Origin of the sequence: Bradyrhizobium sp., from assembly GCF_035935975.1 — a bacterium.
GTDB lineage: Bacteria > Pseudomonadota > Alphaproteobacteria > Rhizobiales > Xanthobacteraceae > Bradyrhizobium.
In genome coordinates, this window is record NZ_DASYWN010000034.1 from 112,811 (window position 1) to 166,819 (window position 54,009).

General features: G+C 63.4%; 67 protein-coding genes and 1 tRNA gene (2 of these 68 only partly in view). 40 read left to right on the plus strand and 28 right to left on the minus strand.

The annotated features are described in order from the left end of the window. The 4 genes from VGR99_RS18400 to VGR99_RS18415 all read left to right on the plus strand — a co-directional run. Positions 1-375: the 3' portion of a cupin domain-containing protein gene (locus VGR99_RS18400; RefSeq protein WP_326900205.1), read on the plus strand. Its footprint begins 105 nt before the window's first position; the window shows 375 of its 480 coding nt (coding positions 106-480); its start codon lies beyond the left edge, outside the window; the stop codon is at positions 373-375. A gap of 198 nt (positions 376-573) precedes the next feature. Further along, entirely contained in the window at positions 574-2,283 is a 1,710-nt protein-coding gene (locus VGR99_RS18405) for an AAA family ATPase (protein ID WP_326900207.1), read from the plus strand. A gap of 295 nt (positions 2,284-2,578) precedes the next feature. Continuing rightward, positions 2,579-3,031, plus strand: a complete 453-nt coding sequence (locus VGR99_RS18410; protein WP_326900208.1) for a VOC family protein — start codon at positions 2,579-2,581, stop codon at positions 3,029-3,031. Positions 3,032-3,406: 375 nt separating this feature from the next. Then, a complete protein-coding gene (locus VGR99_RS18415) occupies positions 3,407-4,045 on the plus strand; it encodes a glutathione S-transferase (RefSeq protein WP_326900209.1) in 639 nt (212 codons plus the stop codon). Positions 4,046-4,166: 121 nt separating this feature from the next. Here the strand turns inward: VGR99_RS18415 and VGR99_RS18420 are convergent, their stop codons facing one another. After that, the gene (locus VGR99_RS18420; RefSeq protein WP_326900210.1) at positions 4,167-4,340 is read right to left on the minus strand and encodes a hypothetical protein; all 174 of its coding nucleotides are present in this window, start codon (positions 4,338-4,340) and stop codon (positions 4,167-4,169) included. 5 nt (positions 4,341-4,345) lie between these two features. Continuing rightward, positions 4,346-4,591: a hypothetical protein gene (locus VGR99_RS18425; RefSeq protein WP_326900212.1), complete on the minus strand. Its 246-nt coding sequence runs from the start codon at positions 4,589-4,591 to the stop codon at positions 4,346-4,348. Positions 4,592-4,778: 187 nt separating this feature from the next. On the opposite strand from VGR99_RS18425, the gene VGR99_RS18430 reads away from it, so the two are divergent. The 13 genes from VGR99_RS18430 (at position 4,779) to VGR99_RS18490 (ending at position 12,410) form a co-directional block, all read left to right on the plus strand. Further along, entirely contained in the window at positions 4,779-6,098 is a 1,320-nt protein-coding gene (locus tag VGR99_RS18430) for a site-specific integrase (protein WP_326900213.1), read from the plus strand. Positions 6,099-6,100: 2 nt separating this feature from the next. Continuing rightward, entirely contained in the window at positions 6,101-6,673 is a 573-nt protein-coding gene (locus VGR99_RS18435) for a hypothetical protein (protein ID WP_326900214.1), read from the plus strand. Positions 6,674-6,755: 82 nt separating this feature from the next. Further along, the gene (locus VGR99_RS18440; protein WP_326900216.1) at positions 6,756-6,974 is read left to right on the plus strand and encodes a DNA-binding protein; all 219 of its coding nucleotides are present in this window, start codon (positions 6,756-6,758) and stop codon (positions 6,972-6,974) included. A 98-nt stretch (positions 6,975-7,072) separates the two neighbouring features. Continuing rightward, positions 7,073-7,267, plus strand: coding sequence for a hypothetical protein (locus tag VGR99_RS18445; RefSeq protein WP_326900218.1), 195 nt, complete (start codon positions 7,073-7,075; stop codon positions 7,265-7,267). Continuing rightward, on the plus strand, positions 7,264-8,553 hold the full coding sequence (locus VGR99_RS18450) for a virulence-associated E family protein (RefSeq protein WP_326900219.1): 1,290 nt from the start codon (positions 7,264-7,266) through the stop codon (positions 8,551-8,553). The genes VGR99_RS18445 and VGR99_RS18450 overlap by 4 nt, the downstream gene beginning before the upstream one ends. Positions 8,554-9,111: 558 nt before the next feature. Then, entirely contained in the window at positions 9,112-9,378 is a 267-nt protein-coding gene (locus VGR99_RS18455) for a helix-turn-helix transcriptional regulator (protein ID WP_326900220.1), read from the plus strand. A gap of 17 nt (positions 9,379-9,395) precedes the next feature. Next, on the plus strand, positions 9,396-9,557 hold the full coding sequence (locus VGR99_RS18460; RefSeq protein ID WP_326900222.1) for an Arc family DNA-binding protein: 162 nt from the start codon (positions 9,396-9,398) through the stop codon (positions 9,555-9,557). After that, positions 9,554-10,654 (plus strand): hypothetical protein, encoded by a 1,101-nt coding sequence (locus VGR99_RS18465; protein ID WP_326900224.1) that lies wholly within the window; start codon positions 9,554-9,556, stop codon positions 10,652-10,654. The genes VGR99_RS18460 and VGR99_RS18465 overlap by 4 nt, the downstream gene beginning before the upstream one ends. A 146-nt stretch (positions 10,655-10,800) precedes the next feature. Continuing rightward, positions 10,801-11,127: a hypothetical protein gene (locus VGR99_RS18470; RefSeq protein ID WP_326900225.1), complete on the plus strand. Its 327-nt coding sequence runs from the start codon at positions 10,801-10,803 to the stop codon at positions 11,125-11,127. Next, a complete protein-coding gene (locus VGR99_RS18475) occupies positions 11,124-11,312 on the plus strand; it encodes a hypothetical protein (protein ID WP_326900226.1) in 189 nt (62 codons plus the stop codon). The genes VGR99_RS18470 and VGR99_RS18475 overlap by 4 nt, the downstream gene beginning before the upstream one ends. A gap of 42 nt (positions 11,313-11,354) precedes the next feature. Next, positions 11,355-11,822, plus strand: coding sequence for a hypothetical protein (locus tag VGR99_RS18480; protein ID WP_326900227.1), 468 nt, complete (start codon positions 11,355-11,357; stop codon positions 11,820-11,822). Positions 11,823-11,902: 80 nt separating this feature from the next. Continuing rightward, positions 11,903-12,139 carry a hypothetical protein gene (locus VGR99_RS18485; protein WP_326900229.1) on the plus strand — a complete coding sequence of 79 codons (237 nt, stop codon included), beginning with the start codon at positions 11,903-11,905 and terminating at the stop codon, positions 12,137-12,139. Between the two features lie 19 nt (positions 12,140-12,158). Further along, a complete protein-coding gene (locus VGR99_RS18490; protein WP_326900231.1) occupies positions 12,159-12,410 on the plus strand; it encodes a hypothetical protein in 252 nt (83 codons plus the stop codon). A gap of 104 nt (positions 12,411-12,514) precedes the next feature. On the opposite strand, the gene VGR99_RS18495 is transcribed toward VGR99_RS18490, so the two are convergent. From VGR99_RS18495 to VGR99_RS18515, 5 genes are all read right to left on the minus strand, one after another. Further along, the gene (locus VGR99_RS18495; RefSeq protein ID WP_326900233.1) at positions 12,515-13,204 is read right to left on the minus strand and encodes a hypothetical protein; all 690 of its coding nucleotides are present in this window, start codon (positions 13,202-13,204) and stop codon (positions 12,515-12,517) included. A gap of 489 nt (positions 13,205-13,693) precedes the next feature. Then, a complete protein-coding gene (locus VGR99_RS18500) occupies positions 13,694-14,278 on the minus strand; it encodes a hypothetical protein (protein ID WP_326900235.1) in 585 nt (194 codons plus the stop codon). 79 nt (positions 14,279-14,357) lie between these two features. Continuing rightward, on the minus strand, positions 14,358-14,774 hold the full coding sequence (locus VGR99_RS18505) for a hypothetical protein (RefSeq protein WP_326900236.1): 417 nt from the start codon (positions 14,772-14,774) through the stop codon (positions 14,358-14,360). A gap of 80 nt (positions 14,775-14,854) precedes the next feature. Continuing rightward, positions 14,855-15,409, minus strand: a complete 555-nt coding sequence (locus VGR99_RS18510; RefSeq protein ID WP_326900238.1) for a hypothetical protein — start codon at positions 15,407-15,409, stop codon at positions 14,855-14,857. A 3-nt stretch (positions 15,410-15,412) separates the two neighbouring features. Continuing rightward, on the minus strand, positions 15,413-16,231 hold the full coding sequence (locus VGR99_RS18515; RefSeq protein WP_326900239.1) for a TIGR04255 family protein: 819 nt from the start codon (positions 16,229-16,231) through the stop codon (positions 15,413-15,415). 396 nt (positions 16,232-16,627) lie between these two features. Here VGR99_RS18515 and VGR99_RS18520 point away from each other — a divergent pair, with 396 nt between their 5' ends. Together VGR99_RS18520 and VGR99_RS18525 are read left to right on the plus strand one after the other, a co-directional pair. Further along, positions 16,628-17,011, plus strand: a complete 384-nt coding sequence (locus VGR99_RS18520; RefSeq protein ID WP_326900241.1) for a hypothetical protein — start codon at positions 16,628-16,630, stop codon at positions 17,009-17,011. Positions 17,012-17,013: 2 nt separating this feature from the next. Next, a complete protein-coding gene (locus VGR99_RS18525; protein ID WP_326900243.1) occupies positions 17,014-17,439 on the plus strand; it encodes a hypothetical protein in 426 nt (141 codons plus the stop codon). 380 nt (positions 17,440-17,819) lie between these two features. Here VGR99_RS18525 and VGR99_RS18530 read toward each other — a convergent pair whose 3' ends face one another. The 5 genes from VGR99_RS18530 to VGR99_RS18550 form a co-directional block, all read right to left on the minus strand. After that, positions 17,820-17,975, minus strand: a complete 156-nt coding sequence (locus tag VGR99_RS18530) for a hypothetical protein (protein WP_326900244.1) — start codon at positions 17,973-17,975, stop codon at positions 17,820-17,822. Continuing rightward, complete coding sequence (locus tag VGR99_RS18535) at positions 17,972-18,265, minus strand: hypothetical protein (RefSeq protein ID WP_326900245.1); 294 nt, start codon at positions 18,263-18,265, stop codon at positions 17,972-17,974. The genes VGR99_RS18530 and VGR99_RS18535 overlap by 4 nt, the downstream gene beginning before the upstream one ends. Next, positions 18,262-18,549, minus strand: a complete 288-nt coding sequence (locus VGR99_RS18540) for a hypothetical protein (RefSeq protein ID WP_326900246.1) — start codon at positions 18,547-18,549, stop codon at positions 18,262-18,264. Before VGR99_RS18540 ends, VGR99_RS18535 begins: the two co-directional genes overlap by 4 nt. Positions 18,550-18,681: 132 nt before the next feature. Continuing rightward, positions 18,682-19,596, minus strand: coding sequence for a nucleotide-binding protein (locus VGR99_RS18545; RefSeq protein WP_326900247.1), 915 nt, complete (start codon positions 19,594-19,596; stop codon positions 18,682-18,684). Between the two features lie 183 nt (positions 19,597-19,779). Next, positions 19,780-19,854: transfer RNA gene (locus VGR99_RS18550), tRNA-Glu, on the minus strand. A 226-nt stretch (positions 19,855-20,080) separates the two neighbouring features. Between VGR99_RS18550 and VGR99_RS18555 the strand changes: the two genes are divergently transcribed. The 8 genes from VGR99_RS18555 (at position 20,081) to VGR99_RS18590 (ending at position 26,629) form a co-directional block, all read left to right on the plus strand. After that, positions 20,081-20,335: a PilZ domain-containing protein gene (locus VGR99_RS18555; RefSeq protein WP_326900248.1), complete on the plus strand. Its 255-nt coding sequence runs from the start codon at positions 20,081-20,083 to the stop codon at positions 20,333-20,335. Positions 20,336-20,469: 134 nt separating this feature from the next. Then, entirely contained in the window at positions 20,470-20,676 is a 207-nt protein-coding gene (locus tag VGR99_RS18560) for a hypothetical protein (protein ID WP_326900250.1), read from the plus strand. Positions 20,677-20,852: 176 nt separating this feature from the next. Further along, a complete protein-coding gene (locus tag VGR99_RS18565; RefSeq protein WP_326900251.1) occupies positions 20,853-21,479 on the plus strand; it encodes a PilZ domain-containing protein in 627 nt (208 codons plus the stop codon). 122 nt (positions 21,480-21,601) lie between these two features. Further along, complete coding sequence (locus VGR99_RS18570) at positions 21,602-22,615, plus strand: acyl-CoA desaturase (protein WP_326900252.1); 1,014 nt, start codon at positions 21,602-21,604, stop codon at positions 22,613-22,615. Positions 22,616-22,752: 137 nt separating this feature from the next. After that, a complete protein-coding gene (locus tag VGR99_RS18575) occupies positions 22,753-23,028 on the plus strand; it encodes a hypothetical protein (RefSeq protein WP_326900253.1) in 276 nt (91 codons plus the stop codon). Positions 23,029-23,627: 599 nt separating this feature from the next. Next, positions 23,628-24,668, plus strand: coding sequence for a PrsW family glutamic-type intramembrane protease (locus tag VGR99_RS18580; protein ID WP_326900254.1), 1,041 nt, complete (start codon positions 23,628-23,630; stop codon positions 24,666-24,668). Between the two features lie 67 nt (positions 24,669-24,735). Further along, complete coding sequence (locus tag VGR99_RS18585) at positions 24,736-25,314, plus strand: HdeD family acid-resistance protein (protein WP_326900255.1); 579 nt, start codon at positions 24,736-24,738, stop codon at positions 25,312-25,314. A gap of 229 nt (positions 25,315-25,543) precedes the next feature. Next, positions 25,544-26,629, plus strand: coding sequence for a 3-deoxy-7-phosphoheptulonate synthase (locus VGR99_RS18590; RefSeq protein WP_326900256.1), 1,086 nt, complete (start codon positions 25,544-25,546; stop codon positions 26,627-26,629). A gap of 54 nt (positions 26,630-26,683) precedes the next feature. Here the strand turns inward: VGR99_RS18590 and VGR99_RS18595 are convergent, their stop codons facing one another. The 3 genes from VGR99_RS18595 to epmA are packed head-to-tail and all read right to left on the minus strand — an operon-like array spanning position 26,684 to position 29,124. After that, positions 26,684-26,938: a hypothetical protein gene (locus VGR99_RS18595; RefSeq protein WP_326900257.1), complete on the minus strand. Its 255-nt coding sequence runs from the start codon at positions 26,936-26,938 to the stop codon at positions 26,684-26,686. Between the two features lie 42 nt (positions 26,939-26,980). Further along, entirely contained in the window at positions 26,981-28,075 is a 1,095-nt protein-coding gene (locus VGR99_RS18600; RefSeq protein WP_326900258.1) for a lysine-2,3-aminomutase-like protein, read from the minus strand. Then, positions 28,072-29,124, minus strand: coding sequence for an EF-P lysine aminoacylase EpmA (epmA, locus tag VGR99_RS18605; protein ID WP_326900259.1), 1,053 nt, complete (start codon positions 29,122-29,124; stop codon positions 28,072-28,074). Before epmA ends, VGR99_RS18600 begins: the two co-directional genes overlap by 4 nt. A 162-nt stretch (positions 29,125-29,286) precedes the next feature. Between epmA and efp the strand changes: the two genes are divergently transcribed. From efp to VGR99_RS18620, 3 genes are all read left to right on the plus strand, one after another. Then, a complete protein-coding gene (gene efp, locus VGR99_RS18610) occupies positions 29,287-29,853 on the plus strand; it encodes an elongation factor P (RefSeq protein ID WP_212432043.1) in 567 nt (188 codons plus the stop codon). 30 nt (positions 29,854-29,883) lie between these two features. Next, on the plus strand, positions 29,884-31,506 hold the full coding sequence (locus VGR99_RS18615; protein ID WP_326900262.1) for a M23 family peptidase: 1,623 nt from the start codon (positions 29,884-29,886) through the stop codon (positions 31,504-31,506). A gap of 177 nt (positions 31,507-31,683) precedes the next feature. After that, on the plus strand, positions 31,684-32,592 hold the full coding sequence (locus tag VGR99_RS18620) for an amino acid ABC transporter substrate-binding protein (RefSeq protein WP_326900264.1): 909 nt from the start codon (positions 31,684-31,686) through the stop codon (positions 32,590-32,592). Between the two features lie 99 nt (positions 32,593-32,691). Here the strand turns inward: VGR99_RS18620 and VGR99_RS18625 are convergent, their stop codons facing one another. Together VGR99_RS18625 and VGR99_RS18630 are read right to left on the minus strand one after the other, a co-directional pair. After that, complete coding sequence (locus VGR99_RS18625; protein WP_326900265.1) at positions 32,692-33,195, minus strand: cupin domain-containing protein; 504 nt, start codon at positions 33,193-33,195, stop codon at positions 32,692-32,694. A 21-nt stretch (positions 33,196-33,216) separates the two neighbouring features. After that, positions 33,217-33,696, minus strand: a complete 480-nt coding sequence (locus VGR99_RS18630) for a carboxymuconolactone decarboxylase family protein (RefSeq protein WP_326900267.1) — start codon at positions 33,694-33,696, stop codon at positions 33,217-33,219. Positions 33,697-33,750: 54 nt separating this feature from the next. Between VGR99_RS18630 and VGR99_RS18635 the strand changes: the two genes are divergently transcribed. Next, positions 33,751-34,278 (plus strand): MarR family winged helix-turn-helix transcriptional regulator, encoded by a 528-nt coding sequence (locus VGR99_RS18635; protein WP_326900268.1) that lies wholly within the window; start codon positions 33,751-33,753, stop codon positions 34,276-34,278. A gap of 18 nt (positions 34,279-34,296) precedes the next feature. Here VGR99_RS18635 and VGR99_RS18640 read toward each other — a convergent pair whose 3' ends face one another. Both VGR99_RS18640 and VGR99_RS18645 read right to left on the minus strand, forming a co-directional pair. Continuing rightward, positions 34,297-34,548 (minus strand): hypothetical protein, encoded by a 252-nt coding sequence (locus VGR99_RS18640; protein ID WP_326900269.1) that lies wholly within the window; start codon positions 34,546-34,548, stop codon positions 34,297-34,299. A 61-nt stretch (positions 34,549-34,609) separates the two neighbouring features. Beyond that, positions 34,610-34,864: a hypothetical protein gene (locus VGR99_RS18645; protein ID WP_326900345.1), complete on the minus strand. Its 255-nt coding sequence runs from the start codon at positions 34,862-34,864 to the stop codon at positions 34,610-34,612. A gap of 125 nt (positions 34,865-34,989) precedes the next feature. Between VGR99_RS18645 and VGR99_RS18650 the strand changes: the two genes are divergently transcribed. After that, on the plus strand, positions 34,990-36,219 hold the full coding sequence (locus tag VGR99_RS18650; RefSeq protein ID WP_326900270.1) for a lytic murein transglycosylase: 1,230 nt from the start codon (positions 34,990-34,992) through the stop codon (positions 36,217-36,219). Between the two features lie 105 nt (positions 36,220-36,324). Here VGR99_RS18650 and VGR99_RS18655 read toward each other — a convergent pair whose 3' ends face one another. The 3 genes from VGR99_RS18655 to recJ all read right to left on the minus strand — a co-directional run bounded on the left by VGR99_RS18655 (position 36,325) and on the right by recJ (position 39,934). Beyond that, entirely contained in the window at positions 36,325-37,122 is a 798-nt protein-coding gene (locus tag VGR99_RS18655) for an aldolase (RefSeq protein ID WP_326900271.1), read from the minus strand. A 96-nt stretch (positions 37,123-37,218) separates the two neighbouring features. Continuing rightward, positions 37,219-38,028, minus strand: coding sequence for a glucose 1-dehydrogenase (locus VGR99_RS18660; protein WP_326900273.1), 810 nt, complete (start codon positions 38,026-38,028; stop codon positions 37,219-37,221). A gap of 64 nt (positions 38,029-38,092) precedes the next feature. Then, positions 38,093-39,934, minus strand: coding sequence for a single-stranded-DNA-specific exonuclease RecJ (recJ, locus tag VGR99_RS18665; RefSeq protein WP_326900275.1), 1,842 nt, complete (start codon positions 39,932-39,934; stop codon positions 38,093-38,095). Positions 39,935-40,217: 283 nt separating this feature from the next. Here recJ and VGR99_RS18670 point away from each other — a divergent pair, with 283 nt between their 5' ends. From VGR99_RS18670 to VGR99_RS18685, 4 genes are all read left to right on the plus strand, one after another. Further along, the gene (locus tag VGR99_RS18670; protein WP_326900276.1) at positions 40,218-41,294 is read left to right on the plus strand and encodes a methyl-accepting chemotaxis protein; all 1,077 of its coding nucleotides are present in this window, start codon (positions 40,218-40,220) and stop codon (positions 41,292-41,294) included. Between the two features lie 95 nt (positions 41,295-41,389). Then, positions 41,390-42,754 carry a TAXI family TRAP transporter solute-binding subunit gene (locus VGR99_RS18675; RefSeq protein ID WP_326900277.1) on the plus strand — a complete coding sequence of 455 codons (1,365 nt, stop codon included), beginning with the start codon at positions 41,390-41,392 and terminating at the stop codon, positions 42,752-42,754. 428 nt (positions 42,755-43,182) lie between these two features. Continuing rightward, positions 43,183-43,926, plus strand: coding sequence for an SDR family oxidoreductase (locus tag VGR99_RS18680; protein WP_326900280.1), 744 nt, complete (start codon positions 43,183-43,185; stop codon positions 43,924-43,926). A gap of 12 nt (positions 43,927-43,938) precedes the next feature. Further along, entirely contained in the window at positions 43,939-44,355 is a 417-nt protein-coding gene (locus tag VGR99_RS18685; RefSeq protein ID WP_326900281.1) for a cupin domain-containing protein, read from the plus strand. A 4-nt stretch (positions 44,356-44,359) separates the two neighbouring features. On the opposite strand, the gene VGR99_RS18690 is transcribed toward VGR99_RS18685, so the two are convergent. The 6 genes from VGR99_RS18690 to VGR99_RS18715 form a co-directional block, all read right to left on the minus strand. Continuing rightward, the gene (locus VGR99_RS18690; protein WP_326900282.1) at positions 44,360-45,364 is read right to left on the minus strand and encodes a 4-hydroxythreonine-4-phosphate dehydrogenase PdxA; all 1,005 of its coding nucleotides are present in this window, start codon (positions 45,362-45,364) and stop codon (positions 44,360-44,362) included. After that, on the minus strand, positions 45,361-46,911 hold the full coding sequence (locus tag VGR99_RS18695; RefSeq protein ID WP_326900284.1) for a tripartite tricarboxylate transporter permease: 1,551 nt from the start codon (positions 46,909-46,911) through the stop codon (positions 45,361-45,363). Before VGR99_RS18695 ends, VGR99_RS18690 begins: the two co-directional genes overlap by 4 nt. Before the next feature lie 11 nt (positions 46,912-46,922). Then, positions 46,923-47,405: a tripartite tricarboxylate transporter TctB family protein gene (locus tag VGR99_RS18700; protein ID WP_326900285.1), complete on the minus strand. Its 483-nt coding sequence runs from the start codon at positions 47,403-47,405 to the stop codon at positions 46,923-46,925. A 179-nt stretch (positions 47,406-47,584) separates the two neighbouring features. Further along, positions 47,585-48,577 (minus strand): Bug family tripartite tricarboxylate transporter substrate binding protein, encoded by a 993-nt coding sequence (locus VGR99_RS18705; RefSeq protein WP_326900286.1) that lies wholly within the window; start codon positions 48,575-48,577, stop codon positions 47,585-47,587. Positions 48,578-48,632: 55 nt separating this feature from the next. After that, positions 48,633-49,886 carry a CoA transferase gene (locus tag VGR99_RS18710; protein WP_326900287.1) on the minus strand — a complete coding sequence of 418 codons (1,254 nt, stop codon included), beginning with the start codon at positions 49,884-49,886 and terminating at the stop codon, positions 48,633-48,635. Between the two features lie 11 nt (positions 49,887-49,897). After that, positions 49,898-50,692 carry an enoyl-CoA hydratase/isomerase family protein gene (locus VGR99_RS18715; protein WP_326900289.1) on the minus strand — a complete coding sequence of 265 codons (795 nt, stop codon included), beginning with the start codon at positions 50,690-50,692 and terminating at the stop codon, positions 49,898-49,900. A 116-nt stretch (positions 50,693-50,808) separates the two neighbouring features. On the opposite strand from VGR99_RS18715, the gene VGR99_RS18720 reads away from it, so the two are divergent. The 4 genes from VGR99_RS18720 to VGR99_RS18735 all read left to right on the plus strand — a co-directional run. Further along, complete coding sequence (locus tag VGR99_RS18720) at positions 50,809-51,474, plus strand: GntR family transcriptional regulator (RefSeq protein ID WP_326900290.1); 666 nt, start codon at positions 50,809-50,811, stop codon at positions 51,472-51,474. 100 nt (positions 51,475-51,574) lie between these two features. Then, positions 51,575-52,057, plus strand: coding sequence for a VOC family protein (locus tag VGR99_RS18725; protein ID WP_326900292.1), 483 nt, complete (start codon positions 51,575-51,577; stop codon positions 52,055-52,057). Positions 52,058-52,350: 293 nt separating this feature from the next. Beyond that, positions 52,351-53,322, plus strand: coding sequence for an MBL fold metallo-hydrolase (locus VGR99_RS18730; RefSeq protein ID WP_326900293.1), 972 nt, complete (start codon positions 52,351-52,353; stop codon positions 53,320-53,322). Positions 53,323-53,520: 198 nt separating this feature from the next. Further along, positions 53,521-54,009: the 5' portion of an alpha/beta hydrolase gene (locus VGR99_RS18735; RefSeq protein ID WP_326900294.1), read on the plus strand. It continues 198 nt past the right edge of the window; 489 of the gene's 687 nt are visible here — the first part of the coding sequence; its start codon is at positions 53,521-53,523; its stop codon lies beyond the right edge, outside the window.

A 54,009-nucleotide genomic window follows, 5' to 3' on the forward strand; every position in this document is an offset into this window, starting at 1 on the left:
GCCGTCACGTATAAATTGCCGGACCAGATCCCCTGGGGCCCGGTCGACGCGCGCGGCGCGCAGACGGCCGTGGTCGTCGGCGATCCCAACAAGCCCGGCTTCTACATGGTCTACAACAAGTGGACCAAGGGCAATCATTTCAGCCGCCCCCACTTCCACCCGAACGACCGCTACATCGTGGTGCTGCAAGGCACTTGGTGGGTCGGCTCGGGTGCGAAATTCGATCCCGAAAACGGCACCGTGCCGATGCCGCCGGGCAGCTTCGTCACCCACACCGGCAAACAGGTGCATTGGGACGGCGCCAAGGACGAGGACGCCGTGCTGCTGATCATGGGCGAAGGCCCGGCGACAGCAGCGGCGGCGGAGGAGAAGTAGAAGGAGGGGATCGATCCTATGCGGTCTTGAACCGTTTTGAGGCCTCAGTAACCCGTACACTGAGCGGAAAAATCTCTTTCAGAAATTCTGCAGGCTTGCTTTTTTTGAAACTCAGTCTCTTTATTCGGGAACCCCGCCTTTTCTGCACCCTTTGGGTGCATTACGCCCGCAATTCGGCTTACGCAAAAGGTCTATTCAGTGACGCGCCTTGCCTCAGTCGTTGTCCGGCGATTCAAGCTTATCCAATCCGCGGAAATTCCATTGGACGACGTTACGCTTCTGATTGGAGCAAATAACTCCGGCAAAAGCAGCGTCCTTCAGGCGATCCACTTTGGCGTGTCGATCGCTCAGACCGCCCGGCTTGTGGGTGAAGGCGTCGCCTGGAGACAGGACACGTTCGAGCTTTCGTATAACCCGTCACAACTCTTGTACTCACCAGTCGCCGACGTTCATTCCCTTGCAACAGGCGGCGAACTCCAGGAACCACGACCGAGCCAGATCGAGATCGAATTTCGAGGTGACGACGGCAGCAGGGCCGTCGTCGGCCTTCGGCGCGGGCGCAACAGGAACATCGCTATTTCGATTACCGGTCGATTGTTGGGCGAACAGTTGATGTCCCTCACGTCGCCATTCACCGTTTATGCACCAGGGCTGGCCGGCGTCCCAAAAGAAGAAAAGTTCATGTCGCCGGGTGTCGTGCGGCGCTTCGTCGCCAGAGGCGATGCTAACCTCACCCTTCGAAACGTGCTCCGCATGCTTCGCCAGGACGGCCCTGCGTGGAACGGCTTTGTCGATTACATGCGTTCGATCTTTCCGGGCATATCGATCGAAATCGACTTCGACGAGAACACGGACGAGAACATTGAGGTGTTCTTCCGGCCTCAATGGACGCGCTTTCCTATCGACGCGGCGGGCACATCCATTCTACAGGCCTCCCAGATCGGCGCCTATATCTTCCTCTTCCGACCGCGCGTGCTCATCCTTGATGAACCCGACTCCCACTTACACCCAGACAATCAACGGACACTTTGTGAATTGGTGTCGCGCCTCGCCAGTGAACGTGACTTCCAAGCGATCATCAGCACTCATTCCCGCCATGTCCTCGATTGCCTCAAAGACATGAGCCGCATCATTTGGCTAAGTAAGGGCGCCATTGTTGATCAACCGGACATCAATACCACGGAAGTTCTGCTCGACCTGGGGGCGCTGGACTCAGTCGACTACTTTGCTGACGGCGAAACACGGTGCGTCGTTGCGACCGAAGACACTGACAAGGATGCGTTGAAAGCTATTCTTTGGAGCAATGGGTTTGTACCCGATGACACTGAAGTCGCGTCGTATGCCGGTAGTAGTAAGGCGGACGCCGCGATCGTGCTGGGCCAATTCCTCACAGATAAGGCGCCTCACGTGAAGCTCGTTATCCACCGCGACCGCGATTACATGAGTAACGAGTTTGCGGAACGGTTTACGGAACGACTGGTGGATGCCCACATCCACCCGATGCTCACTTCTGAGAGCGACATTGAGAGCTATTTTCTCATGGCCGGTCACATCTCCGCTGTCAATCCATTCCTCAGCGTTGAGCGCGCTCAAGAGTTGCTGGACATCGCAACCAACGAAACCCGTGAGCGATCCATCGAGGCCATGATTAATCTGCGTACCGAAGAAGCATTCAAACGCCGCCAGCAAGGTCAGGGAAATCCCAACCACGGACAAATCGCTATGACGGCTGCTGCGGACTACGACGCCAACCCAACCCGGTATCGACGCGGTAAGATCGTTGTGAAACGCCTTAAAACTCTCCTCAATCAGGAGATGAACGGACATGGACAGATATTCGCCGCCAGCCCCTTCTTAATCAGACCCGAGCTACTAGCGATCAAAACGGTGATATGGCCGCCCGCTTGACCGAAAAACCCAGAATTGCGGTGACGGTGCAGTCCAGTGCACTCAACTCACTCATGCTGTCACTGTAATTATCGTGTCTCACTTCAGGGGTGCAGTCCAGTGCATTAAACTCATCCGCGTCGCGGCTTACGCCGCAGCACGCTCGTCCACGTTTAGCTAGCTTATTGCACCATCCGCCCCGCCCCTTCACGCACATTTGCCCCCGCCCCCTGCCCCTCCTCCCACTTTCCTGCTATCTCCTACCCCCGCCGTCCCGGCCCAAACCAAAACACCTCCGCATCAGGGAGCAACAACCATGCGTTACCTCCACACCATGCTGCGCGTGCGCAATCTCGATGTCGCGATGAAGTTTTACCAGGATGCGCTGGGGCTGAAGGAGGTGCGGCGGATCGAGAACGACAAGGGGCGGTTCACGCTCGTGTTCCTGTGCTCGGCGGACGATCTCGAGGCGCTGAAGAAGCAGCCGTCGAGCCGCGGAGCGCCGCTGGTCGAGCTCACCTACAATTGGGACGAGGAGAAGTATGGCGAGGACCGCTTCTTCGGCCATCTCGCCTATGAGGTCGACGACATCTACGCCACTTGCGCGCAGCTGCAGAAGGCCGGCGTCACCATCAACCGTCCGCCGCGCGACGGCAACATGGCCTTCGTCCGCTCGCCGGATTTGCACTCGATCGAGCTGTTGCAGAAGGGCGATCCGAAGCCGCCGCAGGAGCCCTGGGCCTCGATGCCGAACACCGGCCATTGGTAAGCCTGCGCAGTAGGAACAAGCCCCCGCCCCCGGCGTTCACCTCCAGACAAAGCGATTGGAGGAGAACGCGATGGGACGCGGAATTTTGCTGTGGCTGCTGGGCGTGCCGATCCCGGTGATCATTCTGTTGTGGCTGTTCTTCGGCCACTGACGGCAGGCTCGGTTGCAACGAAAGCTCCGCCTCGGGCGGAGCTTTTTGCATGAGGGGCTCGGCGCAATCGCGCATCGCTGGAGCTGCAAAATTCCGCTACGAGATGGCCCGTAGCCCGGATGGAGCGACGCGTAATCCGGGATCTCGAAACAAGTTACAGCGGCCCCGGATTGCGCTTCGCTCCATCCGGGCTACGAAGCGAAGAATGCCGCGGGTGGAGTTTCATGCCGGACCACAAGCTGACGATCTGGGGCCGCGCCAATTCGGTCAACGTGCAGAAGGTGCTGTGGTGCCTGACCGAGCTCGGCCTTGCCTACGAGCGCATCGACGCCGGCATGCAATACGGCAAGACCCGCGAGGCCGACTATCTCGCGATGAACCCCAATGCGCGAATCCCGACGCTGGTCGAGGGCGACTTCGTGCTGTGGGAGTCGAACTCCATCATGCGCTATCTTTGTCTGGCGCATGGGCGCGGCACGCCGATCTATCCGGAAGCGCCGAAGCTGCGCACCAGCGTCGACCGCTGGCTCGACTGGACGCTGTCGGCGGTGCAGCCGGTCGACCGCCCGGTGTTCTGGGGCATCGTGCGCACCGCGCCCGCCGAGCGCGACATGATCCAGGTGCAGCGCGATGCCGATGCCGCCGCCGAGGTCTGGGCGATCGCCGATCGCCTGCTCGCCACACGCCGCTTCATCGATGGCGACCAGTTCACCCTCGCCGACATCGCGATCGGGTCCTATGCGCGGCGCTGGCTCGGCGTCGAAGGCATCACCCGGCCGGCGCAGCCGCACCTGACGCGCTGGCTCGCCGAGCTCGGCAAACGGGATGGATTCGCACGGTTTGTCGCACCGCCGATGTCGTGAGCCGCCGGCGCGGCTTAAGCTGCGCTGAGCCCACGATGAATCGCCGCTTCGGCGCAGGCGAAAATCATCGCCGCCGCACTTGACGGCTACTGTGCATGGGGTTGTTTTCTCAGTTTTTGTGTCAGGGCGCGTGCCAGCCGCGCTCGACCAGCAGCACGCAGACGATCAGCGCCAGCGTCACGACGGCGGTGGCGAGCTTGGCGGTCCAGCTCAGGCCGCGCCCGACCCACCACAGCAGCGCGCAATACATCACGAAGGGAACGATGAGGTCGGGCCGCATCAGATCCGGCGGCATGGGCGTTACCGCCTGACCGTGGTCTCGACGCTGACCGAGCCGCCGATCTTCACGCAGGTGCCGGTCGCCTCGACCCGATAGAAGCCACGGCCATAGGAGGCGCAGGAGCCCGCCTTCGCCGCGGTGCCTGCCCCCTTCAGCGGCAGCGTCCTGGTCGCCTGGGACGGCTCGGCAGACGGAAGACGCAGGCTCTCGGCCGCGGTCGCGGACGTCGCCAATAGCGGGATGAGGATGAGAAGCGGGGCACGCATGCGGCCCTTCTAACCCGGACCGGGTGGCGCTCCCTAGCGGAATCGAACCGCTCTCTCCACCGTGAAAGAGATGAGAATAAGTCCATAGCGGTCCACCTCAATCCAAATACGCGAATTAATCCAACGAAAACTAGCACATGGAGCCATGCCAGTCCATTGACGTCCAGCCATGGATATTGGACACTTGTTGGACACGACGCTTTTTCAACCGTTTCAAGGTGAAGCGATGGCCCGGACAGTGCGCGATGCGAACCTGGAGAAGAGAGAAGCCCGACGGCGCCTGGAGGCGCGCGGGAAGCCCTATTACCGGGTGATGGAGGAAGGTGTTCACCTCGGCTACCGGCGGCTCAAGGCCGGCGCGGGCAACTGGGTGGTGCGGAGCTACGTCGGCGATCAAAAGTACGAGGTCGAGACCATCGGGCCGGCCGACGACCTATCAGACGCCGACGGCGTCAAGATCCTGAGCTTCTCCCAGGCCCAGGCGAAGGCTCGCGAGCTCATGGTGGAGCGTGCCAACAAGGCGGCGGGCAACGCCGGCCCCCTCACCGTCAAGGCCGCCGTAGAGGACTATATCGGGTTCCTGGAGGCCAAGCGAAAATCGGCGAAGTTCAGCCGCTACGCCGCCGATGCGTTCATCCTGCCCGAGCTCGGCGAGATCGAGGTGAAGGATCTGACAAAGGACCGAATCGAGACTTGGCACCACGGGCTTGCCAAGGCCGGCGCGCGGATTCGGGTGAAGAAGGGAACCGAGCAGCGGTTCAAAGAGGTCACCGATCCGGAGGAGCACCAGCGGCGCCGCAGATCGACCGCAAATCGCATCCTGACCGTCCTCAAGGCCGCGCTGAACAAGGCATGGCGGGAGGAGAAGGTGCCATCAGATGCCGCCTGGCGGGCCGTGGAGCCGTTCAAGGGCGTTGATGCCGCCCGGGCCCAATATCTCGAGCTCGCGGAGGTGACCCGGCTGCTTAACGTTTCAGACCAAGCCTTCCGCCGGCTGGCCCGTGGTGCCGTGGAGACCGGCGCGCGCTATGGCGAGCTGGCGCAGCTAAAGGTCGTCGACTTCAGCCACAACTCGGGCACGGTATCGATCCGGAAATCCAAGTCGAGCAAATCGCGGCACATCCACCTGACGGAGGACGGCGTCGCGTTCTTCCGCTCAATCACTGCCGGCCGGGCCGGCACCGCTTTCCTGTTCCTCAAGGAGAACGGGGAACCGTGGAAAAAGGACCATCAGAAGGATCCCATGCGAGAGGCTTGCGCGCGGGCGAAGATCGATCCGCCGATAGGATTTCACGGACTGCGCCACACCTGGGCGAGCCACGCAGTTATGAACGGCGTTCCGCTGATGGTGGTGGCCAAGAACCTCGGGCACAGCGACACCCGGATGGTCGAAAAGCACTATGGCCACCTGGCGCCCAGCTACGTCGCCGATGCTATCCGCGCCGGCGCGCCGCGGTATGGCGTCGTCGAAGATGGAAAGGTATCGGCGCTGCAGGACGGAACGTGATCATGGCGCCGCAGCAGTTGTTCAAGCAAGAGATCGAGGCATATCGCCGCGAGCTTGGACCAAGCGAAGACGATCGAGAGATCCTGCTCATGCACGCCATTCTCGATCGCTGGCAGGAGCATCCCGATGCCGATAAAATCTGGAAAAAGGTCTCCACGACCGTTCCAGGCCTTTCCGCTCAGTCCTTCATTGGCGGCGTGCTGCATGTCTGCGAAATGTCCGACAGGCTACGCCACGTCCTCGAAGAATCACCAGCGCTGGTTGCCCGCGCCCGCCGTTCGGCCGAAAAGGATGATGATGCCGATCAATATGAAATCGCGGCCTGGAAGCGACGGGGAGCGAAAACCCTGCTCGACGATGCTGACCGGCTGGTTGGCCGCAAGAAGGAAGGCTCACACCGGCAGGAATTCATGCGAATGACCAGCCGCATGGTCATGGAGAATTGTGGCCAGTACCTAGACGATGTTGTGGCTTCGCTAACTGAGATCGCCTTCGGCGATACGACTGACGGCCGCGCCGTCCGCGATGCTCGGCGGTCAGCCGAGCGCCGCCGGGACATTCGACCCTCAAAATAGCGATCGAATGTCCCTCTAAGATCCCCTGCAAATCAGTCCAATTCCGTCCACGGTTCATCACGTCACCTTGGATGGAAAAACAATGGACACGACGATTCTCACGGCCTCGAAGCGCTCGTTCCGAGTGGATGAGTTTGCTGCCCGCAACTCGATCTCCAGGTCGCAGGTCTACATCGAATTGAAGGAGGGGCGCCTCAACGCCCGTAAGGTCGGCAGCGCGACCCTGATCACGATTGAAGACGAAAGCGCCTGGCTGGCATCCCTGCCCCAGACCAAGTCACTCGACAATCAAGCCGCCTGAAACGAGAAACGCCGCCCCTGGCCGGGCGGCGCTCGCTTTTGTTCAACAGCAGATCGATCACACCGATGCATGTAGCGCAACAGGCTTCTCGCCGCAACATGGCGGCCTCCGCCGATCCGATCGAAGTCTTTCGAGCCCGCACGTGGGCAGTCGCGAAGCTTCTTGAAAATCACATGATCGCTGACAAGCCGACCGCGGTGGACGGCCTGTGGAGGTTTGCCGCGACGAGCGGCGTAATCCGGGAGATCGGCATCGACGCAGCGCAGGCGATCCTCGCGGAGGCATTCAGGTGAGCGAGGATACTTGGCGCAAGCAGTTGATCCTATCGCCGTCCGGCGCACCTAAGCCCCTTCTGGCCAACTCAATAACGGCGCTCCGCGACTGCCCCGCCTGGGAGGGGGCGTTGTCGTTCGATGCGTTCGGTATGCAGACGATGCTTGACCGGGCGCCGCCTTGGCAGATCGACACCGGATGGGATCCGCGCGCATGGACGCCGCAGGACGACTTGCTGGCCGCGGACTGGATGCAGCGGCAAGGTATCGGCATCAACGTGGCGACGATGTCGCAAGCAGTAGAGGCGGTCGCCCACGATCGCGAGTTTCACCCGGTCATCGACTACCTCGAGGGTCTGCAGCACGACGGTGTGATCCGATCTAAGGGCTGGTTGACCAAATATTTGGGTGCCGACCAAAGTGCCTATCACGACCAGGTCGGCCGAGCGGTGCTCGTGGCAGCGGTGGCTCGCATCTACGACCCGGGATGCAAGGTCGACACGGTACCGATCCTGGAAGGCCCCCAAGGCGCCCGGAAATCGACCGCCATAAAAGCCCTTTTCCATCCCTGGTTCACTGACGAGATCGCGGACCTCGCATCGAAGGACTCTGCGATGCAGACACGCGGCGTCTGGGGCATCGAAATTTCCGAGCTCGACGCCATGTCTCGCGCCGAGGTTTCCAGGATCAAGGCCTTCATCTCGCGGACCACCGACCGCTTTCGGCCGCCGTACGGGAACAGGGTTATCGAGAGCCAGCGATCCTGTGTTTTCTGGGGCTCGACCAATTCGGACGACTACCTGAAGGACGCAACCGGCGGCCGACGCTTCTGGCCCATCAAGGTGGGGAAGATCGACGTGGACGCTCTGCTTCGCGATCGCGATCAGCTCTGGGCGGAAGCAAAGAAACTTTTCGACGCGGGCGTGCACTGGTGGCTCACTGGGGCAGAGGTTGCGAGAGAGGCCGAGGAGCAACAGCGGGACCGCTATGCTGGCGATCCCTGGGACGCTGCTATCGAGCGATACGTCAGGGGAGAAATGGACGTCACCGTCGAGAAGGTTTTACGGGAGGGCCTTCATCTCGACCTGTCGCGCTGCTCGCAGATCGAGATGAACCGAGTGTCGCGATCGCTGAGGACGCTTGGGTATGTTCGGCACCAGCGCCGAAGTGGTGACAAACGCCTCTGGGTCTACCGCAAACTGGTGACAAGTGGTGACAGAACGACGTCTGGCTCGAATGTCACCACTCTTGAACTGGTGACAAATGCTGAAGTGGTGACACGCGAAGTAGTTGAGAAACAAGCATGATCACCAGTGTCACCACTGTCACCACTATGTCCTTAGACGTGAGCAAGTGGTGCTTTTATAGGCTGTATGGAAACGAGTGGTGCCAACTGGTGTCAGTGGTGACAGAGGGCGGGATTGAGCTCGTTCTTCAAGCGAAACTATTGATACCCGAAATCTCGCGATCGACTTGGAAAATCCCCGATCAACGCTGTCACGAGCGATGCGCCAGCGTGTGCATCCTCAAGCCATACGGCAATGAAAATCAACGCTCCACTTCGACAAGGTGGAGTGCGGCGACAAATATCCCAGCAGGATCAGTGCGCGCGGTCCTTGATGTCCAAGGGTTGTCCAATATCCCGCGTGGAAGGACACTAAAATACGCGCGTAACGCAGTGGATCTGGCAGTGGAAGAATGCGCGCGATCTGCGGCCCGATGGCCTACTGCGTCCGTTCGATTTTCCAAAAGCACCCCCCTGGGGGGAATTTCCCAGTCGTCGCCAATTATCGACGACCACCAATTCTTTCGCGGCCCTGGTCCCCAAAAGTGGCGTTTCGCTGCGTGTCGCAAGGGGCGCACCCGTGGCTGATCCGATCCGCACCGCACCTGGTTTCGTCGCCGTGTTCGTGGACCGCGCTCGTGCGCTCGGTCTGAGCCATCGGGAGGTCGATGAGATCGCCGGCTTGGGCGAAGGCTATTTTTCGAAACTCGCGTGCGGAGATCGCCGGCCGACGGCTTCGACGATCGAGAAGCTGTGCGGCGCGTTGCATCTGGCGTTTCTGCCGTGCGCGACAGGCGCCGCCCAAATGGGCGTTTGTGAAAGCGACGAATACAGCGATCATCGGTGAAACGAAAGGACGATGCCATGAGCAGCGACGTGCCATCAATTCCGGTTCGCGTTCCGGACGAGTTGCGACAGCGGCTGGAGGCCGAGGCGAAAGCATCGGATCGCCGCCTCTCGGCAGAGATTCGTGTCCTGTTGCAGGAAGCCTTGAAAAGCCGCGCCGAGCAAGGAGCTGCAGCATGACCACGATGCGCTCGCCCGCCGTTCGCCAGAAGCTCGAAGCCGCCGAGGCGGAACTTGCTGCACTCGACGCCGAGGTCGCCGCGCTGACGCTCGACGACGTCGAGGAGAAGCCCGGCGCGCGCAAGGCGCTGACGGCGCATCGCTCGAGCATCCAGGCCGCCGAGCGTCGCGTGGATGAGCTCCGGCGCGCGCTCGTGCTTGCCGAAAAGGTGGATCGCATCGCCGACGTTTATGCCGCCACTGCGATGCGAACCGAGCAGCTTGGGGAATTTCAGAAGGCGTTTGCCGCGCGCGAGGCCGCGATGGAAGGCGTGTTGAAGGCGGCTGCTGATATGGCCGACGCATTCGGCAGATACTCGGAGGCGACGCAGCGGGCCGTGGTCGCGGTGCCCACCGGCTGCAATGTTCCGCAGATGGCTGTCGGGCCTCACGGCGCCTATGGCGCAATCTTCGGCCCCTGTGAGAACTTGATCGTCGCCGAGATGTGGCGGCTTGCGCCTGATCGCAAGGACGGCGTTGGCCGCTGGCTTCTGCCGTTCGCCAAGCCGGTGCAGGAGATGGTGCGCAACAAGCCCGAGGCCATGCCGGAGGGTATGACCGAGTTCAAGGCCGCGCACGCGGCGATTATCGCGACCGTTTCGCAGCAGATCGAACATCTGAACGAGACCGCGATGCGCCAGGCCGACATGACGGGGGCGCCCTCGCCGCTTGCCCAGGAAGCCGCATCACGCCTTTCCTTCGGCGAGGCTCTCGTCGAGATGGCCGCCGGGCAGCCAGTGGAGGCTCTCGTCACGGCTGAGCCTGAAGCGCCGCGCGAGCCCACACCGCCGCCGCTTCCGCGTCTGCCGGCCTTTGATGGGTTCACGATGAGCGACGCCGATGCGATCGCCGGCATCACGGCTGTTGATTGCTGCAAGGCGTGTAGTGAGAAGGGTTGCGTCCTGACCGGCGATATCCGTTGTGCGCATCCGATGAAGGGCGGTTTGACCAAGGCTGACCTGCTCCGGCCTGAGGTCGTCGCGCGCTACGCGGTGGCCTGCACGTCGGCGGGCCTGAAGAACATCCACGCGCCCGAACCCGATGAGGTCGCCGCATGACTGATCAACCGATTATCCCCGAAGTTCCCGCATTGCCGGCAACGCCTTCGGAAGCCGCAACTCGCCTGGATCAACTCAAGTCCGATCCGAAATGGACCGCATCTTTTCTGTCCGGCGGGCAGCCGCAATTGCAGGAATTTCGCGACTTGCACGAGATCGTCGCTAAGGGTGATCACGTCGACATCGCGATGTCAGGCCTGATGCCGGACATGCCTTCATCCGGGCACCGCGAGATGGCAGGCACAGCCGCAATGCTGCGCGAGCGTGGCATCGACGATCGCATCATCAAGGAAACGCTCACCGGTCACATGGTGACCAAGGCCGAGTACGAGGCCACCGAGCGCTGGAAGAAGGACGCCATGAGCAACCCGGAGTTTGTCACGCGCTATTTGAAAGGCGGCACCGAGGAAGCTCGCAAGATGACCCTCGCCAACATCATTCTCACCGGCGGCATCAAAGAGGCAACCGCATGATTTTCCAGCTTGATGTGGTGAACCCGAAGACCAACGAGGAGCGGACGATCACCATCGTCGCCGAGCCCGTGCCGCAAGGTGCCTGTCAATTCGAATTCGTGCAGACCCGCGCGCGCGAGCAGGAAGAGATTCCGGCCGGCTTCATGCCGATCGGCGGTCGTGTGCGCGAAGTGCGCTTGTGCTGAACTGAGGATGCTGTGAACGACGAACTAAAGCACGGCCCAGCAATGTTGGCGCTCAGCGACAAGCAGCGTGCATTCGTTCACGCCCTCTTTCTCGCGCCAAAGACGCACGGTTCGCGCACCTTTGCAGCCCGGGCAGCCGGCTACGGCACGGCGACGAGCTCGCGCCAGTCGCTGTCGCAGATGGGGCATCAGCTTTCCACTGACCCCAAGATCCAGGCCGCGATCGCAGAGGTCAGCACGAGCTATCTCACGACGCTCGGCCCTGCCGCGGTGCGCGCGTTGCGTAAGCTGCTCGACGACCCCAAGCACAAAGATCACGGCCGCGCGCTCGGCATCGTCATGGATCGCGTGACGCCGGTGCAGTCGACCGCTGTGCTAAAGGTCGAGGGCGAAGTAAAGCTTGCGGCCGGCGATGCTGCGCGCGTCCTCGAGCGCATCGAGGAATTGACGGCGCGCTTCATGCCGCAACTGCCGGGGCCGAAAATCATCGAACACGACGAGGCCGCATGATGCCAACGCACGGACATCGGCATGTACTGGTCTGCGTGAGTGTTACGAAGAGAGCACTTCAAAGCGAGATGCGAGCCGAGATGCGCCTCGATTTTTTGACGCACCTGGAGAAATTGACAGACAGCGTCGTCACGGCTGACGTCATCTCGATGGTCGAGCCCATGGACGACGATGGTTATGAGCTGTTTCTCGAAATTCAGAAGCTCGGCTATGGGCCAATTCCCAACGCGTTGGACATGATGGCGAGGAAGTTCGACGTGTTCGCACAGCTTAATCCAAGCATGCGTCGTGCCCACGACGCAGCATGTGGTCATTGATCGAAACGAGGAGAGCGAAATGCCATCGACGACACCGGCCCAAGAGAGTGCGCACAAGAGCAACGTGATCGCTGCGGAATCCGCGCGCCAGAGCGCACTCGGAGCAGCAAAGCTGGCCTACAACAACACGCCCGCGGCGTGGCCCGCCTACGATGCCGCGATCAAGGCGGCAGACGCCGCGCATTTGCGTGCGATCATAGCGAGCGCTGCCGCTAACGGCCTTGATGGACCGCGGCAAACGCTGCACGATCTCACTGGATCGTGGACTTGAACTAAGGACGGATCGATGGCGTTCGGCAGCGGCACCATCAACAGCATCGGCAGCGCGGTCTCGGAACCGGCGGTGCATGACGTTCTTAGATGCTTCGAGGGCAACTAACCGGTAGGAGCGACCGGTGCTCCGGGCTTGTCCGTTTTGGAGAAAAACATACCTGCGCTGATGGCGCCGCTTCCGAGCAAAAGTACGAGTTCGCCAACAACGTCCTCGCGATTGTTGGAGTTGTATGCCGCCCATATAATAAGGCCAAAGACGACGACGAAAACTGTCGTACCACCGATGATGAGCGACCACCTAAGGCGGTTGTTGCGAATTTGGTCTTCCCTGAGGAAAAAGAGCCCCGCGATTGGCAGAAATGCCGCCAATAACTTCACGCCCCATTTGACGACTGACCTTTGGAAGTCTGTCGGAGGGACCTGATAGTTCACCTCAAGAAACTGGATACTTGGATTAGGAGAGACGGCTGGAAATACGGGCTCATCTTGCGCCAATGGCGAAGGCACCGACAGTTGGCCTCTCTTAACAGCCAATTCTTGAGAATCCTTCGGCAACGCTAACGCGATCGCGTCGGGATGTTGCTTGAGATCTGTGGGGACTAGGGCCAGCGACTTGGAAGAGCTCGCATTAGGATATCGATAGCGAAATTTACGAAGTTGCCCTTCCGAAACGAGCGCAATCGATTTCAATCCGGTGTCAGTTGGAGAGTCTAGGTCAAAGGAACGTTCAATAATCGGAACAAATGAAATTGCCTGCGGCCATATATTCGGTTCACGGGTTGAAAAGGACACCAGAGTCCAGTTCTCGTACATATCCCGATAACAATCGACCAAACCCAAGCAGCAAAGTACTTGTTCGCTATTCTATCAACCCAAGATGGCTCCAGATTTGGACTCGAATTAGCACTCACGGCTGAGCCTCCCCCGATCGTCCCTTTTTTTGCATCATATTTAAGTTGGGATGAAATCAAAGAGTTTTCTAGGCTAGATTGCGCGTTGCTTTCGGCGCCCCCTGCCACCCTACCGATCCAGCGCGGTTGGCAAGTCGGGATTGTTCGAACCTGCATCGCGGAACGCTTGATATCGTGCGATGATGCGAAGCGTGGACGTTGACGTCCGCGCGCTCACTGCCACGGCCGACGGCCCAAAATGGCGGGCGGCCTTCAGATCGTGATCTACACCGTTGGATCTCTGCCGCAGATCGCCGTCGGCGCGCCCGCGCCGCGATTGATCGAGCACGAGCGGGCAGCGGTGACGATATGATGGCAGTCTTGCCGAGCATCAAAGGAATGTGGATCGAGCCTCTTTTGCAAGTGCTTCCAGCTTGGTCAGGTATTCGTCGACAAGTTCGTTTGCGCTTCTATCTGCATCGCCGGGCGCAGCAGGAAGATGGGCCTTTGTGCTGGCTATCTCCTTTGGCAGATCGACATAGATCTTCTCTATCGAGCCGTCCGGCATCACGACCTCCCAGCCGTTGCCTCCGAATTGATCCCCGATAAAGAAGCTCTTTGCGTTTGGCGGCGGTCTTCCCATCGCCTTTCTAAGCTCCTCGGTCGAGAAGGAGAGCGAAGCAGATGCAGTGGTAGAATCCGCAACCGATTTCTCGATCTTGTTTCGATATTCGACGAAGTAGGTCATTACGGGATCCGCCTTCATGGCAGACTGCTTCGGACCATACCAATCGTCGAAATTCTTTACCGCGCTCCGCAGATTTTGCAGGGTAAACGTCGCATTTCGACCGAAGACAGCTGCATTCCATAGCCCGGCCTGGAAGTGTTCAGGAGAGCGCATGTCACGCCATCCTTTCCGAGCAACCGCTAATTTTGCGTCCACGGCATCGAGTATTTTTCTCGCCTCGTCTGACATCGCAGGCTCCAGTGAATCTCTCTGGCGCTCATCGTTCCGCAACCGGAGGGCGAGCGCAAGGGGTGAGCACGAAGCGACCTCAAAAGAGGTGGAATCGCCCCTTACTGGATAGCCGCCGCGCAAATTGCGTTGCTCTATACTCGTCGAGGGCTCGGACGAATTCGACGCCACAATGAGATTTTGAACCCAACGGGTTTTTTGCTGCCGGCATTACCGGACGATGGCGATAAGCTTCAGCCGCTTTTCCGTCGTAGTCTCTGAATTCCCAGATCCCTTCGGAATTATGTTCGACAGCAACGGCACTCTTTCGCGCCACATCGCAATACTCGAAGACCGTATGAACGCAAAGCGCCGCCTTTCCCTTGCCGTCTTGCCAGTTTAGCCGGTGATAGTCGGCGATTTGATCGAGGGATTCGACTTCCGTGGAGTTTACGGAAAGGTGGCTGTTTGCGATGGTCTCGGACGAGTTGATGTGGTCCGGCTCAAAGGCGGTCACGGCAGCGCGCCGTCCTGAAAGTCGGTGCTCCTCGAAGATGTACCGGGCCAATCTTGAGGTGGCCGCGAAGGTTGGCTTATCTAACCGACGGCGCGCCATTGCAGCGGCTTCGCTTTGTGGCTCAATAAAATCATCGCAACGAGTTCTTTATTCTCGGCGCCTTCAAGAATATGCCCCTTGTTCAAGAGGCCAAAAAGCACGGCCGTGCGTCCGAATTTAATGTCCAATCGCTCATCGGGTGATTTGAACCACTCCACCGTTAGAGACTGATCAGACGAAAGCGAAATCTCGGGCTCCACCGCTTCGCTTCTAATCCGCGACCACAGATCAAGGAAATCAGAGAGAGACGAGGAGCGAAGTCTTTCGGATCCTCGGGGCCCGATAGATTGGTATCGATCGGCCGCAAGGCGCAACAGTCTTGAGTAGAACTTCCGCGACAGCCCTGACGCTTGCAATTTCGTCCAGTTCTCCGCAATTGCTATGGGCAGGCTCTCGGTCGCAACTTCGGCTCCTCGCGATCGAGGTCGGATGCGCCGCAGCGCCTGTCCAGAGTCGACGATCGACGTTCCAGCGGAAACGTCATCAAACTGACTCTCGATCTCGATTGCCGTCAGGCCTGTTGAGAATTCCATCATTCGTCAATTGAACTTTTCTAGAACGGCGGGGCGCATAAAGCGCTTGAAGAATGGGCTGGTGACATTGTGCGCGCTCTCAAGCCACTCTTCAACTTGAGAGAGAAACCGAGCGCCGCGAAATTTCGGAATGTTGTCCCTCAGCATCACCTTTGATTCGAGGCGTAGAGCGGTTTTGCCATTTGGGACATTGAGCTGTGCCGAAGCAAGATCGACAAGGAACAGCCCACCTCTCTTGAGTGGGCGCTGAATTTGCACGCGCCCTTCCGACTGAGATTCAAAGACGCCCGTTGGGAATAGCGATTCCGAAACTTGTAGGCTTAGATGTGTGCCTGCATTGGCAAATTCAAGGAAATCCAGCGTATTGAGCAACGATTCGTCGAAGACATCTATGTACCGCAGTTCAAGATGCACCGGTTCGAATGGAAAGCCCTGCAACGTCGGATAGCTGTCCAAAAGGATCTTCAAACCTCGAAGGGTCTGTGCGCGAAACGACGCCCACGTGTACTCAGACGACTGGTTGCTGGCAAAAACGCCCGGACCGATTTGAAGGATAGGAAAGCTCGCGTCCGGCGCCGTGAAGTATCGCCGGCACACAGAGTGGCCGACGATTTCTTCTGGGCGCGCCATGTCTTTGATCAGTGGAAATCCTGCCTTTGCCGCCCTAGGAGTGAATGCCGCCAAAAGCGGATGAATTCCTGGATCCGTGATAATCGGCAGGGCGCCCTGCAACTTCCAACGAAGCTCGAAAACGACTTCGGCCAATGGAGCATTTGGCAGGCGGTCGAGCACCTTTTTCTTTTTCGGCCCAGCCTTCTTCGCCATCGGTTTCGCCCCGGAAATCAACCGGGGATAGCACGGAACCTCTGGATTGCAAATGCGCCTAAGGGTCCCGTCGAGGGGATAGACAAAATTCACCAAATCATGGTGGACTGGCAGTTGGGTTTGATCACCCGGACCGAGAATAGAGCCGCATTCCCTGGCAGGAATTTGCCCTGACGCCTGGCAGCGTTGGGCGGCGGCTGACGAGCCTTTAAGGCTCTAACGGACGCGCTTGGCGGCGCGGCTCCGAACCCGACCATATTGGCCGGGGGCGAGCGTGCTGTCCAGAGGGGCAACCCTTAAAAGCGTCTCGACCAGTCTTCTCGGCTGGTGATCAACCCCCGGCTGCCGGTCTGTCACCGGCGACGGCTTTGATCGGCCGAAACCGAGAGCACCACTATGTCTAACGTCATCACCTTCCCAGGCCGCAATCACGCGCCGCTGGGCAATCCCTCGTTTGCCTATGTCCGGGTTAGCGCGCTGCCGCCGGAGAATGTCGTCCAGATCGACTTGCAGCCGGCCGGACGGCCCCGATCGGCCGCCAGCATGCACACCTACGTCTTCCGTAGCTACAGCCTGATCCTCGAGGCGCCGGCGGCCGATCTGGTGCGGGACGTCCGGTGCGACGTCGCCAAGGCACAGACAAAGCTCCGGAACATCCGTGAGCAGCTGCAGCGCGACCGGGAGCACGCCGCGGCGCGCGCGGAGCTCCTGACCAAAGCGGAGGCCAGGCTGAGCGCCGCCATCGCCTCGGCACAGTCAACACGTTCGGCGGAGGCCTGAGCATGGCGACGTCAAAGCAGAAGCCCAGCCGCCGGGCCATCACCCGCCGCCGCAACGCAGCTAGGCGGCTTCAGAAGAGCCGGGAGACGCCCCTGGGCCGGCTCGGCTCGGACGGCGCCAGCAGCCCGCGCAACATCAACAGGCGCCTCCTCTGGCTCGCGATAGAGATTGGGCTGGAGGCGCCTCCAAAGGTTGGGCGGACCATGTCAGGCGAGTTCGCCGACTACTGCATGCGTCACCGCATCAATTACGACTGGATGCTCGACGGCTGCCTCAAGGGCCTGAAGCAGATGATGGACGAGCGACGGGGCCGAACCGTCGCGCTGTCTCCATCCAGCTTCACGGACAAGTTGGCTCGCCTGTCGGAGACTGAGCGCGAGCTCGTGCTCAAAACCATCCAGGAAATGCTGCCGGAGCATAGGCAATGAAGCGCCGGCGCCGAATCCACAGGAAGCGCGACCGGCAGCGGCTGATGACGCACCGTCGGAGACTGAGACGGTGACAGCAAAAGGCCCGCCGGTCACCTGGCGGGCCTAGCACTCTCGGCGCTCTGATCCGCAATTGGATCGGCAGCCGGGAGCAATGGGGGCTGGAAAGCGAGCCGTGCCATGTTTGCGCTCCAACGACAATGGGTAGAACCGCTTACTCCAGTAGTTGTACGGAATCCATTTTCGGAACGGGGTGTTCTACTGTGAGAACACCGGCGCGATTTAAGCATCAGTCAATTTTTAGTTGTCCGGGAATGCCGCAGTGGGGCTGGAACCGCGCTGCGGTTTTTCCCGTGGGACCGGGTCACAGATCACGCGGTTCACGCTGGCGGGCCTATCACGTCGTATTCGAACGCTACGCCCTCGGGGTCGTTTTCCTCGAACCAGATTTCCGCGGCCTCCACCGTAGCAAAGACCTTGATGTGATCGACATCGCCGACCTGCTTGGAGGTATTCACGTATACGAAGACGGTCATTGATCCCTCTTCAGCTTGCGCCGGCCCCAATGCGGCTCTTTGCCCTTGGGATTCAATTCGGGAACGAAATGTCGGTTCAGGGCTCGAACCACGCCAATCCGGGCTAGCATCGTCGGACCTCCGCTCTCCGCCACCAGGATCAGCGCCTGCATTGCGGCCTGCCACTCCGGGGCCGCGTGCTCCTTCTTCGGCAAGGCCGCGATATACTCGCCGGCGTCTCGCAGCGTCGTCAGCTTGCGGCCGTCGACCGCGATCGGCTCCTCGAAAGGCCGCCCCCAGCCTTTGGTCATGTCGCGCCTCGATACCCCCAAATCGCGAGCCGCAAATCACCCCGTTCGAAGTCGGGCCGCACCTCAGCGCCGCGGTTGCCGCAGCCCTGGCACACGAACCGCGGCTCGAGGTCGGACAGCCGCATCTCGTCCGGCCAACGATCGGCGCTCAGCGCGACGTGGTGCCCGCAATGGCAATAGACCAAGACACCGCGCAAACCCATTGCGCGCATTTCGCCGAACGAGATCTTCATCAGCCGGCCGTCGGCGTGGGTCGGGGTGTGGCGTCGGACAGGACTAGGCATTCGCCCAACGATGCTGCCGAACGCACCGAGTCAAATTATCGATTACTGGTGGCTCGGAACGCATACGAACTACTGCACGTCGTGGGTACGTGCGACAGGCGGAGGAGCGCGGGGATTCCGCGCCCTCGTTCTTCACGCCAGGGCCTTTCCCCAATCCAAATTCTTGTAACCGGCCGCTGCAAGCTCACGCAGCAACTCCTGCTTCCAAGCGCCGCGGTCATCCATGTCGGTATATCCGACACCGGCGAAGTCAGATGGCAATTCAATGTTGCCCTTCCTCAGCGCGCAAACGCGATCACGACCCAACTTCGCTGCGAACCAGAACATTTCTCCGATGACATTCTGTCGAGCTCTCGGTTGCAGGCTATTTTGATCCAAGCCGCCCACGTCGTCAGGAGTAAGGACCACGATTGCGAAGCCGGCTGCACCACCGTGAGCCTCGAACTTCTCGATGATAGTACGCCCTTGGTTTGCCTGCTCGTGCAGGATTACAGCTTTGAGCCCGGCGCGTTCGATCAGGCGCGCAACTTCGACCTTGGCGGGGCTGTCGCGGCCGTGAACGATAAAGACCTCATCGCTTGCAGACGGCGCAGCTTTCACTGACGGTGGAGCGCCGGAAGCCGCAGGGGCTGCAAAGCTGATGCTTTCCTTCAGGGCATCGACTTCGCCCTGCAACAGTGCAATCGCTCGCTTCCTTCTCTTATCAACTCCTTGCCGTATCTCGCTGACGCTCGGGCCCGTCGAGTTGCCGGCAAGCTGAAGGAAGTACGTCGTCGGGTCTAAATAGCAGGCTACGCCCAAGCGCTCGTATTCGGAACTCTCCTCACCATAGATGTCGGCCAGCGTCGAGCGAATGCGGTTCTGCAAGGCCTCGACTTCATGGTCATCGCCCGCCGTCAGTTTGGTCGTATCGAGCCCATTGAGCTCAGTTATCCGGCCCTCCAGGCGGCGCACAATCGCCTGCTTTTCCGACGGGGAGAACGGTGGAGGCGATTTGGGAGTACTGGGTGGTTTTCGGGCCATTTGAGCAGAATGGACGAGTCGCATGCCAACGATCAACCATCGCGAGCGTTAAGTGCGGCGATCCATTGGCTGCGGCGGCCCTTCGTCGCGAGAAGGCAGCCGATCACGAGCGGGATCAGCGCGGCCGCGTAGAGCAGAGTCCATACGTGTATATTGGCCATGTGTTGGACACGGCAGCAGATCGAAGCATTAAGTGATTGATTTAATTGGCGCTCCCTAGCGGAATCGAACCGCTCTCTCCACCGTGAAAGGGTGGCGTCCTAACCGATAGACGAAGGGAGCAAACGCAAGGCCCCACCGCTGTCAGGCGGCACGGCCATGGGCCGCACGAGTCGTGCCCGGCGGCTGCAGCGGGCGAACGTATAGTGGCCTTTGCGCGCTTGGGCAAGCCGTTCGGAGCGGTCTTTTGGAACCGGTGGATAGCGCCGCCCCCGGGATTATTCGGAGGCGATTTCAACGGTTTCTTAGGGTTCCCGGAGGTAACGCTGGAGCCGGAGATTTTGAGCCGATGCCACAGCCCAAGAAGCGCGCAGCCCGCAAGCTGCTGTCGCAGCATGCCTGGATCACGCTGGCCGGCGGATTCGCGGCGCGGCATTGCCTGGTCCAGGACATCTCGGACACCGGCGCCAGGATTACCATGGACGAGGACGCCAGCCAGCTCCCGGGCGTGATCCGGATGGCCTTTGCGCGCGATGCCCGCACCGGGCGGAGCTGCCAGGTGGTCTGGCGCCGCGGCAAGTCGGCCGGCGTCAAGTTCATCTGATCCGGCGGCTCGCGGCCGTGGGCCTGCTCGGCCGTTGAAGCGCCGTCAGGTCTCCGTAAGCCGGCGCGGCTAACTTCGAGGCTGCCGAGTCCCAACACCTTCGTCAGAACCAACGGCATGCCACGCGGTGAGAGATGAGCCTGCTTGAGCCGCAGAAGCTGCGACAGATCGCGATCGTGTCGCGTGCATTGGCGCGCCAGGACGGCATCGATTATCGGCAGACCTCCAGGCGCGAGCGGCATTTGTACCGCCGTGAAGCGATCATCACGCTGCTCGGTAACTGGTCGCTCGACGACATAGACTGGGCCAACGGCATCATCGACAAATGCCGGAGCACGTAGCGGTATCACGGCCCGCAATGACGCGGATGTGAACCTGCACGCCTCGCAATCGAGACCTTATGCCGCCCGTGCATTTACCGGAAATTTACCCCTGCTCATGAGCGGCGGTATCATTTGCTTAGAATTTGAACGCTACGTGAATCTACGGAAACACTCCGAAACACGATTGGCGATCAATGTCCGTCGCAGAGTTCCTCAGGCAGCGCGCAGTGGAAGTCACGGTCAGCGGGAGCTACTCGCTGCCCCGCTGGTACGATTGCGAGGGCCAGCTGCGCGCCTTCGCCTGCCGCACCAAGCGCGTCTCGCCCTTCCGCATGATCGTGGACGTGCCTGTCGTCGGCAAGGTCGGCGAGCGCGTGACCTCCTACTTCCAGGATTTCGGCGAGTTCCAGTGCACCATCAGCGCGACGCTGAAGGCGGGCTTCCTGATGGAACTCGACATGACGCGGGCACGGCGGGCCTGGATGTCGGAAAAACTGACCTGGCTCGAGAAAAAGCAGAAGGACGCCAGCATCCAGGAGCTGCGCAATGACGCGCGCTTTGTGCCCCAGGTCTCGCACACCTTCCTGACGCTGGCCGACGGCAGCACCCATCCCTGCTTCATCATCGACGTCTCCACAGCCGGCGTCGCCATATCCTGCGAATACGATCCGCCGGTTGGCACCGCGCTTGCGGTCGGCGCCTGCGTCGGGCGCGTCATCCGCAAATTCGACAACGGCTTTGCGGTCAAGTTTGCCGAAAAGCAGCAGCGGGACGACCTCGTCCGCCTGATCGTGCGCCAGCCTCTGCTGCAGTCGGCCTGAACCCTGCCGGATCGATTTTAACTCAATTTTAACTAAACGCTGGAGGTGGACACCCTCGCACGGTAGGGTGTGGACCAGTACGTCCGCAATCATTGCGGGCCCCCAGTATTGGAAGTCCTGGAATGTCCATCGCTGATGCCGGGCTCACCCCGGCGGAGATCGCCCAGAGCACCGTCACCCCGGCCAAGCCGCAGCTTCCACCCGGCGTCGTCACCGAAGGCCCGCTCGTTCAGGCCAAGCTGCGCGAGAGCTATCTGCTGCTCGGCATTCTCTATGTCGGCGCCGTCGCGGGCATCATCTGGGCCATCACCCAGGGCGTCGGCAAGGTCGAGCTGTTTACGTTTGCCTGGATGTTCGCGCTGACCACGTTCGGCATCGGCGCCGGCATGCACCGCCTGTTCGTCCATCGCAGCTTCCGCACCGGCCCGATCATGCGCGTGTTCTTCTGCGCCATCGCGCAGATGGCCGTGCAGGGCTCGATCGCTAAATGGGTCGCCAACCACCGCCGCCATCATCTGTATGCCGATGACGTCGGCGATCCCCACAGCCCGCAATTCGACGGCTTCGGCAATCGCTATGTCAGCGCGTTCAAGGGCTTCCTGCACGCCCAGGGCAGCTGGGTGTTCGACCAGGCGACCACCGACAACGAATACTATGCCAAGGACATCCTCGCCGATCCCATCGCGATGTTCTTCGTGCGCACGCGCTGGGTCTGGTACGGGATGTCGGCCGTCTTCATCCCCGGCGTGGTCGGCTACACCTTCGGCGGCGTGCACAGCATGATCGGCTGCGTATTGTTCTCCGGCCTGCTGCGCGCCTATCTGCTGATCCTCACCAGCCAGCTCACCGGCTCGGTCTGCCACGCCTATGGCTATCGCCGCTTCGAGGTCGACGACGCCTCGACCAACGAGTTCGTGACCACGATCCTCACCTTCGGCGAGGGTCTGCACAACAACCATCACCGCTTCCCGCGGGACGCCTATATCTCGCACGCCTGGTGGGAGATCGATCTCAACGGCCTGATCATTCTGGGCATGGAGAAGATCGGCCTCGTCCACGACGTGTTCCACGCCTCGCACCGTCAGCTGGAGCTGGCGTCCGAGGCCGACGCGCAGGCGGCCACGACGGCGCGCTGAGGCGGCAAGCAGCGGCCCTGCTCCGGCCGCCCTGCCTCCGCACTGCTGCCCTATCGCGGCCCCATTTGCGGGATCAGCTTTTGAACGTCCGTGCCCAAGGCCGGACGTCATTTGCAGACTTGCGATCGGGGGACCGAATGGCAGTCGACAAGTACACGGTTGATAGGCTCACCGTAGACAAGATCACCTGGGAGAGGGTCGGCCGGGTCACCGAGCCCGGACGCTACATGTACACCTTCGGCTGGCTGACGATCACGGCCGGCGATCTCGATATCTGGAAGCACTACCCGCAAGCCGCGTTCACGCTGCTTTCGCACCATGCCGCCGAGCTGGAGGAGGCCATCGGCCAGGAATTCCACCTCGGCACTTTCGACATCGCCCCCGGCGTCCCGCCGCCATTCACCACCCACTGAACCCGGGACGCGACATCCGGCGATTCGAGCCCGCGCAAGCAGCGTTTCGCGGGAGGCGTGGCTGCGCGGCGCGCAGGCCGCCTCGGGAACAGATGGCATGTGCGTTGCTTAATCAACGCCATGACACAGATCCCTCCCGTCGATCAGGCCTTCCTGCTGTTGCTCCTCGTCTCCTGCCTTGGCACGTGCCTCGTACGCGCCTTCTGGGAGCTGGAGCAGGCGCGAGCCCGCCGCATCGCCTCACCGCGGCGCGGCCGCACAACCAAGCGTGACTAGGCCGATGCGCGGCCGACCATTGTCTGGACGGAGGCAATCCGGCCTCTGGACTCGCTGCCCGCGCGCGTGCATCGTGAATCGAAGAAACCTGCACATTGCCTTGATCTGACTGACCAATCGCGATCCGATTGCGGACACGCGCCTGTTGCCATCGACGACGAGTTGTCCGTGTCATGCAATTGATTGCGCTCGTATTCTACACGTAGCGGTCCCGATGAACGCAGGCTGCTCCGCTTGTTAATCGAGCGGACAGCCAGCACATGACACATGGTCGCATCGGCAAAAGTAGATAAGCCGGGCAAGGGAACCTATTTTCGGCGCCGATGTACCTGATTGAAGCGTTACCCACCGTCATCGGAACTGCAGCCATCGCCCCGGCGCTGCTGATGCTGTGGCTCGTCATTGCCGCCGAGGAGCGTCCGGGGCCGCCAGCCCAGGTCTGGACCGCGTTCCTGCTGGGCGCGGCCAGCATTTCGCTGCTCGGCATTGCCCGCGCCCCCTTCGCCAAGATGGTCGCGGCCCCTGACAATCCCTGGGCGGCGCTGGCCATGCATTCGATCTTCGGCGTCGCGCTGCCGGAGGAAGCGGTCAAGGTGATCGCCATCGTGCTGGTCTCCTCGACCAAGCGACGGACCTTCGCCAATCCGATGGACACCGTGGTCTATGGTGCGGCCGTCGGCCTCGGCTTCGCCGCCTACGAGAACCTCGCCTACCTGGTCCAGCATGCCGAGATGTGGCGCTCGCTCGCCGCCTTGCGCAGCGTGCTGACGGTGCCGTTCCACGGCGCACTCGGGATCATCGCGGGCGCCTATCTCACGATCGCCCGCGCCGGCACCGCACTCGGCGCAAACCGCCACAACCGCGACTGGGCCCGCCTCTCCAGCCGCCTGCTGATCTTCGCAGGCCCGCTCGCGCTGCATTCGGCCTTCGACTTCCCGCTGCTGACGTTGCAGAGGATGCCGGACCTCGATCCGACGCTGCGGATGTGGCTGGGCGCTGCCAGCCTGTTGATTGGTTTCAGCTCGATCGCCTTCGCCATCCGCCTGGTCCGGCGCGTCGCGCGCCACCATGCGCCCCGGACCGAAATTGCGCGGGAGCGGCTCAGCCAGTTGCGGCGGATGTGGGCGCTGCTGCTCGCCGGCGGCGGCGTCGGCTTTCTCGGGCTCGCCTTCGTGCTCACCTCGATCCATCACTGGTTGATCAATCCCGAGCGCAATCTGACGCTGGCGCTGATCCCGATCGGCTTCGTCTCGATCCTGCTCGGCCTCGCGCTTCTGATCGTCACGATCGCGATCTACATTCTCGGGCGCAACCGTGTTCGCACCAGCGGCGAAGGTTTTTCGTCCGCGCACGGCGGCAGTTGAGCGGCGGGTGGCCAGCGCTGGTCGCGCATACTAAATTAGACGCATCTGCTGCGACGTAGAGGTCTCCATGCCAGCGCCCGACGATTTGACACGGCTGCAATCCGCGATGAGCCAGACGGTGAAAGCGCATTGGAAGGCTTTCCTGTTCGAAGGCATCCTGCTCGCCGTGCTCGGCATCGCCGCGCTGATCCTGCCCCCGCTCGCAAGTCTCGCCGTCGCGATCGTCCTCGGCTGGATGTTCCTGATCAGCGGTATCGGCGGGCTGATCGTGACCTATTGGGCGCGCGCCACGCCGGGCTTCTGGTGGTCGCTGATTTCGGCGGCGCTCGCCGTGCTCGCCGGCATGCTGCTGCTGGCGCGGCCAATGCAGGCGGTGCTGACACTGACCATCGTGCTCGGCGCCTACTTCCTCGCCGAAGGCGTCGCCACCATCATGTACGCACTGGAGCACCGCCGCGAGCTGAGCGGCCGCTGGTCGTGGCTGCTGATCTCCGGCCTCGTCGACATCGCGATCGCATTCATGGTGATCACGGGGCTGCCAAGCTCGGCGGAATGGGCGATCGGCGTGCTGGTCGGGATCAATTTGCTGTTCGGCGGCGCCACCCTGATCGGCATGGCCCTGGCGGCACGCAACAGCAACACCTGAGGGGTCTCGTCACCTGCCGGGCCGATTGGGGGGTGACAAGGCGCCAACGGCACGCTATATGGCCTCCATGATCACCGTCGCCACCAGCTATTTTTGGTACTTTAGCTACGACAGCTCGCTGGCGGCAGGAGGATCGCGCTCAATCTGAAATATTGAAGCAAACGTCCGAACAGCCGCCAGACCTGGCGGCTTTTTTATTGCCGGCAGGTTCAAACAAACAGGAGCCGCCGTGCTGAGCACGACTGACGATCTTCGTATCCGCGAACTGAAAGAGCTGAGCACGCCGGATGAGGTGATGCGGGAAGTCCCGCGCACGCTCACGGCCACCCGTGTGGTGATGGCGGCGCGCAACGCCATCCATGCCATCCTCAACGGCCAGGACGACCGTCTGCTGGTCGTGGTCGGCCCCTGCTCGGTGCACGATCCCAAAGCCGCGCTCGACTACGCCGAGCGGCTTGCCAAGCTGCGCGAGGACCTCGCCGACCAGCTCGAGATCGTGATGCGGGTCTATTTCGAGAAGCCGCGCACCACTGTCGGCTGGAAGGGCCTGATCAACGATCCCGATCTCGACGGCAGCTTCGACATCAACAAGGGCCTGCGGCTGGCGCGCAACGTGCTGTCTGCGGTCAACAATCTCGGCCTGCCCGCCGGCGCCGAATTCCTCGACATGACGACGCCGCAATACATCGCCGACCTCGTGTCCTGGGCCGCGATCGGCGCACGCACGACCGAGAGCCAGATCCATCGCGAGCTGGCCTCCGGACTGTCCTGCCCGGTCGGCTTCAAGAACGGTACTGACGGCAATGTGCGGATCGCGGCGGACGCCGTGAAGTCGGCCTCGCATCCGCACCATTTCATGGCGGTGACGAAACTCGGACGCTCGGCGATCGCCTCGACCGCGGGCAACGAGGACTGCCACATCATCCTGCGCGGCGGCAGCAAGCCGAACTACGATGCGGAGAGCGTCGCGGCCGCCTGTAACGAGCTGGCGAAATCCGGCGTCGCGCCGCTGGTGATGGTGGATGCGAGCCACGCCAATTCGAGCAAGAAGCCGGAGAACCAGCCGCTGGTCATGGCCGACATCGCCGGCCAGATCTCGGGCGGCGAGAACCGCATCATGGGCGTGATGATCGAGAGCAATCTCGTCGCCGGCCGCCAGGACGTGGTGCCGGGCAAGCCGCTGGTCTATGGCCAGAGCATCACGGACGGCTGCATCGACTGGGCGACCACGGCGACCGTGCTCGAGCAGCTTGCTGACGCGGTCGAAATCCGCCGCAACGCTCAGCGCGCGGGGCTGCACGAAAGGTCGGCCTGAGGTCAGGCCAAGGCGGGCGGGGCGATGCTGTTCGCGCCCTGCCCGCTGTCGTGATCAGCAGCCGCGGCAGATGCTCTTGATCTTCTTGTCGAGCGCCGCGTCTTCCTTGTTCACGGGATTGTTCGGGTCGCTCAGATTCTTCTCGCTCGGAACGTCGCCCGCGCGCGGCTGGCGATGACCGACGGGCGCCGGCAACACCGATCCGGAGCTCGCGCCGCTCGATGTCGATCCCTTGGAGCCGCCGGTCTGTGCAACCGCCGCGCCGCCAAGCAAGACCACGAGCGATGCTGCCACCATGATCTTCTTCATATCCGTGCCTCCATCCTCAAACCGGCGTTCCCCCATCACCGCTCACGCCTCGGGCGGATAGAGATGAACATCGCCGCAATAGTCCACGATACGATAGCGCGTTTCGGCTTCCGCTTCACCCGCCTCGGCTGCGGTATTTTGAACCGCCTCCACATAATTCGGTCCCACCGGCGATTTGCCGGCGCCGCCGGGAATATCGATGACGTACTCCGGCTGACACAGCCCCGACACCCGCCCTCGCAACTGCCGCATTAAATCCTGGCCCTTCGCCAGCGTCGTTCGCAAATGCACGGTGCCCGGCGCGAGATCGCCGTGATGCAGATAGTAGGGCTTGATCCGGCATTCGACGAAAGCTCGCATCAAATCCGACAAAGCCGCGACGGTGTCATTGACGCCGCGCAAAAGCACGGACTGGCTCACCAGCGGAATTCCGGCATCGACGAGCCGCGCGCAGGCCGCGCGCGCCGGGCCCGTCAATTCGCGCGCATGGTTGGCATGCACGGCGACCCAGGTGGTTGCGCCCTCGACCTTCAACGCCGCGACCATCTCGTCGCTGATGCGGGCGGGATCGGCGACTGGCACGCGGGTGTGAAGACGGATGATCTTGACGTGATCGATCGCGGCAAGATCGGCCATGATCTCGCTCATCCGCCGCGGCGACAGCATCAGCGGATCGCCGCCGGTCAGGATCACCTCCCAGATCTCGCTGTGCGCGCGGATGTAATCGATCGCGGCACGATAGGCGCTGTCCGACAGTGCGTTCTCCTTGCCGGGACCGACCATCTCGCGGCGGAAGCAGAAACGGCAGTAGACCGCGCAGACGTGAACGAGCTTGAACAGCACGCGATCGGGATAGCGATGCACGATGCCCGAAACCGGCGAAAACGGATGATCACCGATCGGATCGGCGTTCTCGCCCGGCTGCATCTCCAGCTCGGCGGCAGTCGGAACGAACTGCCGCGCGATAGGGTCCTCAGGATCGGATTTATCGATCAGCTCGACCAGCGCCGGCGTGATCGCAACCGCATAGCGTGCAGCGACGCGCTCGAGCACGGGCAGCGCCGTCGCAGGCGCGAGATCCGCGGCCACGAGCTCGGCCGGCTCACGCAGGGTGCGTGCAAGATTGGTCTTCGTCATCTTTCACCCGCAGGCGGCGTCCACACCACCTGATCAATCCGTGTTGCACCGCTTGCCAGCATGACCAGCCGGTCGAAGCCGAGCGCGACGCCGCTCGCCTCCGGCATGGCGGCGACCGCGGCCAGAAAATCCTCGTCCAGTGGATAGGCCTCGCCGTAGCGGCGCTGCTTCTCCGCCATCGACTCCGTGAAGCGCTGGCGCTGCTCCCCGGCGTCGGTCAGTTCGCCAAAGCCGTTGGCAAGCTCGACGCCGCAGGCATAGACCTCGAAGCGTTCCGCGACCCTGGGATCCTCGGCCTTCACGCGGGCCAGCGCCGCCTCTGGAGATGGGTATTCGAACAGGATGGTCAAACGCCCCTGCCCCAGATGCGGCTCGACATGCTCGACCAGGACCTTGCTGAAGATGTCGGACCAGGTGTCATCCTGGGCGATGCGGACCTTGCCGCCGGCCGCCTCGGCAAGCGCGGCACGGTTACCCTCGTTGCCCGAGATTGTCGACAGCAGGTCGATGCCGGCGAACCGCTCGAAGGCACCCGCGACCGTCAGCAGCTCCGGCTCGGCAAAGGGGTCGGCGGTCCGGCCCCGGAACGCGAAAGTCTCGATCCCGGTCGCCTGCGCCGCCCGGGCGATGACGACCACGGTGTCGGCCATGATGGCGTCATAGGGGGCGCCGGCCCGATACCATTCCAGCATGGTGAATTCGGGCAGATGCAGGTCGCCACGCTCGCGGTCGCGGAACACCCGTGCGAACTCGAAAATCCGCTCCTCACCCGCCGCCAGCAGCTTCTTGCAGGCGAATTCGGGCGAGGTCCGCAAGTATCGGCTAGCCCGGCTGCCATCGGGCCGCATGATCTCGGTCCGGGGGGCATGCAGATGGGTCTCGTTGCCGGGGGAGACCTGAAGGACGGAGGTTTCGACCTCGACGAACCCCTGTTCGGCGAAAAACCCCCGTAGAGCCCCGGTGATGGTCCCCCTGGCCTGGAGGAACGGCCGCCGGTCGAGGTGCCGCGAGGGGGTCCAGAACGGCGAAATCGGCTTGTCCCCAGCCATTAACCGACCACCCCTTGTGCCAGCAAAATGCTGGCATCCAACGACAAAATCAGTATGTTGCGGCCCGAAACGGGCGCCGAGGTCTGATTTGAGGCCCCAAGTCCCCCATCGATTTGACCACGTCCTGGCCGGTGCCGGGCCAAGCAAGCAGGAAATATAGCTTTGAGAGTCATCGCCAGTTCTATTCGCAAGGGCAACGTGATCGAGCAAGACGGCAAGCTCTATGTCGTCGTGAGCGCCGAGAACATCCATCCCGGCAAGGGCACGCCGGTCAGCCAGATCGAAATGCGCCGAATCTCGGACGGGGTAAAGATCTCCGAGCGCTACAAGACCACCGACCAGGTCGAAAAGGCCACGATCGAAGAGCGCAACTACACCTTCCTGTATGAAGACGGCGACGGCTTCCACTTCATGAACCCCGAGACCTACGACCAGGTCCAGGTCTCCAAGGACGTCGTCGGCGACGCCGCCGCGTATCTTCAGCCAGACATGACCGTCAAGCTATCGACCCACGACGTCAACGTGGTTTCGCTCGCGCTGCCGCAGCGCGTAACGCTGGAAGTGGTCGATACCGAGCCGGTGACCAAGGGCCAGACGGCGTCGTCGTCCTACAAGCCCGCCGTGCTCTCCAACGGCATCCGCACCACCGTGCCGCCGCACATCTCGGTCGGCACCCGCATCGTGGTGATGACCGAAGACGGCTCCTACTCCGAGCGCGCCAAGGACTAAGGTCGAGGACCAAGCAAGGGATCAGGACAGGTGCCGCCGGAGCGCGAGACAGTGGTTGGGAAGAGTTTCCGCTTCGTCTCGCTGCTTCTGGCGTCGCTGTCGCTCTTCCATGCGGCTCCGCTCGCCGCGGATGAGATCCGCGGCCCTTCACTCACGGCCCTGCGCGTCGATTGGCGCGCAGCGCTCCACCAGCTCCGCGCCGAGATCAACAGCCGCCCCCAGATTGCGGGCGACTTCATCTTCGCGCCCCGCCGTTCGGTGCCGCGCTACGATCCGCGCACGATGCCCGCGCTGGTGCAGCTCAACGCGGTCTCCTCGCAATTCTTCACCGGCATCGCCCGCAGCGCCGTGCCCGTGCTGCTGCCGTTCGACGCCGGCGCCTATCTCGAGGCACAGCGCGGCGGCGCACCGTCGAGCCTGTCGTTGTCGCGCTACCAGGCCGATTTCAATCCCGCCGACATGTTCGACGCAGGCCCCGCCGGCTACAGCGCAACGTTCTCGCTGGAGCCCGGTGCCGGTGACGGCATGCCGACCCGCGTCTACACCAAGCCGGTCGAGGTGCAGATCACGGGCTCGGCGCTGATCTACGACGTCGCTGATCCCACTGGCGGCAAGGGCGAACCGATCAAGCCGCTTGCGGCGCTCTATCCGGACCTGCGCAGGTTCATCCGCGAAGGCTATGTCCGCTACGCCTTCACCCGCTTCGGCGTCGCCTATGTGGTGTCGATCCAGTGCCTCGACAGCGTCGCCAAACCGCGGCGGCTCGCCTGCAAGGAAGCCTATCCGGTTGCCGAGCGTTTCCTGAAAGCGCTGCGCGTCGCCGGCGGCCAGCGCATGCGGCCGCTGACGGACATCGCCTCCAGCCCCATCGACCGCCCCGTGGCGCGCTCGGCAGAATTCAGCTACCGGCCGAGCGGCGACATCATCCCGAACACCGGTTATCGCAAGCAGGGCGGCCATCCCGACGTGATGGCCTATGCGCAGATCCGCTTTCCGCTTGAGAAGGCGCCCGCATTCGTGCGCTCGCAATCCTACGGCAAGCGCGACAAGAACGACGGTCCGAACGCCTATCCCTGGCGCGATAATTTCTGCGAGTCCCGCAGCTTCGAAGTCTGGCAATGCGGCGGCGGCTACGGCCACCAGGGCGAGGACATCCGCGCCGCCGACTGCCCGCCACCGGGCGAAGGCCGCGAACCCTGCGATCCCAAGCAGCGCGCCGTCGTCGCCGTGCGCGACGCCATCGTGATCCGTTCTACCAGGGACCAGGCCGCGACGCTCGAGATCAACAGCCGCACCGAGCACATCCGCTTCCGTTACATGCACATGAATCCGCATGTGATGAATGCCGACGGCCTGCTCAACGGCCGCCTCGTGACCGAAGGCGAGAAGATCGGCGTGGTCTCGAACTATCTCGACCACCCTGCCGGCACCTCGATGCACCTGCATTTCGACGTTCAGGTGTTCACCCGCGACGGCTGGATCTGGGTCAGCCCCTACGTGACATTGGTCTCCGCCTATGAGCGCCTGATCCGCGCCCGCGGCCGCGAGGTCGGCCCGGAGATCGCCGTCACGGCCCAGCCGGTGGCACACGCCCTGCCGGAGGACGTGAGCAAGCCGGACCAGCGCGAGGGATCGAGCAGCGAGGAGAATTGAGGCTCCTTGCGCGTCGCTGCGCCACTTGCCTCGATGACAATCCAATAACAATCCGATGACGCCCGCTTCAGTGCGTCGGGCCTGACCGGCCAGATCCAGATCGATCGAATGAGACCGCCTTCTCTGGCCCCAGACTTGCTTTGCCGTCCGGCAGGCAAACTGGAGAAAGGGAAGTACATGCGTAGTCTCACCACGGCGGCTGTTCTGGCCATCGCGTTCGCCATGCCGGTTCATGCACAGGAGCTGACCGGCACGCTCAAGAAGATCAAGGAGACCGGCGCGATCACGCTCGGGGTGCGCGACAGCGCAGTGCCGTTCAGCTATATCGACGAGAAGCAGAAGACCGTCGGCTATGCCATCGACATCTGCATGAAGATCGTCGAGGAGATCAAGGCCGAGCTGAAGCTGGACAAGCTCGCGATCAACGAGAACCTCGTGACGTCGTCCAGCCGCATTCCGCTGATGGCGAACGGCACGATCGACCTCGAATGCGGCTCGACCACCAACAACGCCGAGCGCCAGAAGCAGGTCTGGTTCACCAACACGCATTTCCTCACGGCGAGCCGGTTCGTGTCGAAGAAGGCTTCGAAGCTCGACCAGGTCGATGACCTCAAGGGCAAGGCCGTCGTCTCGGTCTCGGGGACCACCAACATCACCCAGCTCAACAAGGCCAATGCGGCACGCTCGCTCGGCATCACCGTGATGAACGCCAAGGACGTCCCGGAGGCCTTCCTGATGGTCGAGACCGACCGGGCCGAGGCTTTCGTCATGGACGACATCCAGCTCGCGGCGATGATCGCGTCCGCGAAGGATCCGTCGCTCTATGCCATCAGCAACGGCGCTTTCTCCGATCCCGAGCCCTACGGCATCATGCTGCGCAAGGACGACGGGGCGTTCAAGGCGGTGGTCGATCGCGCCACCGCAAAACTCTACAAGAGCCCGGAGATCGAGAAGATCTACAACAAATGGTTCATGGAGCCGGTGCCGCCGCGCGGCCTGAATTTCCACGTTCCGATGCCGGTGTCGATGAAGAAGTCGTTCGAGCATCCGTCGGACAATCCCGATCCGGCGTCGTACGGGGGCTAGCCTTGGTCAGTAGCCCGGATGAGCGAAGCGACATCCGGGATTCCAGCAAAGACTGTCCCGGGTGTCGCTGCGCTCACCCGGGCTACGCGTCCCGGCCGATCATTCCAGGAACGTCGTGAGCTGCGCGCCCTCATCCGCCACGAACACCGCGATCAATTCCGCCGGCTCCGTGGCGCTGGCATTGGCCGAGACCAGATGGGTCGATCCCGGCGGCTCGAAGAAGGACTGGCCGACGCCGAACGTCTCGACCGGCCCGCCGCCGAGCTGGGAGCGGATCTCACCCTTGGTGATATAGGCGGTCACCGAACCCGCGTGGCGATGCGGCCGCGAAAATCCGCCGGGTCCATAGAAGACGCGCACGATGGTGACGCGCTTGCCCGGCACGTTAGGCAAGGCGTAGGAACCGATCGGCTCGACCTTGTCGAGCGGCGAGCTCTCCGCAGCCGACGCGCAAAGCGGCGCCAGCGCGCCGGAGACGGTGTCCATCGTCACCGGCAGCGCCTTGCCGATCGCGAGTGCGCAGGCGAGCCCCGCAACGATCGCGAGCGATGTCGAACGTGACGGCAGCGAAAGCTGCGTGGTGCCCAAACTCATTGCAGTCATGACAACCTCCCCTCGTTGCGATCAGGACGCCGCGGCATTCGCCGCGACTGGCCGCTTCGGCGGCGTCCAGCGATAGGCCGCGCCAAACCGGTTCCAGACGTTGATCGAGGCCACCGCCGAGGTCAGGTACATCAGCTCGGTCTCGGAGAATTCGCCGCTCGCCTCGGCATAGATGTCGTCGCTGACGCCATCGGGCAGGAAGGTCAGCGTTTCCGCCCAGGCCAGCGCGGCGCGCTCGCGCGCCGAAAACACCGGCGCCTCGCGCCAGACCGCAACCAGATTGAGCTTGTCCACGGGCACGCCGATCCGCTCCGAGAGCAGGATGTGATGCTGCACGCAGAAGGCGCAGCCGTTGATCTGCGAGGCGCGCAGCTTCACCAGCTCGAGCAGTTGCTTGTCGAGGCCCGCCTTGGCCGCCAGCTGGCCCAACGCCAGCACCAGATCGTACGCATCGGGCGCGATCCGCTTGAAATCCTCGTATTCGCTGCGGGCATGTGACATCGCCGTTCACCTCGTATTATTATAAGAATGCTTACATCTTATAAGAGCCCTTACATGTCGCGCAAGACCGCCGCCATCACAAGATCGCAAACCGCGAAGACGTCCGCGCCGGCCGGCGACGCGGCCGTGCGCCTGCCCGCCCCCGGCGAAGGCAAGCGCGGCGAGCAGGGTTATCTCGGCTATCTCCTGCGGCAGGCCCATGCCGCGGTCCGCCTGACGATGGAACGGACGCTCGCCGATCTCGGCGTGACCTCGCCGCAATTCGCGGTGCTGACGATGCTGAATGCCTATCCGGGACTGTCAGGGGCCGACGTCGCCCGCCTCACCTTCCTGACCCCGCAGACGGTCGGCGTCATCATCCGCAACCTCGAACGCGACGGCGCAATCGTGATGACGCCCCATCCCGTCCACGGCCGCATCCAGCAATGGGCGCTGACGCCGCGGGGCGCGACGCTGCTGAAGGCTTGCAGGGAACGCGTGATTGAACTGGAGAAGCGTCTGGCCAGCGGGCTCGATGCCAAGGCGGAGGCCAGCATTCGCCGCTGGCTCGCCAACGTCGCGACGGAATTGCAGGAGGACTAAGCTAGGGCCGGGCGCGGCCTACCCGCCCTTCAACACTTTCTTAACCTCACCGTCGGGCCAGCGCTCACCCGCGGCGATCACGCGGACGCGGCTTTGGTCCGTACCATTGACCAGCGCGTGCGAACTCACCCGGTCGCCGCTCGGCTCCAGGTGCAGATCGGTTTCGGGCTTCCAGCCCAGCGTGGTTGCGAGATCGCCAGGAAATATCTGCCATTGCGATCCGTCGTCGAGTTCGACGACGTGGCTTTCCGAATGCGCGCGTATCTTCATTCGACCCCGAATTCCCGATGAACAGAAATGGCCCCGGCGCTCAGGCCGGGGCCTTGTTTCGTCAGTCGTTGTCGTGATGAATCACGGTCTTGCTGCGATTGCCGAACTCGTCTTCCTTCTTGATGACCGTGGTGCGGTCGGCAGGCGCGCGCTCCTTGATGACCGTGGTGCGATCACGCTCGCGGACGCGATAGTCCGGCGACTGGCCGACCGTCACGCCGGCACCGACCGGGCCGACATGAACGCCGACTTCGTCAGCGAACGCAGGGGCAGCAATGGCGGTAACCATGGCCGCGGCAAACAGATATTTCCTCATCATGTCCTCCTCATTGTCGTGCGGAGGGAATGCAGGACTGCGACACTTTGTTCCTCGGGAATGGCCTGTTCCCCGCGTTCCCGGAACCGGCTCACACCGGCCGTGTTTCCCGCTAGACTGGCCCGATGAAACACGCTGATTCCTCGCGCCCTCACACCCGCCGCACCTTGCTGAAATCCGCACTCGGCGCGGCGGCCTTGCTCGCGTCGCCTGCGCACGTGCTTGCAGCGCCTCCCGGCTTCGATGAATGGCGCGAGAGCTTTCGCGCACGTGCGATGGCCAAGGGCATTTCGGCCGCGACGTGGCAGCGCGCGATGGGGCGGGTCGAGCCCGACATGAGCGTGTTCAAGCAGATGCGCAACCAGCCCGAATTCCACGAGCAGGTCTGGCAATATATCAACCGCCGCGTTTCCGACTGGCGCATCATCAACGGCAAGATCGCACTGAAGAACAACGAAGCGCTGCTCGCGCGCATCGAGCGCGATTTCGGCGTCGAGCGCGGCACGCTGTTGGCGTTGTGGGGTGTCGAGTCCGCCTATGGCGATCCGCTGGTGCAACAGAACCACATGACGCCGGTGTTTCCCTCGCTCGCCGCGCTCGCCTGGAACGAGCCGCGGCGCAAAGCCTATTGGGAGACCGAGCTGATCAACGCGCTGCGCATCGTCGACAAGGGCTGGAGCACGCCAGAGGAGATGAAGGGCTCATGGGCCGGCGCGATGGGGCATTCGCAATGGATGCCCGAGGTCTGGCTCAATGTCGGCATCGACTATGACGGCGACGGCAAGGTCTCGCCGTTCGGCAAGCCCGACGACGCGCTGGGCTCGACGGCGAAATATCTGGTCAATCGCGGCAAATGGCGTCGCGGCGAGCACTGGGGCTACGAGGTGCGCGCGTCCGGCGAAGCGAGCGGCAACCGGACCTATGCGGCGTGGCAGGCGGCCGGCGTCACCCGCGCCGACGGCCAGCCGTTTCCGCAGCCGAACGCATCCGCGCAGATGTGGACGCCGGTCGCGGGCGGACCGACCTTCCTGCTCGGGCCGAACTTCTATTCCGTGAAGAGCTACAATCCCTCGATGAACTATGCGCTGGCGATCTGTCATCTCGGCGATCGCTGTCTTGGCGCGCCACCCTTCATCCAACCCTTCCCCGGCTCCGAGCGCGCGCTGACGCTCGCCGAGGTGCAGGAGATGCAGACACGCCTGACCAAGGCCGGGTTCGATACCGGCGGCACCGATGGCCGCGTCGGCAACGATACGATGAAGGCGATCAAGGACTTTCAGCAGCGAGCGGGGATCACGCCCGCGGACGGCTATGGCGGCCTGAAGGTCCTGGCGAAGCTGCGACAGGACAACTAACCACGATCCCGCAGCCCGGATGGAGCGCAGCGTAATCCGGGACTTCGTATCCGAGGGCAACGACCCCGGATTGCGCTGCGCTCCATCCGGGCTACGCGATCATCGCTAGTGCCTGTACTGCGGTTCTTCCGCGTCAAGCTGCCTGCGGATCGCGGCCAGATGCAGCCGCGCGGATTCGGAATCGCCCTCGCGCATCTGCCGGTAGGTTTCGGCGGCAATCGCGGGGTCGACGGGTAGCACCTTGCGGCCTGTCGACATCGCGAGCACCTGCACCTCGGCGGCGCGCTCGAGATAGTAGAGATCGTCCCAGGCCTCCGCGATGGTCGGCGCCAGCACCATCACGCCGTGATGCTTCATGAAGACGATGTCGGCTTCCCCAACGGCGGAGGCGATGCGCGCGCCTTCGCGGTTGTCGAGGGCAAGGCCGTTGTAATCACGATCGACCGCGGTGCGGCCGTAAAACTTCAGCGCGGTCTGGCCGGCCCAGATCAGCGGCTCGCCCTCGGTCATCGACAGCGCGGTGGCATAGGGCATGTGGGTGTGGAAAGCGACCTTGGCGCGCGGCAGGCGCTTGTGCATCTCGGCATGGATGTAGAAGGCGGTCGCCTCGGGCACGCCCTCACCGTCGAGCACGTTGCCGTGGAAGTCGCAGATCAGGAGCTTCGAGGCGGTCAGCTCGCGGAAGGCGTAGCCGTAAGGGTTGACCAGGAAGAGATCGTCATGGCCGGGCACGACGGCCGAAAAATGGTTGCAGATGCCCTCTTCGAAACCGTTGCGTGCGGCCATGCGGAAGCAGGCGGCGAGGTCCTCGCGCGCGGTGCGGATCGCGTCGGTGGCAAGGTCGGGCCGGTTCGAGCGGACGGGCTCAGGCGCGGAAGAAGACGAATGAAGGCTGTGCGCCATGGCGAAGGACACCTTTGTCGGTCGGAAGCTGTCCGCCTTGTACAGGGGCTGCGCCTGCGCGTCAGCCCCTGCGGCCGCCACCCAGCCCTGCGCGTCTCACGCCCGACGCGGCACGCCGCCGGCGTTCATGCCGCCGTCGATGACAAGCTCGCTGCCGGTGACGTAGCGCGAGGCATCGGAGGCCAGATACAGCACCCCGGAGGCGATCTCCGCAGCCTGGCCGGCACGGGCGAGCGGGGTTGCGACCCTGGCGCGCTCCTCCGGATCAATCGGCGCATTCTGGCCCGCGCCGCTCGCACCGGTCGGAATCTTGCCCCAGATCGGCGTGTCGATGATGCCGGGATGCACCGAATTGACGCGGATGCCATCACACGCCGCGGCACACTCCATCGCGATCGATTTTGCGAACAGCCGCACGCCCCCTTTGGTCAGCGAGTAGGCTGACAGGCCGGGTGCGCCGCGCAGGCCCGCCAGCGATGACATCATCACGATCGAGCCGCCGCCGGTCTTGCGCATCAGCGGCAGGCAATGCTTGACGGACAGAAACACGCCGTCGAGGTTGATCGCGTTCTGCTTGCGCCAGTCGGACAGCGTCATGTCGACGATCGAGGGCACGGCAATGCCGATGCCCGCGTTGGAGACCATGATGTCGAGCCGGCCGTAGCGCTTTGCGACGTCGGCGACGATCTCGATCCAGCGTTCCTCGCTGCTGACGTCCTGTTCCAGGAAAATCGCCTTGCCGCCGGCTGTTGTCACACGCCTGGCGAGTTCGGGCCCGCGCAGCTCGTCGATGTCGGTAATGACGACGGTGGCACCTTCGCGCGCGAACAGCTCGACGATGGCCTCGCCAATGCCGGAGGCACCACCCGTCACCAGCGCGACCTTGCCCTCAACCTGCCCTGCCATGTTCACTCCCATTTTTGTTGTTTGAGCGGTCTATCTTTATCGCATGATCTCGCGGGATCTTGCGTTATCTGATCATGGATGGCCCCTGGTCCGGCAGCGCGACGTCGATGACGCGGAATTGCACCCGTTCGGCGCCCTGGTAGCGGTCGACCGACAAGGAGCCCGCGACGTGCAATTGCTGGCCGCGGTTGGCGAGCAACGCATTGCCGAGCTTCTGGCCGACCGAACGGAACGCGATGCCATTGACGATCGAGCCGTCGCCCGACTTGAAGCGCAGACGCAGATGCGCCTGGCCGACCTCGTCGGCATAGACGAGCTGATGCCCCGGCAGCGCCAGCACGGGCTCCGGATTGCCGCTGCCGAAAGGCCCCGCGCGGTTGAGCGTGGTCGCCAGCTCCGTCGTCACTGCGCGCGCGGAGACCGCGCCGTCGATGTAGAGCTCGTTGACGTGGCGGGCCTCGGCGACGTTCTGCGCCAGCGCATTCTCGAGATAGGCGCGGAATTCGGCGAGCTTCTCTTTGCGCAGCGTCACGCCCGCGGCCATCGCGTGGCCGCCGCCTTTCAGCAGGATGCCGTCGGTGACGGCCTGCCGCACCGCCTTGCCGAGATCGACGCCGGCGATCGAGCGGCCCGAGCCGGTGCCGATGCCGCCGGGCTCGAGCGCAATGGCAAAGGCGGGCCGCGAGAACTTCTCCTTCAGGCGGGACGCGACGAGGCCGACCACGCCGGGATGCCAGCCTTCCGAAGCCGTCACGATCACGCCGAGCTTGTCCTCCAGCCCGATCGAGGCCAGCGCCTCGGCTTCAGCCTGTGCTTCGGCGGCCTGCTCGATGACGCGGCGCTCGTTGTTGAGACGGTCGAGCTCGGCGGCGATCCGCGCGGCCTCGACGCTGTCGCCTTCGAGCAGCAGGCGCACGCCGAGATCGGCGCGGCCGATGCGGCCGCCAGCGTTGATGCGCGGGCCCAGCATGAAGCCGAGATGCCAGGCCTCAGGCGGCCCATTGAGCCGCGCCACGTCCATCAGCGCGGTGTGGCCGATATGGTCGCGCCGCCGCATCGCGATCAGCCCCTTGGCGACGAAGGCGCGGTTGAGACCGATCAGCGGCGCCACGTCGGCGACGGTGCCGAGCGCGACGTGATGCAGCATGCCGAGCAGATCGGGCTCGGGCATCTCGGAACTCCAGAAGCCCCGCTGGCGCAGCTCGCGATTGACCGCGACAAGCGTCACCAGCACAAGGCCGACGGCAGCGAGATGGCCAAGACCGGAGAGATCATCGAGCCGGTTCGGATTGACCAGCGCGTCGACCTCCGGCAGTTCCGTGCCGGCCTGGTGATGATCGATCACGACGACGGACATGCCGAGGCGCTTGGCTTCGGCGAGCGGCTCGATGCTGGTGGTGCCGCAATCGACGGTGACGAGCAGCGTGGCGCCCTTCGCCGCCAGGCCACGAACCGCGTCTACATTGGGTCCGTAGCCCTCGAAGATGCGATCGGGAATGTGGATCAGCGGATCGAGCCCGCAATGACGCAGGTGCCAGGCCAGCAGCGCTGCCGAGGTCGCACCATCGACGTCATAGTCGCCGAAGATCGCAACCTTCTCGCCCCTTGCCGCAGCATCGGCGATCCGCTTCGCGGCGGCCTCCATCTCCGTCACCGTGAACGGGTCCGGCATGAGCTTCCGGATGGTCGGATCGAGGAAGTCGGCGACCGCGTCGATGTCGACGCCGCGGCCCGCCAGCACCCGCGCCAGCAGCTCAGGCAATTGGTGCTGCTGCACGATGGCAAGCGCCTTGGCCGCTCCGCGCGCGTCCAGCCGGTCCCGCCAGAGCTTGTCGGTCAGCGAGCGCGCGACGCCCAGGAACGCCTGGGGCGTCTCGAGGGGCAAGGCGGTGGCGGGCGGCGTCATGAGTCGAATCTGGCTACAGGAAACTTGGGATCAGGCGATGGCGCAGGCGCCGGTTCAGGCTTCAGGGGATTGGCCGGGAAAGCCCGGGAATTTGCAACGGCTGGGCCGCACAAAGCGGTGGATGGCCGGCCGGCAGGCTGGTGTGACTATCATTTAGGCATTCCGCAAAACAGCAAATTAAGCAGGCGTTAGTCGGAATCCTCGAAAAAGAATCGTATTCGATCTGTAAGCGATTGTTCCGGGTTCATTGCAGATCAGGCCTCATTGCCAAGGGAACTCCCCGATGTCTGCTGCGCTGGGTCTCAAAGCCAAGCCGATCGCCTCTGAACCCACCGAAGATGATTCCGACATCTCGGCGCTGATCAATCGCCTCACCGCCGAGGTCAACCAGATCGCGGTCGACAAGACCAAGGCGATCCAGCTGATCACCAACCAGATGAAGATGCTGGCGCTGAACGCGCTGATCGAGAGCTCGCGCGCCGGCGCGCAGGGCGCGGGCTTTGCGGTGGTGGCGCAGGAGGTGCGCGGCGTCGGCCAGCAGGTCGAGACCATCGCGCGCGAGCTCGAAAGCCAATTGACCAAGCGCACCGGCGATCTTGTCTCCTCGATCGACCGCATGAGCCAGCGCTCGCGGGGCGAGCGCATGGTCGACCTGTCCCTCAATGCGGTCGAGCTGATCGACCGGAACCTCTATGAGCGCACCTGCGACGTGCGCTGGTGGGCGACCGATTCCGCCGTGGTCGATTGCGCGGCCTCGCCTGCGCCGGCGGCGGTCACCTACGCATCGCAACGCCTCGGCGTCATCCTCGCCGCCTACACCGTCTATCTCGACCTCTGGCTCTGCGACCTCGACGGCAACGTCATCGCCAACGGCCGGGCCGACCGTTTTCGCGTCGTCGGCCAGAACGTCGCCCACACCAAGTGGTTTCGCGAGGCAAAAACCCTGCGCTCCGGCGACGACTATGTCGCCGGTGACGTCGAGAACCAGCAACTGCTCGGCAACGCGCAGGTCGCCACCTACTGCGCCAGCGTCCGCGCGGGCGGAGAGGCCAACGGTGCGCCGATCGGCGTGCTCGCCATCCATTTCGACTGGGAACCGCAGGCCCGCGCGATCGTGCAGGGCGTGCGCGTCGGCGACAGCGACAGGGCCCGCGTGCTGCTGGTCGACTCGAATTTCCGCGTCATCGCCGCCTCCGATGGCCAGGGCATTTTGAGCGAGCGCATCGCGCTGTCGCTCAACGGCCAGCGCTCGGGGTTCTACCAGGATCGCTCGGGCACCATGGTCGCGTTCCATGCGACGCCCGGCTACGAGACCTATCGCGGGCTCGGCTGGTACGGCGTGATCGTCTGCGCGGCCTGAGGCCGCCGCCCGTTGTCTTGATGCAAATCAACACGGGGCTGTTGTCCGGGCCATGATGCTGATCGTCGCGGAAAGGCCTTCCGGGACGAGCGGCCATGGACGATCTATCGAAATTCAGTATCGATGCCGGCAGCAGGCTACCTGCATGGCTGCGTGTCGTCGCGGTCGCGGTCCTCATCGCGCTCGCCACCGGCGCGGGCCTGTTCGCCTATCGCTGGTACGCCCAGCCGGTGACGCTGTCGATTGCAGTGGGATCGCTGGATGGCGATGCCCCGAAAATCGTCTCGGCTCTTGCTAGTCGGCTCGTCGTGAACAATGCACCGGTGCGGCTCAGGATCGTCGAGACCAGCGGCCCGCTCGAATCCGCCTCCGCCCTCTCGTCGGAGAAAGCCGATCTCGCCGTCGTCCGCGGCGACGTCGGCGACCTCTCGCAGGCCCAGGCCATCGTCGTGCTGGCCGAGGCCGTGGCCATGCTCGTGGCGCCGCCGGGGTCCAGCGTCACCGATATGGCGGGCCTGAAGCGGACAACCGTGGGCGTCGTTGCCGGCGACACCAACCAGAAGATCGTCAGCGTCCTGATCAACTCGTATGGCCTTGACCGCGCCAATGTGACGTTCAAGAGCCTTGCGCCGGACGAGGTCCGCCGTGCGTTCGAGAGCAAGCAGGTGCGCGCGGTGCTGTTCGTCATGCCACTCAGCGACAAGTATCTGTCGCTGGTGCGAGGGCTGTTCCCGCAGAATACCAAGACCGCGCCCGTGCTGATCCCGATCGAGAATGCGGGTGCGATCGCCGAGAAAGAGCGCGCCTATGAGAGTTTCGACATTCCCAAGGGCACGCTGCGCGGATCGCCTCCGGTGCCCGACGACGACGTGACCACCTTGCGCGTGGCCTACTACATCGTCGGCAAGAAGAGCCTCGACAACGACGTCATCGCCGACCTGACAAAGGCCCTCGCCACCGCGCACCGGGACATCCTGCCGGCATGGCCGATCGTTGCGCAGTTCAAGGCGCCCGATACCGACCCGGGCGCGTATCTTCCAGTTCATGCCGGCGCCGCGGAATACTACAACGGCACCCAGGTGAGCTTCCTGGACAAATGGAGCAACGTGATCTTCCTGGCGCCGATGGCGCTGGGTGCCTTGGCATCGATCGCGGTGGCGCTGTGGCAGTTCCTGAGGGCCGGCGGGCCCAGGCCAACGGAGCCGGCGCTCGACGCGCTCTACGCGCTGGGACGGAAGATACGCACGGCCAACAACGAGGCCGAGCTTTCGGAGATCGAAACCCAGATCGACAACGTGCTGCGGGCGCAACGCGCCGTCGCCGACAGGGATGAGAACACGCTGGATGCGGCCACGCTGAACGTCGCGGCGCATCGTCTGGAGAACCTGATCCACGACCGCAAGGCCGCACTGAGCGCTGCCCATTCCGAGGGGATGCGCGCTCAGGACGCTGGGGAATAATCTCACGCCCAACTTAAAATCTGCAAAACAACCCCATGCACAGTAGAACGGGGTTTGATAACACTAGGTTTTTCGGCGGGCGAACGTCGTTTGACTCGTCGGGCAAAACACTGGCAATCTGCAAGGGTTGCATAGTCCGCTCGTCTCGCCGTTCCGGCCGGCTCTCGCCCAGCGACTTGCTGCCTCTCATCGTAAATTTAATCTCGAAAACGATCTGCGCTCAGCGCGAGCGCTCGGCCATAAGGGAATGATCCCTGACCGATCACTAGCACCTCGTGACGATATGTCTTGGCGGTTTCCGGCAACGCAAGCCGGTTTCAGGCAAGAGCCTGCCCCATTGCTCCTGTAAAACGCCGCTCACATCAGCCGGACGTGGGCACCAAGCTCTTTGAACATCTCACGTTCGCAACATGCCGAGGAGACAGGCCATGAAGATCGTCGTGATCGGCGGCACCGGATTGATCGGATCCAAGCTCGTGGCGAAGCTCAAGCAGCACGGCCACGAGGCCATCGCAGCCTCGCCGAAATCCGGCGTGAATGCCGTGACCGGAGAAGGCCTCGCAGCAGTGCTGGCGGGGGCGGATGTCGTCGTCGACGTTGCCAACGCGCCGTCCTGGGAACCCGCCGCCGTGCTCGAATTCTTCCAGCGTTCGAGCAAAAATCTTGGCGCGGCGGAGGCCGCAGCAGGCGTGAAGCATCACGTCGCGCTATCGATCGTGGGGACCGAACGGTCGCCCGACAATTCGTACTTCCGGGCCAAGCTCGCCCAGGAGACCATCATCAAATCCGCAACGGTCCCCTACTCGATCGTGCGCGCCACGCAGTTCTTCGAATTCCTCGGCGCCATCGCCGAGACGGCCGTGGTCGACGGCAAGATTGTCGTCCCGTCCGCATTGTTTCAGCCGATCGCAGCCGAAGATGTGGCCGATCGCCTCGCCGAGGTCGCCATGGGTCAGCCGCTCAAGGGCACCATCGATATCGCGGGACCCGAGAAAGCCCCCTTCAATGAATTCATCGCCCGCCGCCTGAAGGCGTCCGGCGATTCCCGTCCGGTGGTGGGAGACCCGAAGGCCCCCTACTACGGCGCCCCCATCGACGACACATCGCTGAACCCGCTCGGCGAGGCCAGGCTCGGAAAGATACCGCTCGCAACATGGCTCGCGAACCTCTGAGAAGGAAATCCCATGCGCAGATTGCTGATCGCAGCCGCGGTTTATGCCGCATCGGTGCTGACGGCCCAAGCGGCAGAGACCGCAGCACCGCTGGCCAAAGTGTCGGTCGTATTCGACCAGGCGCTGCCGAATGTCCCGGGCAAGAGCATGAAGGGCGTGCTGGTCGAGTACGGTCCCGGCGGCTCCTCACCGGCCCACATCCACGCACCCTCGGCGTTCATCTACGCCACGGTCCTGGAAGGCGCGATCCGTAGCCAGGTCAATGACGGCCCCGCCAAGGTCTATCACAAGGGCGAGAACTTCTCTGAGAAGCCCGGCGACCGCCACGCCGTCAGCGCCAATGCCAGCGCGACCGAGCCCGCAAAATTGCTGGCCGTGTTCGTGGTCGATACCGCCGACAAGGAACTGACCACGCCAATCGCGAAGTAGCGAACTAGCTGGCGCGGCGCGCGGCCATCTCGGCTGCGAGCAGCAGCGCGGCACGGCTGGCGCCGATCGAGGCGATGCCCTGCCCTGCGATATCGTAGGCGGTGCCGTGCGCGGGCGTGCAGATCGGGAACGGGAATCCGCCGAGCAAGGTGACGCCGCGATCGAAACCCATCAGCTTCATCGCGATCTGGCCCTGGTCGTGGTACATCGTCAGCACCGCATCGAAGGCGCCGGCCTTGGCGCGCAGGAACACGGTATCGGCGGGAAACGGTCCCTCGGCGGCAATGCCGTCGCGCTGACCGGCAGCGACCACGGGCGCGATCACGTCGATCTCCTCGCGGCCGAAATTGCCGCCGTCGCCGGCATGCGGATTGAGCCCGGCGACCGCGATGCGCGGCCGGGCAAAGCCGGCGTTGCGCATGCAGGCATCGGTCAGTTTCAGCGCGCGCTGGATGCGATCACTGGACAGCTTTGCCGCGACGTCCTTGAGCGGAATATGCGAGGTGACCCGCGCATTCCAGAGCTCGCCGAGCACGTTGAATTCACTCGCCGGAGTCTTGAGCCCGACCACTTCGGCGGAAAACGCGATCTCGTCGTCATATTCGGCGCGGGCAAGCCGCATCGCCTGCTTGTTGAAGGGTGTGAAGCAGACGGCGTCGACGCGGCGGTCGCGGCCGAGCTCGAGGGCGTGCTTGTAATTGGCCAGCGCGAATTTTCCGCCGGCAAGGGTCGCGGTCTTGGGCTCGACCTCGCGGGGCTCGAGATGGCGGAGATCGACGAACAGCGCATCACCCTCAGCCGCGCGAAGGTCGGCGCCCTGCTCCACCATCGTCAGCCCCGGCTTGACGCCCGCAACGCGCGCGCCCTCGTCGAAGATGCGGCGGTCGCCGATCACGACGATCCGGCCCCGGGCTCGGATATCGTCCTGCGCCACCAGCTTTGCCGTCAGTTCCGGGCTGATGCCGGCGGGGTCTCCCATCGCCAGTGCAATGAGCGGCTTTGCGGTCATATGGTCACCTTCTCTCGGTCGGACGACTGGTCTGTCGTGTCATGAGTGGGAGGCGCGGGCTTGCGCACCAGGCGCGCGAGCTGCAGCACGAGCGGAAGCAGGAGCAGCGCGATGCCGCCGACGATCAGGCAGGTCACCAGCTTGTTGGCGAAGAATATCCCGAGCGATCCCTTCGACATCAGCATCGACTGCCGGAACGCATCCTCGGCCTTGTCGCCGATCACGATCGCGAGCACGAGCGGCGCCAAGGGATAGAACAGCTTCTTGAAGAGGTAGCCGACGATCCCGAAGCCGAGCATCATCACCACGTCGAGATAGGAGTTCGACACCGAATAGGCGCCGACGACGCAGATGATCACGATCAGCGGCGCGATGACGACGAAGGGAATCCGCATCAACGCGGCGAACACAGGCACGGTCAGCAGCACCAGCGCGACGGCGACGATGTTGCCGACATACATCGAAGCGATCAGGCCCCAGACGAAGTCTTTCTGGTCCACGAACAGCATCGGTCCGGGATTGAGGCCCCAGATCATCAACCCACCCATCATCACGGCCGCGGTCGCCGAGCCGGGAATGCCGAGCGAGAGCATCGGCAGCAGCGCGCTGGTGCCGGCGGCATGATCGGCCGTCTCCGGCGAGATGATGCCTTCCACCTCGCCGGTGCCGAAGTATCGGCCACGGCGCGAGAAGCGGCGGGCGATGCCGTAGCTCATGAAGGAGGCCGCGGTCGGGCCGCCCGGCGTGATCCCCATCCAGCAGCCGATCGCGGCGCTCCGCAGCAGCGCAACGCTGTGGCGCGGCAGCCGGCCGACCGCGCGGAACACCTCGGCCCAATCGATTTTCGAGGACACGGCGCGGGCATGAAATTCCTCCTCGACCGCGACCAGCAACTCGCCGATGCCGAACAGGCCCATCACCGCGACGACGAAGTTCACGCCCTTCACCAGCTCGTCTACGCCCATGGTGAGGCGGACGCTGCCGGAGACGGTGTCGATGCCGATCGCGGCGATGGCAAAGCCGATCGCCAGCGCCACGACCGTCTTGATCGGCGCCGCGCCGCCCATGCCGACGAAGCTGGCAAAGGCCAGGAAGTAGACGGCGAAATATTCCGGTGGCCCGAAGGCGAGCGCGACCTGCGCCACCCACGACGCCAGGAAGGTGATCAGGATGACGCCGATCAGCGCACCGAACGCGGCCGAGCCGAAGGCGGTCGCGAGTGCCGTGGTCGGCCGGCCGTCGCGCGCCATGGGGTAACCGTCGAAAGTGGTTGCGACGGAGGACGGCTCGCCCGGGATGTTGAACAGGATCGAGGTCACGGAGCCCCCGAAAAGCGCGCCCCAATACATGCTGGAGAGCAGAATGATCGCCGACACCGGCTGCATGCCGAAGGTCAGCGGCAGCAGCAGCGACACGCCGTTGGGCGCGCCCAGCCCCGGCAGCACACCGACGAGAATGCCGAGCAGCACGCCGACCGCCATCAGCACCAGGTGCGGCAGCGTGATCGCGATGGTGAAGCCGTGGAGGAGCTCCTGGAGATTTTCCATCGGCCTCGCCCTCAGAAGCCGAACGCGGCGGCGAGCGCGCCGTGCGGCAGGCTGACCTGGAACATGCGCTCGAACACGACATAGAGCGCGACCGCCGTCGCCGCCGCCATCGCCAGCGCACGCGGCACGGATTGATGTCTTGGGATTGCGAGCACCGCGAAGATGTAGAGGGCCGAGGCAAGGTACATGCCGAGCAGCGGGATCGCGGCCACGAAGATCGCGGCCGGCACGAACAGGCCGGCAAGCCGGCGCAGCTCGATCGGCGTGATGGCGATCGGCACGTTTGCAAGCGTCGCAGCCGGCAGCACGCCCCGCACCAGATTGTAGAGGCTGCCGACGACGATGATGATGCCGGTCAGGAACGGGAACGTGCCGGAGTCCACGCCCGCACTCGACCAGCCGATGCCGTTGTCCAGACTCTGGACCACCACAGCGACACCAAAGCTGCCGGTGAGGACGGCAGTCGCAAGTTCAAGCGCACGACGCGAGATCATGGGCAACTCCGGCGAAACAGTCCTCGTCCTAAGGAGCGCGCAATTGCGCGCGTCTCGAAGGACGGCTCCGGGTGACATCGCATCCGCGGCCATCCTTCGAGATGCCCGCCTCCGGCGGGCTCCTCAGGATGAGGACAGTGGGTGCAGTCAGCGCCGCGATCGAAGGCCATCTACCAGCCCTACTTGACCAGCCAGCCCTGCTCGCCGGCGACCTGCTTGACGTGCTCGAGGTCCTCCTTGATGAACTTGTCGAACTCGGCGCCGGTCAGGAACGTGTCGACCTGGGAGGTCTTCTCGATGTAGTCCTTCCATTCCGGCGTCGCCTGCACCTTCTTCATGAGGTCGACATAGTACGCGGCCTGGTCCGGCGTGATCTTGCCGGGCAGCCACACCGTGCGCGGCTGCTCATATTGCTTGATGTCGAGCCCCTGCTCGACGCAGGTCGGGACGTCGCTCCAGCCCTCGGTCGCCGTGACCTTGGCGCCCTGCGGCAGGCGCTTCGGGCTGAAGACGCAGAGCGGGCGCTGCGTGCCGCCCCGCCATTGCCCGATGCTTTCGCTGGGATTGTTGACGTGGGAGTCGAGATGCCCGCCGGCGAGCTGCACGGCGGTCTCGGCGCCGCTCTTGAAGGGGATGTAGGTCAGCTTGATCTTGCCGGCCTTCTCGATCATGCGCGTCAGCACCTCGTCGGTGTCCTTGGACTGCGCGCCGCCCATCTTGAAATCGCCCGATGCAGCCGCCTTCAGATAGTCGCCGGCATTCTTGTAGGGCGCGTCCTGCTTGACCCAGAGCAGGAACTCGTCCTGCGCCATCGCGGCGATCGGGGTGAGATCGGTGTAGTTGAAGGCGACCTTTGAGACGAGCGGCTGCTGCCAGGCATTCGAGGTGCCGAAGATCACCTTGTAGGGATCGCCCGCGGAAGCCTTGCCGTAGACATAGCCTTCGGCTCCGCTGCCGCCGCCCTTGTTGACGACGACGATCGGCTGCTCGGTCAGCTTGTGCTTGGTGATGATGTTCTGCACCGCGCGGGCGAGATTGTCGGTGCCACCGCCCGGCCCTGCGGTCGCTACGAACTCGATCGGCTTTTGCGGCTGCCAGGCGGCGAGCGCCGGCATGGCGCCGGCGATCACGGCCGCAGCCGCAGACAGCAGAAGCTTTGACGTCCCACCCATGATTTCCTCCAGCTTTTATGTTTTGTCTTGTTTTGTTGGTTCTATCGACGTCCGGTCAGGCGACGCGTTCCTCGCGCCTCCCTTCGGCCAGCACGATTGCGCCTTCTTGCTCGAGCGCTTCGATTTGCTTTGGGTCGAAACCATATTCGGCCAGCACGTCGCGTGTATGCTCACCGTAGACCGGCGCGCCTGACAGCACTTTGCCCGGGGTCTCAGAAAACTTGACGGGAAGCCCGATCGTCTTGACGGGGCCGAGCGTGGAGTGCTCGACCTCGACGACCATCTCGCGCGCCAGCGTCTGCGGATCGCTCAGCGCCTCCAGCATGTTGTGCACCGGACCACACGGCACGCCCTTCTCGTCCAGCGCGGCGAGCCAATGCGCCCGCGATTTTGTGCGGAAGCGCTCGCTCAGGACGGCTTCGAGCTCCTTCAAATTCGCCATCCGGTCGGAACCGTTGACGAAGCGCGGATCGGCGGCAAGCTCGCTGGCGCCGAGTGCCTCGAGCATCAGCAGCCAGTGCTTCTTGTTGGCGCCGCCGACCACGAGCCAGCCATCGGAGGCCTCGAACGCCTGGTATGGCGCGTTGAGCGGATGCGCCGAGCCCATTGCGCGCGGCGCGGTGCCGGCGGCGAGCGCGATGGTGGATTGCCAATAGGTCTGCACCAGCGCGGCCTCGTAGAGCGAGGTCTCGACCCACTGCCCTTCGCCGGTCTTGAGGCGGTGGGTATAGGCGGCCAGAATGCCCATGCTCGCGAGCAGGCCGGCGGTGATGTCGGACAGCGGCGGGCCGCATTTGACGGGCGGCCCGTCCGGCCGCTCGCCGGTGAAGCTCATGATGCCGCTCATGGCCTGCGCGACGAGGTCAAAGCCCCGGCGGTGCTTGTAGGGGCCGGTGCGGCCAAAACCCGACAGCGAGCAATAGATCAGCGATGGATGCTGCTTGTGCAGTTCCTCGTAGCCGAAGCCGAGGCGCTCCATGGCGCCCGGCGCAAAGTTCTCGACCAGCACGTCGGCGGTTGCGATCAGCCGCCGCAGCACCTGCTTGCCGCCGTCGGTCTTGAGGTCGAGCACGATGCCCCGCTTGTTGCGGTTCATCATCAGGAAGGAGGCCGCCTCGTCGCCGATCTTCGGCGGCACCGAATGACGGGTGTCGTCGCCATTCGGCGACTTCTCGATCTTGATGACGTCGGCGCCCATGTCGGCGAGCATCAGCGTGCAGGTCGGCCCCGCCATGACATGGGTGAGATCGACGACCTTGAGGCCGGCGAGCGGTCCGGAACGGCGGGAAGTGGATTGCGAGCTTTGCATCGGGGGGCGTCCTATTGCCCGCGCCATTGCGGCGCGCGCTTGTTGAGGAAAGCATCGAGCCCTTCGCGAAAGTCCTGGCTCGTGTAGCACATCAGGATGAGGTCTTCGCCCTCGTCCCGCGTCAGCCGCCGCTGCAGCCGGGCGACCGCCTGCTTGGTTGCGGTCAGGGTCAGCGGCGCATGGCCGGCGAGCAACCGGGCGACTTCGTCGGCGCGCTTGTCGAGCGCAGCGATGTCCTCGACGACCTCGCCAAGCAGTCCGACGCTGGCGGCTTCAGTGGCGTCAATGAGGCGCGCGGTGAAGATCAGATCCTTGACGCGCGCGGCGCCGATCAGCGCGGTGAGACGGCTGACATTGGACATCGACAGGCAATTGCCGAGCGTCCGGGCGATCGGAAAGCCGATCTTTGTGCTTGCCGTCCCGATGCGCAGGTCGCAAGCGGCGGCGATGCCCGCTCCGCCGCCGGTGCAGAAGCCGTTGATTGCGGCGATGGTTGGCACCCGGCACTGCTCCAGCGTCGAGAGCACCCGGTCGATCCGGTTCTCGTAGTCGATGGCGTCCTGCGGTGTCCTGAACTCGCGGAACTGGTTGATGTCGGTGCCCGAAGCGAAGGCCTTGTCGCCGGCCCCGCGCAGCACCAGCACCTTGATCGCACGATCGCCGTTGGCCTGTTCGCAGATCGCTGCGAGGCGCTCGTACATGGCGAAGGTGAAGGCATTGCGCGCCTGCGGGCGGTTGAAGGTGATGCGCCCGATGCCGTCCTTGCATTCAAAAACGAGGTCTTCCGCCTCTGTGGCCTGGTCCATTTCCTCATGCCCTCTTGTTTTTTGCATTTTTGAATGCAAAATTTGTGATTATCAAGCTGGAACTTCCGAATATCGGTCGATATTCTCATTTTTGCATTCAAAGCGGAGCGCTTCCCATGCTTCACGAGGAGGTCGTCGGCCGCATCCGCGCCATCCTGCTCGACGGCGAGATCCCGCCCGGCGCGCGGATTCCCGAGCGCGAATTGTGCGACCGGCTGCAGATCTCGCGCACGCCGCTGCGCGAGGCGCTCAAGGTGCTCGCCGCCGAAGGGCTGGTGCAGCTCCTGCCGCATCGCGGCTCCCGCGCGGCCAAGTTGACCGACAAGGACATGCGCGACCTGTTCGAGGTCTGCCAGGGACTGGAGGCGTTGGCCGGCGAGCTCGCCTGCGAGCGCATCAGCGATGCCGAGATCGGCGCGATCGCTGCCGCGCATGAGGAGATGGTGCAGAATTATCGCAAGGGCGATCTGATCCAGTACTATCGCGGCAACCGCGCCATTCACGAGGGCATCGTCGCCGCGGCCGGAAATCCCGCGCTGACCGGGCTCTATGCCTCCGTGACCGCGCGCATCCGCCGCGCGCGCTACGTCACGCCGATGACGCCGCAGCGCTGGGCGTTCGCCGTGAAGGAGCACGAGGCGATCCTCAACGCGTTGCAGCGGCGCGACGGCGCCGGCCTCTCGCACATCCTGCGTGCGCATCTGCGCCACAAGCGCGAAGAGGTTTTGCAGGCGGGCTTTGCCGAGACTGATACAAGCGACGTCGCGCTGCGGATCGCGTGAGCGGCGTTGCCGGCGGCACACGCGTTCCGCATCTGGCCTTCGCACCACTTCCCTGCAATAACGCCCCCGCAAATCGGTCACGACATCGGGCGACGCTGCAATGAACCAACCGAAGCTCTCAGACCCCGTCGCGCGTGCGAGCTCCGGCAGCACGGGCAGCGCGCCGCAAGGCGGCTTTGCCGATCTGGTGCCCGAACTCAGCGTCTCCGATCTCCAGGCCAGCCTGTCGTTCTGGCGTGACCTGCTCGGCTTCGAGATCGCCTATGACCGCCCTGCGGCCCGGTTTGCCTATCTGGTCCGGGGACGCTTGCAGGTGATGCTGTGCGAATTGAACGGCCGCTGGGAGCCGGCCGAGATGCAGCGTCCGTTCGGGCGCGGCGTCAATTTCCAGATGGTGGTCGATCACCTCGCGCCGACGCTCGACGCACTCGCTGACGCCAATTGGCCGCTCTACGAGCCGCCGAACGAAGCCTGGTACCGGGTCGGCGAGCTCGAGCTCGGCCAGCGCGAATTCCTGGTCCAGGATCCGGACGGCTACCTCTTGCGCCTCGTCGAGCGCCTGGGATCGCGCGCGCCGGCGTGACGTGAAAAAGATTCTGCGCGTCCCGCCGTATCGCGCGGCCAGCAGACACAATCGCGACACAATCATTGATTGCATTGCGGCAGCATTGACCGGATCATCCTGACGACGAAACGTCGGCAGTCGATGTGTTTTGTCGCGCGCCGGAATTGCATTTCGAATTCCAAGACGCCGCGCACGCGCGCGAAGCAATTCCACTTGCTAGCTTGTCTGAACCGGCGCAGCATCGCACCGCTGGCTTCAGGCCGACATAACGCGCGACAAAGTCGCGCAGCTAAAAAAAGTGGAGGAAACGAATGACGCTCAACGTTTCACGTCGATCCCTGCTCGCGCTTGGTGCAGGATTGGGAGCCAGCACCATGCTCGGCAGCAGCGCGATCGCACGTGCGCCCAAGCTCGGCACCCAGACGCCCTACTGGCACCGCTTCATTCTCGGCGATGCCGAGGTGACCGTCGTCTCCGACGGACCGCTGCCGCTCGGCGATCCCTCCGGCACGTTCACCGGCGTGCCGAAGGAAGAGGTGAAGAAGATGCTGTCCGACAACTTCCTGTCCCCGGACAACGTCGTGCTCGAGCAGAACTCGCCGATCGTGAACACCGGCGACAAGCTGATCCTGTTCGACACCGGCATGGGCAGCTCCAAACTGTTCGGCTCCACCACCGGCCGCCAGCAGAAGAGCATGACCGAGGCCGGCATCAAGCCCGAGGACATCGATGCGGTGGTCTGCTCGCATGCCCATATCGACCATATCGGCGGCATCGTCGACGACGGCGGCAAGCCGCTGTTTCCCAATGCGCAGGTCTACATCTCCCAGACCGATTTCGACTTCTGGACCGATGAAGGCAAGATGGGCAGCGCGGCCAAGGATTTCGTCGTGCACGCCCGCAAGAACCTGCTGCCGGTCCGCGACCGGATCAAGTTCTTCAAGGACGGCGAGGAATTCCTGCCCGGCATCCAGGCGATCTCGGCGCCCGGTCACACCGTCGGCCACACCATCTTTATGGTCTCCTCGGCCGGCAAGTCGTTCGCCTTCCTCGGCGACCTCTCGCACCATTCCGTGCTGCTGCTGGAGCGGCCGCGGATGGAATTTTCCTACGACACCGATCCGAAACAGGCCGCCGAGTCGCGCGTCAAACTGCTCACCATGCTCGCGGCCAACAAGATTCCGGTGATGTCCTATCACTTCGCCTGGCCGGGCTACGGCCACGTCGCCAAGGCCGGCGACGGCTTCCACTATTATCCCGAGCCGATGCAGATGACGCTGTAGTTTTCAAGCACAGGTCCGGGTGGCGCACGCCGCCCGGACCACTCGGCTCATGATGTGAGCCCACCCATTTCACATTCGCCCGATTATCCTTGCGACCCTCTGTCTGCTGATGCGATGGCGCGTTAGACGTGAAGCTCGCGCCGCCTCGCGCTCCGCGAGCAGCTCTCCTCGCCGTTGCGCCATCAAACGGAGACCACCATGACCAAACCAGGCATTGTTTTCGCGCACGGCCTCTGGGCCGACGGATCGTGCTTCGGCAAGCTGATCCCGACGCTGCAGGCTGAAGGCCATGAGGTGATGGCGAGCCAGCATGGGCTCGATTCACTCGCGACCGACGTCGCAAGCGTGACGGCATGTTTTGGCCGCGTTCCCGGACCGGTGGTCCTCGTTGGCCACTCCTATGGCGGCACGCTGATCACGCACGCCGGCACCGATCCGCGGGTGGCCGCGCTGGTCTACATCGCAGCGCTGGCGCCCGATGCCGAGGAAACCTCGCAGAGCCTGCTTGCAAAGTTCCCGACGACGCAAGTGTTCGGCCATCTCGACGTGCCGCAGGGCCGGATCTGGCTCAAGCCAAGCGGCCTCACGCATTTTGCCGGCGACCTGCCCGAAGCGGAGCAGAAGCTGGTGTATGCGACGCAAGGCGCGCCGGTCGCGGACCTCTTCGCACAGAAGGTCGACGGCACG

Excerpts from the sequence above, each read along its gene's own strand:
- VGR99_RS18410 (WP_326900208.1), top strand. The coding sequence starts at position 2,579 with ATGCGTTACCTCCACACCATGCTGCGCGTGCGCAATCTCGATGTCGCG.
- VGR99_RS18415 (WP_326900209.1), top strand. The coding sequence starts at position 3,407 with ATGCCGGACCACAAGCTGACGATCTGGGGCCGCGCCAATTCGGTCAAC.
- VGR99_RS18420 (WP_326900210.1), bottom strand. The coding sequence starts at position 4,340 with ATGCCGCCGGATCTGATGCGGCCCGACCTCATCGTTCCCTTCGTGATG.
- VGR99_RS18425 (WP_326900212.1), bottom strand. The coding sequence starts at position 4,591 with ATGCGTGCCCCGCTTCTCATCCTCATCCCGCTATTGGCGACGTCCGCG.
- VGR99_RS18435 (WP_326900214.1), top strand. The coding sequence starts at position 6,101 with ATGGCGCCGCAGCAGTTGTTCAAGCAAGAGATCGAGGCATATCGCCGC.
- VGR99_RS18440 (WP_326900216.1), top strand. The coding sequence starts at position 6,756 with ATGGACACGACGATTCTCACGGCCTCGAAGCGCTCGTTCCGAGTGGAT.
- VGR99_RS18445 (WP_326900218.1), top strand. The coding sequence starts at position 7,073 with ATGGCGGCCTCCGCCGATCCGATCGAAGTCTTTCGAGCCCGCACGTGG.
- VGR99_RS18460 (WP_326900222.1), top strand. The coding sequence starts at position 9,396 with ATGAGCAGCGACGTGCCATCAATTCCGGTTCGCGTTCCGGACGAGTTG.
- VGR99_RS18465 (WP_326900224.1), top strand. The coding sequence starts at position 9,554 with ATGACCACGATGCGCTCGCCCGCCGTTCGCCAGAAGCTCGAAGCCGCC.
- VGR99_RS18475 (WP_326900226.1), top strand. The coding sequence starts at position 11,124 with ATGATTTTCCAGCTTGATGTGGTGAACCCGAAGACCAACGAGGAGCGG.
- VGR99_RS18480 (WP_326900227.1), top strand. The coding sequence starts at position 11,355 with ATGTTGGCGCTCAGCGACAAGCAGCGTGCATTCGTTCACGCCCTCTTT.
- VGR99_RS18485 (WP_326900229.1), top strand. The coding sequence starts at position 11,903 with ATGCGCCTCGATTTTTTGACGCACCTGGAGAAATTGACAGACAGCGTC.
- VGR99_RS18490 (WP_326900231.1), top strand. The coding sequence starts at position 12,159 with ATGCCATCGACGACACCGGCCCAAGAGAGTGCGCACAAGAGCAACGTG.
- VGR99_RS18500 (WP_326900235.1), bottom strand. The coding sequence starts at position 14,278 with ATGTCAGACGAGGCGAGAAAAATACTCGATGCCGTGGACGCAAAATTA.
- VGR99_RS18510 (WP_326900238.1), bottom strand. The coding sequence starts at position 15,409 with ATGATGGAATTCTCAACAGGCCTGACGGCAATCGAGATCGAGAGTCAG.
- VGR99_RS18515 (WP_326900239.1), bottom strand. The coding sequence starts at position 16,231 with ATGGCGAAGAAGGCTGGGCCGAAAAAGAAAAAGGTGCTCGACCGCCTG.
- VGR99_RS18520 (WP_326900241.1), top strand. The coding sequence starts at position 16,628 with ATGTCTAACGTCATCACCTTCCCAGGCCGCAATCACGCGCCGCTGGGC.
- VGR99_RS18525 (WP_326900243.1), top strand. The coding sequence starts at position 17,014 with ATGGCGACGTCAAAGCAGAAGCCCAGCCGCCGGGCCATCACCCGCCGC.
- VGR99_RS18530 (WP_326900244.1), bottom strand. The coding sequence starts at position 17,975 with ATGACCGTCTTCGTATACGTGAATACCTCCAAGCAGGTCGGCGATGTC.
- VGR99_RS18535 (WP_326900245.1), bottom strand. The coding sequence starts at position 18,265 with ATGACCAAAGGCTGGGGGCGGCCTTTCGAGGAGCCGATCGCGGTCGAC.
- VGR99_RS18540 (WP_326900246.1), bottom strand. The coding sequence starts at position 18,549 with ATGCCTAGTCCTGTCCGACGCCACACCCCGACCCACGCCGACGGCCGG.
- VGR99_RS18545 (WP_326900247.1), bottom strand. The coding sequence starts at position 19,596 with ATGCGACTCGTCCATTCTGCTCAAATGGCCCGAAAACCACCCAGTACT.
- VGR99_RS18555 (WP_326900248.1), top strand. The coding sequence starts at position 20,081 with ATGCCACAGCCCAAGAAGCGCGCAGCCCGCAAGCTGCTGTCGCAGCAT.
- VGR99_RS18560 (WP_326900250.1), top strand. The coding sequence starts at position 20,470 with ATGAGCCTGCTTGAGCCGCAGAAGCTGCGACAGATCGCGATCGTGTCG.
- VGR99_RS18565 (WP_326900251.1), top strand. The coding sequence starts at position 20,853 with ATGTCCGTCGCAGAGTTCCTCAGGCAGCGCGCAGTGGAAGTCACGGTC.
- VGR99_RS18570 (WP_326900252.1), top strand. The coding sequence starts at position 21,602 with ATGTCCATCGCTGATGCCGGGCTCACCCCGGCGGAGATCGCCCAGAGC.
- VGR99_RS18575 (WP_326900253.1), top strand. The coding sequence starts at position 22,753 with ATGGCAGTCGACAAGTACACGGTTGATAGGCTCACCGTAGACAAGATC.
- VGR99_RS18580 (WP_326900254.1), top strand. The coding sequence starts at position 23,628 with ATGTACCTGATTGAAGCGTTACCCACCGTCATCGGAACTGCAGCCATC.
- VGR99_RS18585 (WP_326900255.1), top strand. The coding sequence starts at position 24,736 with ATGCCAGCGCCCGACGATTTGACACGGCTGCAATCCGCGATGAGCCAG.
- VGR99_RS18595 (WP_326900257.1), bottom strand. The coding sequence starts at position 26,938 with ATGAAGAAGATCATGGTGGCAGCATCGCTCGTGGTCTTGCTTGGCGGC.
- VGR99_RS18600 (WP_326900258.1), bottom strand. The coding sequence starts at position 28,075 with ATGACGAAGACCAATCTTGCACGCACCCTGCGTGAGCCGGCCGAGCTC.
- epmA (WP_326900259.1), bottom strand. The coding sequence starts at position 29,124 with ATGGCTGGGGACAAGCCGATTTCGCCGTTCTGGACCCCCTCGCGGCAC.
- VGR99_RS18620 (WP_326900264.1), top strand. The coding sequence starts at position 31,684 with ATGCGTAGTCTCACCACGGCGGCTGTTCTGGCCATCGCGTTCGCCATG.
- VGR99_RS18625 (WP_326900265.1), bottom strand. The coding sequence starts at position 33,195 with ATGACTGCAATGAGTTTGGGCACCACGCAGCTTTCGCTGCCGTCACGT.
- VGR99_RS18630 (WP_326900267.1), bottom strand. The coding sequence starts at position 33,696 with ATGTCACATGCCCGCAGCGAATACGAGGATTTCAAGCGGATCGCGCCC.
- VGR99_RS18635 (WP_326900268.1), top strand. The coding sequence starts at position 33,751 with ATGTCGCGCAAGACCGCCGCCATCACAAGATCGCAAACCGCGAAGACG.
- VGR99_RS18640 (WP_326900269.1), bottom strand. The coding sequence starts at position 34,548 with ATGAAGATACGCGCGCATTCGGAAAGCCACGTCGTCGAACTCGACGAC.
- VGR99_RS18645 (WP_326900345.1), bottom strand. The coding sequence starts at position 34,864 with ATGAGGAAATATCTGTTTGCCGCGGCCATGGTTACCGCCATTGCTGCC.
- VGR99_RS18650 (WP_326900270.1), top strand. The coding sequence starts at position 34,990 with ATGAAACACGCTGATTCCTCGCGCCCTCACACCCGCCGCACCTTGCTG.
- VGR99_RS18655 (WP_326900271.1), bottom strand. The coding sequence starts at position 37,122 with ATGGCGCACAGCCTTCATTCGTCTTCTTCCGCGCCTGAGCCCGTCCGC.
- VGR99_RS18660 (WP_326900273.1), bottom strand. The coding sequence starts at position 38,028 with ATGGCAGGGCAGGTTGAGGGCAAGGTCGCGCTGGTGACGGGTGGTGCC.
- recJ (WP_326900275.1), bottom strand. The coding sequence starts at position 39,934 with ATGACGCCGCCCGCCACCGCCTTGCCCCTCGAGACGCCCCAGGCGTTC.
- VGR99_RS18670 (WP_326900276.1), top strand. The coding sequence starts at position 40,218 with ATGTCTGCTGCGCTGGGTCTCAAAGCCAAGCCGATCGCCTCTGAACCC.
- VGR99_RS18675 (WP_326900277.1), top strand. The coding sequence starts at position 41,390 with ATGGACGATCTATCGAAATTCAGTATCGATGCCGGCAGCAGGCTACCT.
- VGR99_RS18680 (WP_326900280.1), top strand. The coding sequence starts at position 43,183 with ATGAAGATCGTCGTGATCGGCGGCACCGGATTGATCGGATCCAAGCTC.
- VGR99_RS18685 (WP_326900281.1), top strand. The coding sequence starts at position 43,939 with ATGCGCAGATTGCTGATCGCAGCCGCGGTTTATGCCGCATCGGTGCTG.
- VGR99_RS18690 (WP_326900282.1), bottom strand. The coding sequence starts at position 45,364 with ATGACCGCAAAGCCGCTCATTGCACTGGCGATGGGAGACCCCGCCGGC.
- VGR99_RS18695 (WP_326900284.1), bottom strand. The coding sequence starts at position 46,911 with ATGGAAAATCTCCAGGAGCTCCTCCACGGCTTCACCATCGCGATCACG.
- VGR99_RS18700 (WP_326900285.1), bottom strand. The coding sequence starts at position 47,405 with ATGATCTCGCGTCGTGCGCTTGAACTTGCGACTGCCGTCCTCACCGGC.
- VGR99_RS18705 (WP_326900286.1), bottom strand. The coding sequence starts at position 48,577 with ATGGGTGGGACGTCAAAGCTTCTGCTGTCTGCGGCTGCGGCCGTGATC.
- VGR99_RS18710 (WP_326900287.1), bottom strand. The coding sequence starts at position 49,886 with ATGCAAAGCTCGCAATCCACTTCCCGCCGTTCCGGACCGCTCGCCGGC.
- VGR99_RS18715 (WP_326900289.1), bottom strand. The coding sequence starts at position 50,692 with ATGGACCAGGCCACAGAGGCGGAAGACCTCGTTTTTGAATGCAAGGAC.
- VGR99_RS18720 (WP_326900290.1), top strand. The coding sequence starts at position 50,809 with ATGCTTCACGAGGAGGTCGTCGGCCGCATCCGCGCCATCCTGCTCGAC.
- VGR99_RS18725 (WP_326900292.1), top strand. The coding sequence starts at position 51,575 with ATGAACCAACCGAAGCTCTCAGACCCCGTCGCGCGTGCGAGCTCCGGC.
- VGR99_RS18730 (WP_326900293.1), top strand. The coding sequence starts at position 52,351 with ATGACGCTCAACGTTTCACGTCGATCCCTGCTCGCGCTTGGTGCAGGA.